Source organism: Acinetobacter sp. MYb10 (assembly GCF_002980175.2).
In the GTDB taxonomy this organism is placed as follows: Bacteria; Pseudomonadota; Gammaproteobacteria; order Pseudomonadales; family Moraxellaceae; genus Acinetobacter; species Acinetobacter guillouiae.
In genome coordinates, this window is record NZ_CP058272.1 from 461250 (window position 1) to 518920 (window position 57671).

Sequence of the window (57671 nt, forward strand, 5' to 3'; positions counted from 1 at the left end):
GCGCAACATCAGATCAGCCAATCACTAGCCAACTCATAAAGCATATGCAATGGTATTTGAGCGAAACAGAATTAGATTTAATTCATACACATTCAAGCTATAAATTATTGACATTGCATCCATGGCAAGCACGTTATTTGCAGAGCAAAGATTGGTATAAAGAATTAAAAGCCAAGAAAAAATTAATTGATTTTGGTGAAAAGGCTTGGCATTTTTCCGCCACAACATCCGTCAGAACATTGGTCAGCTATTCAGCGCCATGGATGGTGAAACTTTCACTATCCGTGATGATTACCAACTCTATCCGAGTCAATTTGGCCAAAGAATGTCATCGTGGAGAAATCACGCGTCAACTTTGGCAGGGGCCAATAGGTCAGTCGATTTTAAAATCTTGTCCTACATTGAAGGCAATTCATGACCCCGCATGGACTGCGTTAATCATCGACGGAACAATTGTTAACGAAACGATCTGCATTTTTAGAGATCAGCCATTTGATAGACATCAGCAAGTGTCATGTATTGCCTCCTTATGCCAAGATCATCCAGCAAAAAATTTAAATCGCTTTGATCATTTATTTGAACAAATTGCACAGGCAGAACCGCAGCTAAGTATTGAAAAAATTGCATTAAATTGGTTTGTGCGATTTTTAGAGATCAGCTTAGTTCCCTTGATGTATTTGTATCATCACTATGGGATGGCATTTGAGTCACATCAGCAGAATGTATTGGTTGAGTTGGAAAATGCGTATCCTAAAAATTTATGGCTCAGGGATAATCAGGGTTTTTATTACATCGAAGAATATGCCACTGAAATATTAAAAGAATTCCCTGAGCTTGATGGGAAAGCGCAGGCGGTTGGTCAAAAATCTTTGGTTGATGAACGGTTTAGTTATTATTTTTTTGCTAATACTTTATTTGGCATTATTAACGCAATCGGTGCAACAGGGAGTGTTTCAGAACAGCAACTCATTGATCTATTGCAAGATAAATTGATGGAATTATATGTACAGTATTCTGACAGTAGTTTATTACAAGGCTTATTGTATCAACCAACCTTGCCATATAAAGGGAATTTACTCACGCGTTTATATGAGCTGGATGAACTGATTGCGCCTGTAGAACAGCAATCAATTTATATTCAGTTACCAAATCCTTTATGTCTAAAACAGAAGGATGCAATTTATGCTTGATTTTATTGCTGTGGGTTTAGGACCGTTTAACTTAAGTTTAGCAAGTTTGTTACAACAAAAATCAAAGCTAAAATATCTGTTTTTTGAAAAACAAGCCCAGTTTGATTGGCATGCAGGAATGCAGCTTCCAAATAGTATGTTGCAAGTGCCTTTTATGGCTGATTTGGTCTCTATGGCAGATCCGACCAGCCCATTTAGTTTTCTCAATTATTTAAAAGCGCAACAGCGACTCTATAAGTTCTATTTTTTAGAACAGCCACATATCCCTCGTAAGGAATATAATCATTATTGTCAATGGGTTGCAGATCAAATTGAAAATATTCAATATTTGTCAGTAGTCACAGAAATTGTGCCTAAATACTATGGCTTTGAAGTTTTAGTTATACAGGGAGGAATTCATCAACGCTATAGTTGTCGAAACATTGTATTGGGTGCAGGAAATGTGCCTTATATCCCACAATGCATGCAGACATTGATTCAAAGCTATCCTGAGCGATGTAAACATTCAGCACATTATCTAGAACATCAGCCAAAAAAATTACAAGGCAACGTTGTGGTACTGGGATCAGGGCAGTCTGCGGCAGAAATCTTTTTAGATTTATTCGATCGTCAGTATCAATTTGATCAGGTGTCTCAACCGAAATTCAATCTCAATTGGCTGACCCGAGCCAATGGGTTTTTCCCTATGGAATATACACCATTAGCTTTAGAACATTTTAGTCCAGACTATAGTCAACATTTTCATTGCTTTGATGACCTTAATAAAGATTTGCAGTTGAGTAAACAGTCACTTTTATATAAAGGAATCAGTGCGCAAACTATTCGTGAAATATATAAGAAACTTTACCTTCGACATCTTGCTGGAAATGATTTGGCGACGCATTTACACAGTCAGTCCAACCTAATTGATGCTGTTTTAACAGAACAGGGGAAAATTAGACTGATTTTTCAAGATCGGGTGACATTAAATCAGTTCAGTCTAGATAGTGATTATGTGATCTGTGCTACAGGCTATCGCTGTCCTGAATTTAAATTTCTAAAGCAACTGAAGCCCTGGATTAAAACCAATCCACAAGGACATTGGAATATTTCAGCAAATTATGCTGTCGAATATGCTGGCATTGGTGAAATTTTTGTTCAGAACATGGATATGCATAGTCATGGTGTTGGTACGCCTGATTTGGGTTTAGGCGCTTATCGTGCGGCAACAATTGCAAATCAACTCATAGGTTATGCGTTATATGACTTAGCAATAGCCCCACAATGTTTCCAACATTTTGATCCTTTGCAAAATCCGCAAGTCCAAGTGATCCAGAAAAACATCGCAACACAACATCATGTGCATGCTCAGCATGTTGAAGATTTGGTTAAAAATGTGAATTTTCAAGCCCAAAGCCTCAATATACAACATTCTCAGCATCAACAAAACCATCAACAATATTCGAATACTGAGAACAGCTTATGAGTTTTGCACAGTTACAAATTAATCAGAACCAATGGCGAAGTGCAGGCCAACGCTTGATTGAAATGGCAATCGCTGAGTTTTTATATGAAGAAATTATTCAGGCTGAAAGCTTGGATAATGATGTATTTCAATTGAGATTGGATGACCGAATTTATCAGTTTAATGCACAACAATATTTATTGGGTCATTGGCAGATTCAAGAAGGTTCAGTACGTGATTTAAATTTGGATACCAGAAGACCCGCTTGGAATTTACATCAATTTATTGCCGCTTTTTCCAATCAGGTTGGGGTTAAACCCTTTACCAAAGCCTATTTGATTAAAGAGATGAACAATACATGGTTGGCCGAAGCTCATGTACTGGATGAAAATCGACTAACAAGTGCAGCAGCATTGACTGCACCGCATTATCAAATCGAAGCGATGTTGCGCGGTCATCCTTGGTTAATTATGAGTAAGGGGCGAATCGGTTTTGGTTATGATGATTATTTGAACTCAGCGCCTGAGATTTTACCTAGAGTCAAAGTGTTATGGCTGGCTGTGCATCGAGATTTGGCAGAGTTTCGTTCTACCACTGAATGGTATGCAGGGCAATTATATTGCCATGAGTTTGGCGAGCAGGAATTGCTAGAATTTCGCGAAAAAATGCAAAACCTTGCTTTAAATTCAGAGGATTATTATTTAGTTCCTGTACATGCTTGGCAATGGCACCAATGGATTGTGCCAACTTATGCCAATGAAATTGTAGATCAAAAAATTGTCGAACTTAACATTGGACAGGATAATTATGTACCAATGCAGTCAATTCGCACTTTATGTAACACATCAGATGCACAACGTCATTACATTAAACTACCAGTGAGTATTTTAAATACCGCTGTTTATCGAGGATTGCCTGCTCAAAGGAATTTAGCTGCGCCCGCTGTTACAGCGTGGTTAAAAAATATTTTAAAACAAGATATGGATTTACAAAAAACGGGTGTGGTGTTTTTAGGCGAGATTGCAACTTTGACCATTCAGCAACCTTGTTATGATCACATTGAAGGTGCACCTTATCAATTCAAAGAGTTATTCGGCTGTCTGTGGCGTGAAAGTGTAGATCCATTTGTTGAATATCATCAGCAGGTTTTATCGCAAGCTGCTTTATTACACCGTGATATTCAGGGGCTTTCCATTTTAACTGTGCTTATTCAAGCTTCAGGCCTAGCACCATTAGATTGGCTCAAGCAATTCATCACCGTCAGTATTCAGCCGCTCTTGATTTGCCTTTATAAATACGGACTTGCATTTTCACCACATGGTGAAAATACCATGTTAATTCATGAAAATGGGGTGCCTAAGGCCATGGTGCTCAAAGACTTTATCGATGATATGAATCTTGTCGATGAAGATTTTCCTGAGCTGGCGGATCTTCCTGATGAAGCCAAAATTTTATTGAGGCATTCAGCACAAGACCTCAGTCATTTTATTTTTACTGGCTTATTTATGGTGCATTACCGCTATATCTGTAATGTATTTCTACAGGATTTTCCACAATATCATGAGATTGAATTTTGGCAAACCGTATCGAATGTGATTACTGAGTTTCATCAGCAACATCCTGAGTTTTCAGCAAGAATTGAAAAGTTTGCGATATTTAGAAATCAATACAATAAGGTTTGCTTAAATCGTGTTCGTCTATTTACCACCAGTTATAACGATGAAGCAGAACGCCCCGTACCTGTGGTTCTAGATTTGATTGCAAACCCTGTAAGCCCAGAGACTTTAAAAAATTGGACAGCACAATTTTCACCTGCTCCAGCATGATAAACCGTGCCCGAGCAGAGTGTGTATTTATCTGCGTAGCACCTAGATTTAACACGAGTCAAAAACTCAATAATCTAACAAATACATAAAGGTGAAAGTGATGAAAACCTTATCACAGCAATTACCAGATTTTTATGAATATTATGAGAACGGCAATCAGTTTTATTTACGTCAAGTGAAATACCCTGATGATATGGCTTTATTACATAAATGGATGCATGAAACGCATGTGATTCCACAGTGGCAACTGAATAAATCAAAAACAGATCTGGAAGTCTATTTTGAGAAACAATTGGCTGATGATCACCATCGTTTATTCATTGTGGGTATGGATGGAAACGATGTGGGGTATACAGAAATCTATGAAGGTAAGCGAGATCGGTTAAGTCGTTACTATTCTGCGCATGAACTGGATTTAGGCTGGCATTTCCTGTTCGGTGAAAAATCGGTACTTGGAAAAGGCTATCTTCGGGCAGTCGCACGTTTAGTCATTTTTTATATTTTTGAACATGCAGCCTCTTTGAAAATCGTAGGCGAACCTGATTCAACAGTTAAACCATATGCCGCGGTTGTCGATGAAATGTGCTATGAAGCTCAGGGCACGCTTACAATGCCTGAGAAAAATGCGGTGTTATATTATTGTTTTAGAGATACTTTTTACCAAAAATTTGGTGAATATTTAATCCAATCTCAGCAATATTTAGCACAAAAAAAATACAAAACCCAGTAAGTTGAATTTGTCCTATGAGTTATCAATCTATACATATTCAGATCAAAGAGATGATCTTTTCCAAAGATGTCTCAATCGTTGAGTTTCAGTTCTGGTTGGCTGAAGTTGAAACATTTCTATGTCAGCAACAAAATTTTGTTTTGGTGGTGAGAAGTGTAGCAGGTACGACATTTCCACAAGAATACCGTCAAATTCAAGCCAATTGGTATAAAAAAAATAAAGCCAATTTTTTTAAGTACTGTGTAGGTTTAGTACGGATCGCGTTAGATCAAGCCGATCAAGAACGACTCAATACACCTGCGCTACATGTTGCATGGCAAGTTCCTTATTATGTGACATTAGATCGCGCTGATGCATTGCAATGGGCTGTACAGAGGTGGCTATTATGCAACGCATAAGTAATTTAACCAAACAATCTGTCACTCAACAGATTTCCGTACTTAGCTTAGGTGTTGTGGTTGTTTTATATTTGGCCCATGCCTTGCCTTTGTATTTTTATAATGTGGCATTGCCTGCGATTTTAAGGCACCAAGGGGTAGATCTACGCTGGATTGGGCTATTGTCACTGCTTTATATTCCATGGGCATTCAAATTCTTTTGGGCACCGCTTATTGACCGTTTTTATATTAAAAGATTAGGTAAACGTAAAACGTGGCTACTGTTCACTCAAATTGCTTTGGTTTTAGGGATTATTGCACTTGCTTTGACTCAGTTTTCTTATGGGCTACTGGTCTTTGTCATCATTGGTTTATGGATATCGAGTTTTGCAGCAACCCAAGATATTGCCATTGATGGATATACCGTTGAAGCATTTTCACAACAAGATTATCGCTTTGGTAGCATGGCGCAAAGCATTGGTGTTGCACTTGGCAGTATGCTCGGTGGCGCGGTAACACTTTGGCTGTATCAATATTATGGATGGCAAACAGCACTTATCTGTTTAGCAAGCTTAACCGCTTTGACGATGTTTGCAGTTTTTCAAATACAAGAAAAAACCACAGAACACATGATTAAACACCCTCCGAGTTTAATTCGAGCATTTAAACGACCTGAAATTCGTTGGGCATTACTTTTAATTGTTTGTTATCGCTTTGTAGAAGCCCCCGCAATGGCAATGCTCAATCCAATGCTGATTGATCAAAAATGGTCACTTTCACAAATTGGTGTGCTGATGTCTGTGGTAGGGGCTGGTGTTGGATTGCTTGCAGCCGTTTCTGCTGCATTGCTGCTCAAAAAGCGAAAGGCGACCCAATTACTGCTATGGGCTGGCTGGGTGAGAACACTAATATATGGACTCTTAGGAATCGCTATTCTGTTCGGATGGCTAAATCAGTGGCAGCTTTTGCTGGGGGGGGTTGTGATTGCATTCCTTGCAATTCGTTATATCGCAATGACTTCTTTATATGCATATTTCATGCAAAGTAGCTCAAAAACGCAAGCAGGGACCGACTTTACAATTTTGGTGTGTTTTGAATTGCTGGTCTATTTTATTGGCGGGGCTGGGTCTGGTTTTCTGGCCAAATCATTAGGTTATGGAAATTTTTATATTGTTTTAGCTATTGCATCTGTAGTGAGTTTGATTCTCTCACAACTCATTATTTCCAAATCACAAAAAACTCTAAGATCAGAGGTGTTGTAAGGGATAAATCATGAAAAGAACATCAATTCAAATACAACTGACGTGTTTAAGTTTGGCTATTGCGACACAGATCTATGCACAAGAGCCTACGACTCAAAAAGTTGAAAATACTGGGGCAGAGGTAAAAAGCTTAGCGCCTATCGTGGTCACGGCAACACGTTCTGCAAAAAGTATTTCAGACATCGCAGGGACCGTCTATCGCATTGAGCGTAGCGAAATTGAAAAACAAGCCAATGCGGGTAAAAACATAGCAGATATTTTAGGGCTATTGGTTCCTTCACTCACGCCAAATACCGGTACAACCTCTAACTATGGTATGAGCATGCGCGGCCGTGTGGTGCAATATATGATTGATGGGATACCACAAACAGGTTCACGGGATGGATCGCGTCAACTCAATAGCATTCTACCTTCAATGATTGACAGAATAGAAGTTGTGTCTGGGGCAACGAGTATTTATGGCTCAGGTGCAACTGGCGGTATTATCAATATCATTACTAAAAAAGGCGGTGACGAAGCTTTAAGTTTTGAAACTAAACTGGGGCTGACTTCAGGGAATAATTTTAAAGGCGATGCACTGGCTTATGAAGCTTCACAAAATGTTTCGTTTAACCAAGATCGCATCAAAGGTAATTTGGGTGTTGGTTATGCCAAACGTGGTGAAATTCAAGACAGTCGTGGCGATCGTATTGGACCTGAAGTTGCGCAAACAGATCGTCAAGATACCCAAACCCTTGATGTCAATGGACAACTCACTTGGGACATTTCAGATCAACAGCACTTAACTGTTGGCGCACAATATTATAATGATGAACAAGACAGTGATTATGGACCTGATTATGGTCAGGGTTTAGCTGTTTTATTTAGAGGGGCTACACCCAGTTTAAAAGCATTAAAAGGCTTACAACTTGAAGACCAACCTAGAACAAAACGCTGGTCAACACATGCTCAATATAACCATAATGATGTATTGGGGCAAAGTTTAACCTTGGAAGCTTATTACCGTAAAGAGCAGGCAAGATGGTTTCCAACCGCAGTAAATTTACTACATCCGGAATTACCTGACGGACGCATTCCTGTTGTAATGCAGTCCAATACCGATATTAATATTTGGGGATCACGTTTAGCCTTACAGAAAGATTTTAAAATTGCAGATCGGGCTTTAGGGCTAAGTTACGGTTTAGATTTTGAAAATGAGAAAAATGGTCAAGAAGGGCAAATGTATGATACCAATACCTTTATTGCAAGTAATGGTTTAAATCATAAAGCGACAAAAATCTATGCAATGGGACCAGATGTTCAAGTGGCAAAACTTGGTGCATTTGTTCAAGCGAATTATGCAGTTACGGATCGTATAAATATACAGGCAGGCGTGCGTCACGAACGAATTAATAGTGATGTCAGTGATTCTACCCCGTACCCTGAAAGTATTGTCGTGGACTTAATTCCTAGCTATACGGCGAAGAGTTTAAAAGGTGGTGAAGTAAAACATAATGCAACTTTATTTAATTTGGGTGGGGTTTATCACTTAAGCGATACGCAACAAGTTTTTGCTAATTTTTCTCAAGGCTTTAGTATTCCAGACGTACAACGGATGCTGCGTGATGTTCCAGCAAGTTTTGTTGTGACCAGTAATAATATTGATCCGGTTAAAGTGAATAACTATGAACTCGGCTGGCGTTTACAAGAGCAAAAGGGACTCAATCTAGGGCTGACTGCTTTTTATAATGATTCTGATAAATCTGTGAGGTTTAACGCTGCTCCAAATTTTAATATAGAAGTGATTGATACCGATGAACGCATATATGGTTTGGAAGCCAATGTAAAATATGCAATTTCAGATATTTGGAATATGGGAGGAACCATTGCTTATACACGAGGTCAATTTAAAAATATACTCGGTGATTGGCAAGAGCTTGATGCTGTAAGGGTTGCACCACTGAAAGGCACGCTATTTTCAGAATGGCAATTTGCAGATGATATCAACTTACGTGTACAAACTTTAGCGATTGGAGGTACGGATAAAGCGGCTAAAGACTATGTCAATCCATTAAATGATCGCAGTAGTCGAAAACCCGCAGAGATTAAGGGTTTTGCGATTATGGATGTGATCACCAGTGCAAAAGCAGGTCCAGGCAGATTAGGCTTTGGCGTTTATAATGTATGGAATACAGATTATAAATCAGTATTTAGCCAAGCAGTTGCACCAACCTATGGTGCTATTTCAAGTTTGGCAGCACAAGGCCGTACCTATGGTTTAAGTTATACACTGAAGTATTAATCAAGATAAAGCCTCTTTAAAATTTGAAAGAGGCTTTTTATTGAGCAATATCTAGATGAGATATAAGGAGTAGCGCTTAATCCGATTCAATAAATTTTCCTAATCAGGCCAAGACTGATATTTTAGGAGATTCAAATGAATAAAAATAATTATATTTGGATGATGGCAACGCTGCTCAATGGGATCAGCTTATCCATGATTTTACCTTTACTTGCACCTCTTATTCGTCTATTAAAAATCTCAGAGCTTCAAGCTGGTTTGATGGTCTCTGCCAGCGCATTGCTAATGAGTCTAACTGCAATATGGATTTCTAAAAAAACCAAATTTCAAAATCATTATTATTTATTGAGTATCGGTTTTATTGGAATGAGCATAACTTGGGGACTATTTTCAGGGGTAATAAGTTATGGGCTACTGTATAGCATGCCAATTGGGCTACTTTTCGCTTTATTATTACTTACACGAAGCAGTATTGGCTTTTTTATGGCAATGCCGCAAATCGCATTACAAAGTTATGTGATGACGCGATATTTAGATGAAACAACACGTAGTCAGAAGATGGCAAGCTTTGGTGCCTTAAACAGTGGAGGATTAATTTTAGGGCCATTTTTAACCACATTACTCATTATTTGGGGAATATTGATTCCTTTGTGGCTCGCCGTATTGCTTTTGGCTGTCATGAGTATGCTGATTGTAGGTTTATATCAACACAAAGTAGAAAATGCTCAGCAGCAACAAACAACAAGTCATGATCCAAATCATAGGGATTTAATCCATCAGTTAGCTGTAGAAGAGCATGTTCAAGATGCACTTTTACAAAAAGAGATTTCACAGCAAGATTCTAATCATTCGAAATTGGTATGTCTGAGTGAGGATGATCTAAAAAAATCAACGATTTGGTTGATCCTTGGATTTAGTTTATATATTGCGATTATTACCCTGAATTTAACTGCAGGTTTTTATATTCAAGATAAATTTCAATTCAACATTCAGCAAAGTGCCCTCTATTTTTCCCAATGCTTGTTGATTGTGGGGATTGTTTCGGTCTTGATGCAAATTGCGATTTCTAAATGGTTTAAATGGTCTTTAACACAGCTTTTAATGGTCGGATTAAGCACGATGTTGGTTGGGCTGATCTTGTCAATCTATACGCAGCAGATCGTGATTTTTCAGTTGGCTTATGTTTTTTATGGTATCGCTGTGGCATGTTTAATGCCTGCATTTACCACAGGTGCATCACAATCAGTTTCGATAAATTTGCAAACTAAAATTGCTGCTTTATGTACCATGGCACAAGCGCTCAGTTTGATTGTTGCGCCATTAATGAGCACAGGGCTGTACCAACTTAACATTATCTTCCCATATTATTTACTGGTTAGTATTTTCTTAATGCTATCTTTTTATTTTGTTGTTTTTAAATGGAATCAATAGAGGATGGTCATACCAGTGTCATGTTCTTTGATTAGTTTGCCTGCATTAAATCAAATATGACATTTCAATGATGAAACCATTTAAAATTAAACATTCGCTAATCATTTTTTTTGCTTCAGGACTATTTTTAACAGCCTGCAATAATGATCATGATGATAATTCAGCTGTTGTAGCGCCACCTAAAGCTGATGCATCCCTATATTTACAGACCAAACAACCGTATCAACCGCAACAGAAATTAAGCAGCTATGAAGCAATGCCTACAGGTTATCGCCCAGTTTTTACAGAGTTAGTCGCGCGACATGGTTCACGAGGTCTATCAAGTATTAAATATGATTTAGCTTTATACAATATGTGGTTAAAAGCAAAACAGGAAAATGCTTTAACACCATTGGGTGAACAATTGGGTGCTGATTTAGAAGCAATGATGAAAGCCAATATTCTATTGGGTTATGGGGTGGAAGGTATACGCCAGTATGGCTATGGCAATGAAACTTCTGTGGGTATTAAAGAGCATCAGGGTATCGCAGATCGTTTATTACAACGCTTACCACAATTGTTTAATCAAGCCAGCCAACAGGGTAAATCTGTACAGATCGTCAGTTCGGGTGTGGATCGAGCGGTGGACAGTGCTAAATTTTTTACCAATGAATTATTGAAACAGCAACCAAGTTTAAAGACTGCAATTACACCAGCAAGCTATCAAAGTTTAAATAGTAACGCCGTACCAAGTATTGTCGATGGTGGGGTAAATCGCTTTCATCTGTATTTTCATAGTTTAAATGCGCAAGACGATTTGACCAATGTTAAAACGGATTTAGATAAAACAGTCTATGCGGCTAGCTTAAAATATCAAGACTTTGAAGAGAATGATCCAGACTTAAAACAAAAAATAAAAACGTTGAGTGCAGATTCTAATGCGCAAAAAATCGCAACAGAAGTATTAAGCCCAATTTTTAAAACAGCGTTTATTCAAAAAATTGGTCAAACAGGCTATAGCTTTAGTAATTCAGGATCATTCACTGTAACAAGTCCTAAAGGTGAACAGATTACTGAAAAAGGAAAGGGGAAAAATACCATTGCCAGTGCAGTAGATGCTGCTGCTTATCTGTACGAGTTGTATTCAATCACTGGCGGAATGCAAGACGAGCTTGGGGCGACAAACTTTAAAAAATATATGCCAACTGAAGCGGCTAAGTTCTATGCGCAATATAACGATGCCAATGATTACTATAGTAAGGGTCCAAGCTTTGATACAGGCAAAGCTGTGACAACAGATATTGCCAAGTCACTCAAGCAGGATTTATTTAAACAAGTTGATGATGTTATGAGCAACACACAAAAGAATGTTGCTGTATTAAGGTTTGCTCATGCTGAAATCATTATCCCTTTAGCCACCAGCTTAGAGTTAAAGGGCATGATGCAATCTGTGCCCTTGACGCAGACATTTAACTATTCAAATAGTGCATGGCGTGGCGAAGATATCTCACCGATGGCGGCAAACTTACAGTGGGATATTTATCAAAATTCGCAAGGGCAAACTTTGTTAAAAATGCTCTATAACGAAAAAGAGATTGCTTTTAAAAAAGATTGTGATTATGCGCGTTATAAAGCAAACAGCTATTATTATGACTATTTAAAGTTGAAACAATGTTATATTATTCAATAGATTGCTATAAAATTTGAGGGGGAATTGGTTTCTCCCTCTTAATCTGTTTATAAAAGGAACACTGTGAAATTCCAGCAACATACGATTCAAGCTGCTATTTTTGATATGGACGGTACGATGCTGGACACTGAACGGCTTAGGTTTGATGTGTTAAAACAAGCGTCTTTGGAAGTCATCGGTGTTGAATTCGGTTTAGATTATTTGATGCAATGTTTAGGGCTCAATGCGTTAAACTCAGAACACTTAGCACAAAAATTCTATGGTCAAGATATCCCTTACCAGCACATTCGGCAGCGTGCTGAACAAATTGAACTTGAGATGATTTTGTCGCAAGGCGTACCAGTAAAAGCCGGAATTTTAGAAATATTAGCTTATTTGCAATCTGAAAATATCCTATTGGCTGTCGCTACATCTAGCACCCGAAAAATTGCTGAAAAATATTTAAAACTTGCAGAAATTGATCATTATTTTACCTTGTTGGTCTGTGGTGATGAGGTGATACAAGGCAAACCACACCCAGAAATTTTTAACAAAGCCAGCACCTTATTAAATCTAAATCCGCAACACTGTTTGATGATTGAAGATTCTGAAAATGGAATTACTTCAGCACATTTGGCCGGGGGAGTAACGATTTTGATTGAGGATATTAAAGCGCCAAATCAGACCATGCTGGCGAGAGCAGATTACTACTTTGAATCTATGTTGGATTTTTATCAGGCAATCATAAAATCTGACTGAATAAAATTCATTTTCAATTGAACAACACTCAGTCAATTCAAGATTTAAACATGATGATTACATGCTTTAATAGAAGCATTAAAATTAATGTGAATTTGATGTGTTTTTAGGTTCTCAAAGTTTAACAACTCCAACTGAGACACATGATTATCCCGAGTGGCACAAAGGGAGAAAACACTACGCCTTATGGTATATCGAAATTCATCATCCTGAATTATTGGCTTATTTAAGCGATTTAACAGAAAAATTCTCAAACTATTTATTGCACCCCAATACACGGCAATTTCATATCACATTGTATATTTGTGGTTTTCTAACAGAAGATAAAATGCAATTTGATGATGATTTTATTTATAGTAAATTTCAGCAACAACTTAAAATTTTGACTCAAAACAAGCCAAATAATTTTAAATTAACAATAGGGAAAATAAATAGTTTTAGCAGTGCTTTATTTATAGAAATTCATGATTATGAAAATAGCCTAAGCAATATTCGACAATTATTATCCTATCCAAGCCAAGAAATTGCTGCTTTAGATTATTGCCCGCATATCACCTTGGGTTTGTATTCAGCAGAATTTAAAGCCCAACAAATATTTAAAGCTATTGAAAAGATTGATCAAAAAAGTTTTGAAATTAGTATTGAGCAGCTTAATTTTGGTATATATCAGGCACAAGTCTTACAGGGGCCTTTAACCGCGTTACATCAGCTTATACTCAATCCGAAAAAAACAGATGGATCTTGGGAGTCAAATTTATGTTGCAATTAATCCTAGGTGGCGCGCGTTCAGGCAAAAGTAAATTAGCTGAACAAATCGCAAAAGACTCAAATCTAGAGGTCATTTATATTGCTACCGCCCAAGCGTGGGATGATGAAATGCGACAACGTATTTCACACCATCAGACACAACGACTTGATGGATGGCGGCTGATTGAAGAACCACTTTACCTAGCAGATTGTTTAAAACAAATAGATCAAGAAAAGCAGGTGATTTTGGTGGATTGCTTAACCTTATGGATAAGTAATTTATTGATGCATGAGAACTCAAATCTGCAGTGCATCGAATGTGAAAAATTGCTGAAAATTCTACCTACATTAAAGTCTAAAATTGTTTTAGTCAGCAATGAAACAGGACTAGGTGTTATACCAATGGGTGAAATAACCCGAAAATTTGTTGATGAATCAGGACGTTTACATCAACTATTAGGTCAAATTGCTGATAAAGTAGTGTTTTGCGTCGCTGGTTTTCCGATGTTATTAAAAGGATAAATATTGTGATTTTTATCATATAAACTTGAGCATTTTAACGATTAACAATGAATTTTTAAAATACGAGATGGAGAGCAACAATGAATTGGTGGTTAGAAGCATGTAAAGTGCCAAACGCAGAAACAAAACAACAGGCTGAAGAACGTCAATTACAATTGACCAAGCCAACAGGCTCGCTGTCTGTTTTGGAAAATGTCGCCGTGCAATTGGCTGCTTTGCAAAGTAACTCAAAACCCAATGTAGATAAACCTTGGATTACGATTTTTGCAGGTGATCATGGGGTAATGGCTGAAAATATTTCTGCCTATCCGCAAGCAGTCACTCGCCAAATGCTGCAAAACTTTGCAACAGGTGGCGCGTGTATCAGTGTAATTGCTAAAGAATATGCCGCGACCTTACAAGTCATTGATTGTGGCACAGTGGGTGAGGCTTACCAATATCAAGGCGTTGAGCGTCATAGTATTGCTCAAGGGACTGCTAATTTCGCTCAACAAGTGGCAATGACTGAGCAACAATGTCAGCAAGCTATGGCGCTAGGTCGCGAAAGTGTAGAAAAAGCCATTGCACAGGGTGCTTCAATTTACATCGCTGGAGAAATGGGGATTGGAAATACCTGTTCAGCTTCAGCGATTGCATGTTTCTTATTAAATGAACCTGCTGAGCAACTGACAGGTGTAGGCACGGGGATTCGTGCTGATCAGTTGATTCATAAAAAAAATATCATTCAGCATTCGCTTGAATTACATAAAAATTATGTTGAAAATGATGCATTTAAAGCTTTGTGTGCTGTAGGTGGCTTAGAAATTGCTGCAATGACAGGAGCTTATATTCGCTGTGCTCAACTCGGGATGCCTGTAATTGTCGATGGTTTTATTAGTTCTGTGGCAGCATTAGTCGCGGTACGACTCAATCCTGAAGTTCGACAATGGATGTTGTTCGGTCATCAGTCTGCTGAATATGGGCATCAACGCCTATTACAAGAGTTGAATGCTGATCCATTATTAAAGCTTAATTTACGTTTGGGGGAAGGCAGTGGTGCGGGTGCTGCCTTGGGTGTGATCAAGTTGGCATGCAGTTTACATAACAACATGGCCACTTTTGCAGAAGCTGCGGTAATTGGCGAGAAAGTTTAAACTTATTCATAATTTAAAAAGAGCATATGCATGAAACTGAGGATTGATCTATTACGTCACGGGGAAACTACGCTGAATCATACTTTGCGTGGTTCGACTGATGATGAATTGACAGAATTGGGCTGGCAACAAATGCACCAGACCATTTCCTATGATCAATCCTCTGTGCAAACACAATGGGATTTTATGTTTAGCTCGCCTTTAAAGCGCTGTTTCTCATTTGCACAGAGACTTTCTGAACAAGTTCAAATACCACTGATGCAAGATCATCGATTACAAGAAATTCATTTCGGTGATTGGGAAGGTATTTCAACACAGCAGATTTATGCAAAAACGCCTGAGTTATTGGAAAATTTTTGGCAATCTCCGACACACTTTACCCCGCCAAATGCTGAAAGATATTTAGATTTTCAGTATCGAATTAAGCAAGCATTACAAGCGATCAAAGAGCAGATGCTGGTTACACAAAGCCAAACAGCTTTGATTGTGACGCATGGCGGTGTGATCAAACTTTTAAAATGTATGGCGCTACAACAATCTCTTGATGATATTTTAAAAATGTCAGCAGAACTTGGGCAATTAAACCGCTTTATGTTGGACAGCGAAACCATGCAGTTAGAGTTATTGGAGAGCAATAAATGACACCATTTTTTATTGCATTGCAATTTTTAACGATTTTCCCTGTTTATTTAAAAAATATGCCTTCGCCAAAACAAAATGGTCAGTCACTGTTATTTTATCCAGTGATTGGGCTTTTGATTGGTTTGGTTCTGTTTGCCGTTGCCAGTTTTCTACATGTTTTGCCTGTAGTTTTACTCAGTACCATTATTCTGGTCATCTGGATTGTGCTCACAGGCGGCTTACATTTAGATGGTTTAGCGGATACTGCGGATGCTTGGGTCGGCGGCTTTGGTGATAAAGAAAATACCTTAAGAATTATGAAAGACCCAGCATGTGGACCGTTTGGTGTGCTGAGTTTAATTGTTATCTGTTTGATTAAATGGTCTGCACTGTATGTGTTATTACAGGAGCAACACTATACTGCTTTGATTCTATTTCCTATTTTAGGGCGTTTAACACCATTATTTTTATTTCTGACCACTGAATATGTCCGTGAAAAGGGTTTAGGCTGGTCTATTGCTCAATATATTCCTAAAACTTGGGCAATGATCATTTTTGGTATCAGTTTATTGGGCGCAGGTTATTTTGTCTGGGTGGGTTTAGTGACCGCGACGATTTTTATTTTGACCTTGATTTATCTTCGCTATAAGTTTATTCAACGAATCGATGGCATTACGGGTGACACCCTCGGTGCCAGTATAGAAATCGCAGAAACCATCTGTTTACTCTGTTTTATCATTTGTGGTTTTTATATTTAATCAGATTAAGAAAAAACCGAAGTTTTTAAACTTCGGTTTTTAAATTGATCACTTATTTACGTTTATCTACTCATTATTTATCAGTAAATAATTGATAAAATTTAGATTTATATACATCTATACTAATCAAGATTAGAATTTTTTCTCTACACTGAACAAGAAACTTGGAATAGCATCATTGACCCGAGCTTCATATAAAGCACCATCACTTTGATTATTTAAGCGCTCTTTATAATCTGTACTCAAAATATTACGAGCACTCAGTGTTGTTGCCCAGCCTTTAGGGAAGCGTTTTGTCGCACTAATATCCACATTTACACGTTGATTGGTTGTACGATCATAGGGAAGATTGTCTAAAGCGCGGGTAAATTCAGGCGTGTAGCTTAGATTAATACTGCTTGCCAATTGCCAAGGCTGGTAATTGTATGAAACGCCTGTACTTGCTGTATAAGGGGCAACATCACTGGCTAAACGTGTATTGTGGTCTGAGTCTTCGATTTTGGCGCGTACTGTCGATAATTGTCCATTCAACATAAATGAATGACCATTTTCGGTTTGTTTTAAAGCATAGCGACCTGAAATTTCTACACCATAGGTTGTTGCTTGGTCTTGGTTATACGGACGTTCAACAAAGCGTGTGCCTTCTTGACGAATCACTTTTTCGATATAGTCATCAATATCTCGATGAAAAGCCGTAATATTTACGCCACCTGCAGTAGTGTTATAACCCAAGGTCGTTTCCAATGCGGTGATTTTTTCAGGTAGAAGATTGGGATTACCGCCACGGTCTGGGTTATTGATAGAGCCTGCATCAGCATCTGTTGAAATGGAAACAGTCGGCATGAGATTGTTACTATTTGGACTTTTAAAGGCGCGACTAATATTGGTTTGCAAAGACCATTGATCGCTAAAGTCAAAACGATGTGCAAGTACAGGGCTGAGGTTTTGATCACTATATTCAACCAAACCTGAACGCTCTAACCATTCCTGACGTGCACCCAAGGTAAGGGTTTGGTGTTTTGTAAACTTCCAACTGCTTTCTAAATAAAGTGCATAACGTTGCTCGTCTAATGTGTCAGCAATATTGCTTTCTAGCGCATTGGCACGCGCATCAAGTCCAAATTTTACTTGTTTGCTTTCATCAAACTTGCGTACCCCATCATAAGCTAAGCCGTATTCATTCACAGTTTCATCAATATAAGAACTGTATTGATTGGAACGAGTGGATTCAGTTTCATTTTGTTTTTCAATAGATAAGCGGACTTTGTCTGAGTCTCCTTTATCTTTACGCTCATAACGAGTATTTAAGCGAATACTGTCATTCTGATCATTTTGAACTTGATTACTGCTAGAGCCATCACTTTCATTCTTACGATAAAAAATTTCTGAAACCAGTTTTTGTTGATCATCAATTTGATATTCAATACGTGGTGCAAACATGGTATTTGTACGATTGGTACTGCGTATTTGTTGGCGTGTACCATTTATATTTTCAATTTCTGTGCTTGATTTACTGTCATTCCACATTTGATTGGCTGAAACACTATAAATCCATGCACCATCACGCCCATCAGCTTGTACACTGATATTTTTACGTTGTTCTTCATTTTGATCCGATTGGGTGATGCCATATCCTAATTTAACATTGCCACTGATTCGAGCATCGTCTAAGGGTTCTTTTAAAATGATATTGATCACTGCAGAAGATGCAACTGAGGCTTGAGCTACATTAGGTTGTTTGGTGATTTCAATTCGTTCAATCATTTCAGGTGTAATCGAGTCAACAATAGACATACCACCGCGTGGTCCGCCTTGCACAGCTTCACCATTAATCAAAAATACTGGTGCGCCACCACCACGAAAACGCATGCTGCCAGAACCGCTTGATCCACGTGGTCCTTGTCCTGGTGTTGGCATTTGAAAACCTGCTGCACGTCTTAAAGCATCATTGATCGATTGATCGCCGAATTGCAGCATTTCTTCACGTGTCACAATGGTTTTAGCGACCGCACTGATATCAGGATCTTTAGTAGGTGTTTGTTCAGCGGCAAAAACCAAGGTTTTTAATTGTTTTGGTGATTCATTTTTTTTAAGTTGAGTCGCTTCAGTAGTTTTATTTGTAGCTGTCGTTTCATCATTTGCAAGGCTTGCAGAGGTGATGGCGAATATAGCAAGGCTTAAAGTACTCAATGTACCCCAGTAAAGTTTTGTACGGTGCATGTTGCATCGTTCCATTTATGTAATTTCGCGTAAGATTAGCGCACAATTATGTAGAAATTTTGAGGAAAAGGGCATGGATAAAAAAAATTTAATGCTGAATTTATTTTATTTAAATCAAAAAAAAGCCTAATGAGTGAAGCATTAGGCTGATGAAATTTCTAAAAATATAAACTGAAAAATAGAACAGAGGATTACCACATCAAGTCATCTGGAATAACATAAGCAGCATAAGGATCTTCCTCATCTGTCACTTGTTCATTCTTCTCAGAATTATTGACAATAATAAATCCAGTCATTTTTTCATTGATACGTTCACCCAAAGCTTTGGGTAAAATTGCGTAAGCATCATTATTGTCATGTGCGATCACCAAACTGCCTGAAACTAGGGCATTATAAACTTGCTGATTGATATAGATTTTCTTAACCGAACCATCGATAAACTGATAGACCGCATCGCCATCTGTATCTGTGATTTTATGTTGACCAATCATTTGGATAATTGAAGCTTTTAAGGCTTTTTCATCTAAAATGCGTTGTTTCTCTTGATTCAGCGCTTGGTCTTTACTGATTTTCTCTTGTTTGTCTTGTTCAATTTTAGCTTTAAGCTCAGCTTCATTACTCTGACCTGTACGTTGCTCATGCTGTGCCTGCTTTGACAATTTCTTTGCTTTTTTATTATCCACTAAGCCAGCTTTGAGTAACTGTGCTTGCAATGCGTTTTTGACCATAACAATAACCAACCATTAAATGTGTTTCGAACCATGCCGAAAATAAATAAACCAATACGTTAAGCTGAGTATTAAACTTAATCCAGCAGGGATAAGGAATGAATTTAATTGTAAATAAGGATACACGATACTGGCAATCAGCCCACCCAGAATAAATCCGCAAAGAATCAAAAAATGTAATGTGACACGGCGCTTTTCAATACCGAGTCCCCGAAAAAGATAGCCTAAAGCCAAACCAAGATCGGTTAAAACCCCTGAAAGATGTGTAGTGCGGATAATTGTGCCTTTATAGTGGCTGACCATGGCATTTTGCATTCCCATTGCGGTACTTGCCCAGAGTAAAGCATATTTTGGATAATAAGGAATAAATAACCAGCAAAGCAAAATAAACACACTCACAAGGCTGAGTGGAACACCATATCTACGACCAAGTTTAAAATTGCTATTGCCTAAAATAAAGCCACTATAACTTGATCCAATCACATAACTGAGCATGACCAAGAAAAGGTAAAGCACATGATCATATTGTTGATGAATCAGTGCTTGCGCAAATAAACTGGCATTGCCCGTCATATGAGAGATGGATTGATGAAGGACGGTAATCAAACCAAGCACATTAATTATGCCTGCATTGACTGCAAGCATAAATGCACCTAGTTGAATCCAAACGGGCAAATACTGTAGAGGCATAATTCCTTCTTTTTATTCATATACCTTGTATATTACTTTTTAGAAAGATCAACTGCTGCTGTAAATAAGACATCAGTCGAGGAATTCAATGCTGTTTCTGTTGAGTCTTGAAGCACACTAATCACCATACCAATTGCAATCACTTGCATTGAGATTTCTGAAGGAATACCAAATAAACCACAAGCCACAGGAATTAACAACAGAGAACCACCAGCAACACCAGACGCACCACAAGCTGTTACCACAGAAACCACAGATAAGATCACCATAGTGACGATATCAACTTGAATACCAAGTGTATGCACAGCAGCAAGGGTAAGCACGGTAATTGTTACCGCTGCACCTGCCATGTTAATTGTTGCACCTAATGGGATCGCAACGTTAGCAGTGGTATCATTTACCCCTAAGCGTTTTGCCAAGTCAAGGTTTACCGGAATATTTGCTGCAGAACTACGGGTAAAGAATGCAGTGATTCCACTTTCTCTTAAGCATTTTAAAACCAAAGGATATGGGTTTTTACGCATCACAAAACCAACAATCAATGGATTGATGACGAGGGCTACAAAAAGCATAGTACCAATAAGTACAGCAATTAACTGGGCGTAGTTTTTTAAGGTTTCTAAACCTGCTTGTGCAAATGTAGCAACAACTAAGCCAAAGATTCCTACAGGAGCAAATGCAATCACTACACGAATGATGGCATTAATTGCATCCGCAACATCTGTAATCACTTGTTGAGTGGTTTCTGAACCGTGACGAAGTGCTGCACCTAAGCCTACAGCCCAAGCTAAAATGCCAATGAAATTTGCTTCATGCAAAGCTGTTATTGGATTGCTAATAAAGCTGAGGAGTAGGTTTTTTAATACTTCTGCTACGCTACCCGGTGGCTGTAAAGTCACTTCGCTTGCATGTGCAAAAACCAAAGTACTTGGAAACATTGTGCTTATTGTAATGGCACTAATCGCAGCCAGTAACATTCCAATTGCATATAATCCAAGAATTGGTTTTAAGTTACTCGCACCTTCGCCGACTTTAAAGTTAGCGATAGAAGAGAGAACCAAGACAAATACAAGAATTGGTGCAATGGATTTTAATGCTTTAATAAAAAGCTCGCCTAAAATAATGAAATATTGGGCTGAATTGGGGAATAGATACGCAACTATAAAACCAAGAATAATGGCAATAAGAATACGAGTAACTAAACTTAAACGTGCTAGGACAGCAAACATGTTGAACCTTTATGCCTAAACTGGTCTAAAATCGATGAACAAGCCGCGTATTCTATACCTAAAAGCGAAAACTTAAATAATACAATTTCGCCATAAAAATTAAGATATTAAAAAATATATAGCTTTTTCAGCAATCATAATAAAAAATGTTGATAATTTAAACGATTATTTAACTAAAAGTTTGGGCATCCAATTGATGCATGGCTTGGTAATGCGTTAAATAAATATTTCCACTGAGCTGCCGAATTAAATTGGACTGTTTTAAACGATCCATGACTGGACCTTTGACTTCCGTGAGATGCATTTGAATTTTTAATTTATTTAAATCGCTGTTGATTTCTTCCAAAGTTTCTAAAGCACTTGCATCTATATTACTAATACTTGAGCAATTGATCACTACATGATGTAGCTCTGGATGTTTGCTGACTTCTAAAATGATAAATTCTTTTAAAGTATTGGCATTTAAAAAACTTAGATTTTCATCAATACGAATAGACACAATATTGGTACTGGTCAAAACATCATGTCTTGAAATATTACGAAAATGTTGCGTGCCTTCAACTAAGCCAATGACGGCAATATGCGGACGGCTAATACGCCATAACAGCAATAAAAATGTAGAAACAATACCAATAATCAAACCTGTTGAAATATCGATACACAACACCCCAAAGAATGTAACCCACATCGCAATCCCATCCGCTTTGGAATAACGCCATGTTTCGATGAAGGGTTTAAAATCAACCAATTTCCAAATGGATACCATAATGGTTACAGCGAGAATCGCTAAAGGAAGTTGTTTAAATAAACCAGTAAAATATAAACTCACAATCACGATAAAAATTGAAGATAACACACCAGCCATAGGCGTTTTTGCGCCAGCATCTGCATTGACCACTGTACGTGATAAACTGCCAGTCACAGGAAATGCTGACGTGACACCTGCACTAAAGTTGGCTAAACCCAGTGCAATCAGCTCTTGATTACTATTAAGCTCACTACGTTGCTGAAACGCTGTGGTCTGTGCAATAGAAATAGATTCGACAAAACTCACCATGGTAATCATTGCTGCACCGGGTAAAAGTTGGATCACCAAATCCCAACGCCAGTAAGGCATGGCAATTGGTGGAAATCCCGAAGGAATCTCGCCTACGGTTTTGATACCAAATTGGTCTATATGCAGGAAATGTATTAACCCAATCGAAATAAACACAAGAACCAAGGGCAGTGCTTTCACCCAGAATTGAAGAGAATGTGCAAAAGATTGGCATAACTTAGATTTAAAAAAAACCGGGATGTAAATCAAAAACAGAATGGCACAGACACCAAAAATCAAAGTCTCAATACTGGTAAAGCTAATGTATAGCCATAGGCTTTGAATAAACTCGATAATATTGCCAGATTTTAAGGGTACATCGAGCATAAATTTAACTTGGCTGAGTGCAATCAATACTGCGGATGCGATGATAAAACTCTTAATCACAGGATGGCTGATTAAACGGATTAAAAATCCAAATCTAAAAATTCCCAGTAAACTTGAAAGTATGCCAACGAGAAGTGCCAATAAACATGCTGCTTGAATATATACAGGTGAACCCACCTCATAGAGCGGTTCAAGCGTAGCAAAGGTCATCATGGAAATCAGCGCAACAGGACCAATAGAAAGTGTTGGGCTGCCACCAACAATGGCATAGATGATCATGGGTAAAATACTGGCATATAAGCCTGTCACTGGAGGCAACCCAGCAACCATGGCATAAGCCATACCTTGAGGTACAAGCATTGCAATGACGATTAAAGCAGCAAGTAGATCAGCCCTAAATTTAGGGACATTATAGTCTTGCAGCCATTGCCATGCAGGGAGTATTTTACTGAGTTGAACTTTTGGGGCAGCCATTGGAACTTCATTAGCATATTTTCATATATATTATGCAGAAAAAATGCTAAGAAAAATAGCGACAGCTAACTTATATAATAAATTGTTTGTTTTTATTTTAAATTTATCTAGATGCTAAGATGTGTATTAAACCTGCGGGCAATACAAATCATATAAGGTTGTTAATACCACCGTCAGTTTTTGATCTTTAATAGAATAATAAATTTGCTTCCCATCACGACGTGTTGAAACAACATCACTTTTACGTAACATCATCAATTGTTGAGAAAGCGTCGGTTGATTAATCTGAGTTTTTTCTTCTATTTGCGAAACATTTAACTCTTCTTGAGCAAGATGGCATAAAATTAGTAAGCGATCTGTATTGGCTAAAGATTTTAAAATAGTCACGACTGATGCAGCTGATTCACGCATTACATCAATTTCAAGATCACTAGACATCGGTAGATTCCATCCATTATTTAGCACAGTATAACTGTGTCAGGGCTTGTCGTATGGCTTTTAGCATATGTTTTTTGATGAATTTCTAAATCAATTTTGTGAATATATCTTCACATTCTGTTTTAACTTTCTACAGAAATAGATTTCCTTTGTTGACAGTTGAATAAATAGACAAAAATAAGTGATATGTTAAGATGTAACTACAGCTAAAAATCAAGCTGAGGATATTTGACATGACGACATTTACAGCAATGAAGACGACATTACGTGAGGAAGCAACAATTCCAGTGCTTGCTATAAATGCGTTTAGTGCGGCATTTAATCATGCAAGTCAGTCAAACGCTACAATCACTTATGTAAAAGATCAACAGCTGGTACAACAACACAATGGTGTGATCAAAGTTGTTGAAGATTTATCTTCTGCCTATGTGGTTCCCAAGCTTAAACACAGTGTGTTAAAACGTAAAAAGAAACAAGAGGTGATGGCATAACTTTATATGCGACAGCCGAGAATAAGAATGTTTGCTGGTCCAAATGGATCAGGTAAAAGCACAATTAAAGACTATTTAGCGCCCCATCAGATTGGGGCATATTTAAATGCAGATGAGCTTGAGAAACAATTATCTGCGACTCAAAGTTTGTGCTTAGATGATTATCATCATGATTTATCAAACGTAGCGCTACTCAAATTTTTAAAACAAAAAAAGCGTAAAAAGAATGAGCAAGTTGTTCCGCTATTATCGTTAAAACCACAAATTGTGGATGGACTCATTGTATTTGACCGAGATGAAATCGACTCCTATCTTTGCGCACGCATTATCGATTTTATTCGGATGGAATTTTTAAGGTTAAAAATAAGTTTCACTTTTGAAACTGTTATGTCGCATATCAGCAAAGTTGAGTTTCTACGTGAAGCACAGAAACAAGGCTTTAAAACGTATCTGTACTATGTGGCAACTGTTGACCCAAAAATTAATATTGGACGTGTGCAATATCGGGTCGCTACAGGTGGCCATGCTGTACCTGTGCAGAAAATCTGTGAGCGCTATTATCGCAGTTTAGATTTATTGATGCTGGCAATTGAAGCCTCAGATCGTGCATATATTTTTGATAATTCAAGTCACGGTGAAAAAGCAGCTTTTATTGCAGAGATCGAAAAGGCTGAAGTGCTAAAACTAAATCCTGTTGTAGAGTATTTCCCTAAATGGTTTGTAGACAAAGTATTGAATGAATTTAATTAATCTGATGATTAGATCTGTTTTATAAAGCAAAAAAAGATCATGTTGAGTGAAACATATTGGTATTGAAAGTTCCTTCTTACTTTGGAATAAGGCTAGCATGAAGGGGATTTTATCTTGATTTATCGTTTTAAAAAGGATTGGTAAACGAAGCCTATTGGCAAAACATTCAAAAAATCAAAATAAATTATAAGTTGTTAATTATTATTAACAAATATGATTAAAGCCATTCAGTGATTTAAATCAAAACTAAAAAATAAGCTGTGCAATTCTCTAGCAAAGCATATAGGGATTATATTTGCAGTTATGCCTTTGATTTGCATATTTCTATATATCATTATCTGAAGATGAGGTTGATTAATTTAAATAAGTATATATTATAAAAACATATATTGTATGGATTTAAAGCAATGCATGATTTTATATTGGCCTTTTTGGGTGGAGTTCTACTTGGTCTGGCTGTAGTTGGCTACTTATTTGTAAATGGTCGTGTTGCTGGGATAAGTGGTCTAATTGCACAAGTCCTCAATCCACACAGAATTTTTAAAACACCTGCTTTGTGGTTTTTATTGGGGTTATTCAGCACACCATTTATCTATGGACAGATTTTTAATCCTGAAATTGTGATGCTAACGACAAGCCCAATTTTACTTGTCAGCGCAGGTCTATTGGTAGGCTTTGGCACACGATTAGGATCAGGCTGCACCAGTGGTCATGGAATTTGTGGGATAAGTCGTTTGTCTAAACGCTCAATTGTTGCGACTTGTACCTTTATGCTGGCTGGATTTATCACTGTGTATGTGATGCGCCATGTGATTGGAGCTTAATCATGAAAAATATCTTTGCATTTATCTTTGGCGGGCTATTTTCTGTAGGTTTAATGCTTTCAGGTATGTCGAATCCAGCAAAAGTCATCGGTTTCTTAGATATATTCGGCCAGTGGGATCCAAGTCTAGCTTTTGTGATGATTGGTGCAATAGTCGTTGCATTTATTCCTTTTCAAAAAGCGATACGTAATCCTGTGACTGTGTTTAATGAAGTGATCGAATTACCAAAAAATACCCAACTCGATACAAAGTTAGTTGCAGGCGCTTTCATTTTTGGTATAGGTTGGGGAATTGCTGGAATTTGTCCAGCACCAGCATTTACATTGATTGGTTTAGGTCATTATCAAGCCTTATATTTTATTGTTGCCATGCTGTTTGGCATATTGATTCATCGCAAAGTGACAGGAGCATAATTGTTTATGAATCCATTTGTACAAGATTTTTTTGATGAAGCCAGTAATACCTTTAGTTATGTGGTGGTTGATCCTGCTACTCAATATTGTGCCATTATTGACAGTGTATTGGATTATGATGCGGCATCTGCAACAACATCGACAACACAAGCAGACCATATTATTCAGTATATTCAAATACATCATCTTACAGTGCAGTGGATTCTTGAAACACATGTACATGCAGATCATTTAACAGCTTCGCAATATTTAAAAGCACAGTTAGGCGGTCAAATCGCCATGAGTGAAAAAATTGTGACTGTTCAAGATATTTTTAGTCAAATTTATCATCTTGATTATGAGGCTTTAAAAGCACAGCATTCATTTGATTATTTATTTAAGGATCATGAAATTTTTAAAATTGGCGAGTTAGAGGCATATAATCTCCCTACACCTGGTCATACTCCCGCTTGTTTGACCTATGTGATTGGTGATGCAGCCTTTGTTGGTGATACTTTGTTTATGCCTGATTATGGCACAGCGCGTTGTGATTTTCCAAAGGGTAGTGCGGCACAACTTTATGATTCTGTAATGGAAATTTTTAACTTACCCGAACATACTCGGTTGTATTTATGCCATGATTACTTGTCAGAATCACGCCAAGATTTTCATTGTCAAACAGACATCAATACCCAACGTAAAGAAAACATCCACATCCATACAGGAGTGACTAAACAAGCCTTTATTGCGATGCGAGAACAACGTGATGCTACATTGTCTATGCCAAAACTAATCCTTCCAGCCATTCAAATCAATATGAATGCTGGTAAATTTCCTGAGCCTGAAACGAATGGTGTTCGTTATTTAAAATTACCTTTAAATTATTTTAGGTAAATTGCTTAAATTAAAATATATTTATTAAATGATAATGATTTGAATTTTTATTCAATAATTTTTAGATTTAATAATCATGATTGTTTATTTAGTTTTTTAAAATAATTTTCTTTAATATGCTTGAAAATTACGCAATGATTGATTTTTTTATGAATATTGTTAAGATTATTATAAATAAGTGCAGAACTCGATGAGGGAATTGAGTTTCTCTAAAAAAACCAAAAGAGGGAGCAGGGTTGCTGATATTACAAAAGATAAAATTTATTTATCAAGTTGATATTTAAGGATAATTTAAACAAACATAGGTTTGTCATAAATTTGAAACATACTTGAGAACTTAAAAGAATAGATTTTATAAACGTTATTGTATACAATTTAAACTTATTGGTTAAAGTGTGACTTATATCACATGGTTTTTTTAAAAAAATAACGACTCGACACTTGGGTTAAACAAGAATCTGTGGTTATTTAAAATACATATAAGTTTGAACGATGGTTTATCTTAATTTTTGTGTTGATAGATAGGATTAATTTATGGCAGGCATTTATTTACCTTTGCATTCGAGTTTGAATCAGGTGGGTTCATTTCCAAAGCCTATAACTTCTCGATCTGCACAAATTTTGAATGAAGTCAAAGAAGCTTTAGATCTAATACCACACCTTATTTGGGTGACAAAATTGGGGATTGGCTATTGTAATACCCCATTAAAAGAATTTATTGGTGTAGATACACATAATATTTGCGATTCCGATTGGATTAAATGCTTACATCCTGATGATGCAGAACATATCTATAATATTTGGATAACCGCGCAAAAAACTGGTCAACGTTTTGAAAAAGAATGTCGTATCCGCCATGTGAACGGCGATTATCAATGGTTTTTACTGATTGCTCAAAGTACGGTTTATAAACAACAGTTTTATGATTGGACCATAACTTGTACCAATATCCATGATCGTGCAACGTTATTACGCGAAACCAGCGAGTCGTTAAAAGCCAATACAGACATGCTTGATGTCAGTGTCGACTGTATCAAAATTATTACACCAGATGGTTATGTGTCACATATGAATAAATCTGGCTGTATTGCACTGCTTGGACAAGAAAAAGTAAAAACTTTTGGTATGGAATGGCTCGGACTATTGCCACCAGAAGTTCGTGAGCAGGGTAAAAAAGCCATTAAAGAAGCGGCAAAAGGGAAAAATGCTAGATTTGCAGGTAAAAGTGTCTTTGGTAATCTAACCATGTATTGGGACAATATCTTAACCCCTGTTGTCAATGAAAATGGTCAAACCACCAGTATTTTATGTGTTTCACGAGATATAACCAAACAACGCATTGCAGAAGAAAAACTCAGAGTGATCTGTGAATTTGATGAAATGACGAGTTTGATGAATCGACGTGCATTTAAAAGAAGATTAAAGGCATCAATCTCTAAAGCCAGAGAGAACCGAAGCAAAATTGGATTATTACTGATTGACTTAGATCATTTTAAGCATATCAATGACACATTAGGTCATTCTGCTGGTGATCATTTGCTTAAGGTCTTGTCTAAACGTCTCGCGCATTGTTTAGATGAGAATGCCTATATTTCAAGACTTGGTGGTGATGAGTTTGCGGTAGTAATTGACCATGTTGAAAGTCATGAACAGATCGAGGTTGTTTCCAAAAAATTATTACAACAACTTGATGCGCCTATTACTTATAGCGGTAAATTGCTGAATGGTGGTATGAGTATCGGTGGTTCAATTTATCCGCATGATGCCAAAGATGGTTCAGGATTGTTGAAATGTGCAGATGCTGCTTTAAATGACCTTAAAGAACGTGGTCGTGGTGGTATTCGTATGTTTGGTGTAGACATGTTTGAAATTGCCCAAAGTAAAGCGAAGCAATTAAATACAGCACGTCAAATTATCCGTAACAATCAAGTTGAACCATTTTACCAACCTAAAGTGAAACTGGATGATTGCTCAATTATTGGTTTTGAAGCATTACTCAGATGGCGTGATGTAGAGGGCAATGTTTATTTACCAGCAACAGTTGCTGAAGCATTTAATGATTTTGAGTTAGCGACCAAAATCAGCGAAACCATGCACGATAAAATATTTACAGATATTTCTCATTGGATCAAGCAAGGTTTTAACGTTGTACCGATTTCAATCAACGCTTCACCTGTAGAGTTTATGCGGGATAATTATGCTGAAATTTTATTAAAGCGCTTAACCCAGTATGCCATTCCACATCATCTTGTTGAAGTCGAGATTACTGAACATGTCTTGGCTGATCGTGGCTATGAATATGTCATTCGCGCGTTAAAAAAACTTAAACAAGAAGGCGTGCGGATTGCCTTAGATGACTTTGGAACAGGGCATTCATCGATGACGCATATTCGTGATTACCCTGTAGATAGTTTAAAAATTGACTATAACTTTGTAAATCGTATGCATGAAGAAAAGTCAATTAAAGCGATCGTGGAAGGAATTGCAAAATTAGGTCCAATTCTTTCTTTAGATATTATTGCAGAAGGGATTGAAACGATTCAGCAGCTTGAAAATTTAAGAGCCGTGGGCTGTAAATTCGGCCAAGGTTTCTTATTTAGCCAAGCGATTTGTGCTGAACAAGTGCAAGAAATGTTGCAGTGATGGGCTTTGGATTAACAACAATGATTGGGTTAAATTGTGCCTTAACTCAATCATTTGTATTCCATACATAAAATATAGAAAAACTTTAAAAAAGGGCTTGAAAAGTCTACAGACTACAGGTATTGTAAATTCAATATAGATTTTTATGAACGACATAAAGATGAAAAAGCAACCTGTAATCGCTACTTCTTATTATTTCTGGCAATTCTTTAGATAATTGCCTGAAGTCGTTCGGGCAATGAATTGGTTGCCCATCAAAGTTAATACCTGATCGGCAACACCGATCAGGTTTTTTTATATCTGAATGTTAAAAATATTTTGAATCAATTAAGTGTAAAGATTTTGGAGAATGTCATGATGAAATTTAACTACGTATACTTTAGCAACTTTTATTGGACTTACTTTGGTCAAGTGAAAAACCTGATCGCCCATTTGAATAGATCCCATACGCTCAAATAAAAGTTCGGACTTTAGAGAGTCCAAAGGAATACATCATGAATGCACTAAATATTGCTTTACAACAAAATCAAACCATAGAAACTCAACTCAGTTTGCCTTATGAGTTAAAAGAAAAATTTGCATTAAAACATAAGCTCGCTTTACAGATCGCCGAGCAACGTCAAACAATTGAAAATATTCTCGATGGTACAGATGATCGTCTGCTGGTGATTACTGGCCCATGTTCTATTCATGATGAAAAATCCGCATTGGAATACGCAGATCGCTTAATACAATTACAAGAAAAAGTGTTAGATCAGATCTTTCTAGTGATGCGTGCATATATTGAAAAACCACGTACAACTGTGGGCTGGAAAGGGTTTTTATACGATCCAAATTTAGATGGATCTGCCAATATGCAATTGGGTTTAGAAAAATCACGCCAATTGTATTTACAAATTATTGAAAAAGGCTTGCCGATCGCCAGTGAAATTCTAAGCCCTATGGCAACTGCATATTTTGATGATTTATTGGCTTGGGGTGCAATTGGTGCACGTACCAGTGAATCACAAATTCATCGTGAAATTTCAAGTCATATGCCTTTTAGTATTGGCTTTAAGAATGGTACAGATGGCTCGATTCAAATCGCTTTAGATGCAATTCAATCAGCAAGTCATTCTCATCAATTTCTTGCCATGGGTCAAAAGGGATTACCTTGTATTGTACATAGTCGTGGTAATCCTTTAGCACACATCATTTTACGTGGTTCAAATAAGGGCACAAACTATGATGCAGAATCGATTCAGCAGATCCGCCAACAGCATCAAGGGAAATTACCCGCATTGCTGATTGATTGTAGTCACGGTAACAGCAGTAAAGATCCTTTAAAGCAACCGTTGGTTTTACAGCAAATTATTGAAGAAAGACATGTAACCCAAGTACGTGGTGTAATGCTAGAAAGTCATTTGGTGGATGGTAATCAAAAAATCTCTTGTGATATGACTTATGGTCAATCTGTTACAGACGGTTGTTTGGGTTGGAATAAGACGGAGCAATTGTTGTTGGATGTTGCAGAGCAGCTTTCGAAACAGGATTTGTTGCAGATGGCGTAAAACACAGTATCGAATTGTGTCTTTATAATTTTGAAATATCCCTTTATCCCCTCATATTTTTATATGATGGGATAAAGGGTAAAGTTTTTTATTTTGGTTGTACTTGAATCACTTTACAGTAGCCATTGCCAGAATATGGTTCAACATACACTTCTACACTTCTACACTTCTACACTTCTACACTTCTACACTTCTACACTTCTACACTTCTACACTTCTACACTTCTACACTTCTACACTTCTACACTTCTACACTTCTACACTTCTACACTTCTACAGTTCTCTTTTTTTTATACCAATGTGCCAAAGTCACTGTAAGAATAACTTTACTTGTTTGGGGAATAAGCATCCACCCATAAGGAGTGCCATTACAAATAGTTGGAAGGTTTTCTGGTTCAAGCCGAATGAGTAATCCTTCCGAAATACTCGTGATAGATGTCATATTTCCTGATACATATATCTCAGCTGCAAAAACTTACTGAGTTAATAATACTGAAAGTAATAGAGTTTTTTTCATTTTTAGTGCCTTATTTTTAAAAATTAACTTTTGAATTTAGGGGATCTATCCATAGCCAATTAATCATTTAAAATATAGTGATAAAGCCCATCGGCTAAAGTCCAAGGTTGGAAATCGGAACAAGCCTGTGGACCAGAAAAAAATAATGTTACTGTTCTTTTTGTAACTTGAGCAGTGAGTAATACTGCAAACAATTTATTGCAATTTGTTGGAGAAATTTCATTTAAAGTTGTTGAGGTGCTGCATAGTAAAGGGCTGCTTAAACCACCTACACTGGAGGCAAAAACTCCGCCAGTACGTGGATTTATTGATACTCCACTTACTTTTCCTGTGCACATTGCAGCAAAAACTGATTGATTGATTAAAATGAGTAGTAAAAAAATAATATTTTTCATTTGGATCGCCTCTGAATTAAATTCAATAAAATTAGTTTATAAGAAGAAACCCTTGGTGCTGTGGCAAATGATGTCAAAGTATGAAAATTTCTTGAATTACCACATTCTTACCATCCATGGTACGGTTACATAATCAGTTTCATCACAATCATAATTGTCCTGTATATAACGCAAAGTTATATTCTTTTTCATTGCATATGCTTGCATTAGGATACCTAAGTATGGCTTCGTTGATGGTTTTGACCACGAACCAATTTGTTTCCAGGATTCTCGACCATTTGGAGATTTAAGTAATGCTAATAAATCTGTATCTTGTGTTTGAATTTGCATTACTTTATAAGGACCACAATCCACCTGAGCAAAAGAGATATTGCTGAAAAATGCACTAATAAAAATAATTATAATTTTCATAAGTATACCTTGCTAAATTAATAAATATGAAACCACAAGATAGATGGTCTACCATCTGATGAACATCCATCTAAATAAACATCTACAAATTTCTTACTTAAATAAGCTGCGTAAAGTGAGGCATATGTTCTTTTTCCATTTGTAGTGCTAGCGTCAAAACGGAATTGATTTACATTTTTATATGGACAAGACAAAGTGTTACCAAAAGGCTCCCCTGATAAACTTGCATAACATGTTCCGTCTACATGATGGCAACCAATGGTAGTAATTTTCCGATATGTAATATTCTCACCAGCAAATAAAGGCGTACTTCCCAACATTAAGATAAGAGTCAGCATAATTTTCTTTATCACTTTAGTCTTCCTAATTAATTTATGGATTAATTGTGTTGAACTTGTGTTTTTTCTTAAAAATATGTATTTTTTATATACAACTTATTAGAAAAAGTAAATAGGGTTAAAAATGAAAAAAGTATTGTTCTTCGTTTTGTTGATGTCTCAACTAGTGTTTGTTGGGAATGTTTTAGCCAGTACATACACTGGAAAAGTCTCTGCGATTAATGTTAGAGACGAAGATGGACTTGTATGGATTACGATCCAAGGAGAAAGAACAGGTAATAGGCCTGCTTGTGCAACTTATTGGTATATGGTAATTAAAAATGAAAATAGCCCAGCAGGGAAAAGGCAGTTGGCAATGCTGATGATGGCTAAGGCTACAAATAAACCAGTAGTTATCGATGGAGCTGGTACTTGTAATCGTTGGGGAGATGGAGAAGATATCAGCACAGTTTCAATTTAGAAAAATAAACATAAAAAGTAGATAATATTTTAATAGGAACAACTTATGAGAATAATACTAAGTTTTGTTTTAAGTCTATTGAGCTCAATGCTTTATGCAGGTCCTATAGACTGGTCTGTTGCAATGACATCTTTTCCATCAGATCAAAGTGTAGGCGATACAGGACAAGAAAAAACACCGAATGGTTATGTCGATTTAATGAGTGGTAACCTTGTTTATGATGTACCCGAAGTCACATTAAAAGGAGAGCGGGGACTGAATTTTACTCTGTCTCGTTCTTATGGAAAAGTAAATAATGGTTTTCGCTCTATGGGAAACTGGGAGCTAGAGTCACCAAGATTGGTGATGATGACTGGAGCATCGACTAAACTTAAAGGTGATGGCGGAGCTGGTATATGCATAGCCAATGGTGACGCCAAAACTGGGAATAATAATTTTGGAAATCCTATCTACGATACGAATATTATTGATAGCGGATATAAAAATGAAACTAGTGAAGATTTTTTATCATTAGCTAATGCGAACTATTTTAAAAATTTAGCTTATGCGATTGCTGTATCTACAGCAGCACAAAGAAACGTTGATCCGCGATCAAATGAAAATGTTGGATTAGCATTTCAAATTGACACCAGAATTCCTTATAATCCCTTAGGTGGAATACCTGGGATGAATACTACTGTTCCAGCTGCACTACAAGCTTATAGTAACTTATTGTTATCTGAAAATAAAAAAGACAATGAAGCTGTAATTAATGCTTTAGTTACTAATTTAAATATTTCATTGTTTATGTATAAAACTGCTCTTGAAAATAATAAAATAATTAAAGTATCTATTAGAACTAATTATGGTGTAAAGGAGATTTATAAAAACTCAAATAGCTATGATGTATTTGCTAAAGAATTAGTTGAAAATTTTAGTAGTAGTTTACTAGGAATGCAAAATATTGATATTAGTTTTTATATTAAGGGTTCTAATTCAGCCGTGGTTTTAAAAGATGGTAATGGAAGACCAGTCAATATGGCAGGTTTTATTACTTCTGTAAATACAAATGCATATGCAAATACATTATTGGCACTACTTGAGAAAAAATGGAATGGCTATGGTGTTGTTGATTCAACAAAATGGGAGTATTCAAAATTTTATTCCTCTAAAGCGGATTTTTCTTTATATTCACAGGTAGACTCTCGTCAAAGACCAATTACACTGTATCTTCCTGGTCAAAAAAATATTACATTCTATCCAATTAAAAGTAATGTAGCAGGTTATCCTCAATCAGCTCGTTATATCTCTCAAGATAACTGGTTTATTTCATGTGAAAATGGTGGAAATGATTTTAGAGTACGAGCTCCGAATGGGACTAATTATTTATTCCCTAGCCAAAATAGAGAAAACCAAACAGGCTTTCCAACTGTATTTGCAAGTCAATATATTGCGGGACGTGTAAGCATTTATGCCTCAAAAGTAGAAAATCAGTTTGGTGAATCCTATCTCATGAATTATCATAAGATGGAAAATACCAATCAGACCTATCAAGGCTATAATAATTCATCTAAATTATTTTTAGAAAGTATTAAGCATCAACTTGACGGAAAAGATATATCAGCCAATGATGAAGTCGTATTGTCATATGCTAAATATAAAAATGGATCAATAGTTACAGAAAATAAAAATGATTTTTCTAATTTCGAAGGTGACGTAGTTTTAACTAAAATTAACCGATACATAAATAATAAATATTTAGTATGGAAAGCCTATGTATATTACCAAGGGAGTAGAAGTAACTATCTAAATAATGACACTATTCCAGGCAGTACCAATACTGTTAGTCAGGTTCAAAATAAACAAGCTGCAAGTGTCTATTTGAGAACTGTTGGTGATATAAGTGGAGATGCGATTACATATGATTATGGTGGACCGTATCGAATCGTAGGAAACCATCCTAAGTCTGTTAATGGTGTTACTTCACAAGGCTATATGTGGTTTTATAGTGATTTGACTGGGATTAAATATTTTAAAGGCTCTTCAAATGGTCTTGTAAATGCGAAATCTGTTGGTTGGTCGTATTATCTTTTTAACGAGTCTCGTCCAGGCTTTGTTGAAACTAAATCATTTAAAGTAAACAGTTCTAGCTATACAGGCGTAGATATTAATCCATTACAAATTATCTATAACTACGGTCGAAATAAAGATAACAAAGAACAAACAACAACAGTAACAACAAAGGACAATACGACAGGTTTATCTAAAGTATATGTTTATGTCATGAATGCTTTTGAAGGTGGTAGTGCTGAAAGTTTTCAACATGGGCTACTTAAAAAAGTAACAATTGATGCACGTACAGAATCCTATAATTGGACAACATTAAACCCTATTGGGCAGAAGCCAAAAACAACCAGCGATAACTATACTGATTATGAAGATGTGTTATTTGTAAGGTTATATTTTAAAACGATTAATCATCATGGTACATATAGCACGATTTATAGTAATTTTGATCAATATGGAAACCCACAAGTAACTGAATTTACAGGTTTAAATGGTTCTCGTTCAATTTCGTTACCAGTTACGTATATTGCTTATTTTAATGCAGATCCTACAAATGCTTCAGTCAATGATGGTAACTTACCTTGGATTATAGGTTTACCTCGTGAAAAGGCTTCAGGATACTACACTACACAATCTCTTGAATATGACGCTCAAGGTGCAATCAAGAAGGAAAGCAAAGAAGGACGTATCTCCAAATTTAAATATGAAACTGTTTCATTTAGTTCATGCTTAGGTAACCTTACTGATTTTGCTTGGTCAAAATTTGCTAATTGTTTTTTAAGCTATGTTGCAGGAGATAAACATACAGGCTTACCAATCGAAGTTGATGTGGGTAATGGTCAACAAATTACTCAATACTCTGCCTATAAAAAAGGTATACCCGCCAATATCCGTTTAGCCAATGGTGGCCTAGAAACCAATGTGATCGATGACTTTGGTAATATTATTTTCCATACAGATGCAGATGGTGTTCGTTCACAAAACCAATATGACGATGCAGGTCGTTTAAAAATTGAAACACCAGTTATTGGTTTAAGCTATACAACTATTGATTACAATGGTTTAAACATTGTAAGAACAATGCAAAATGGCGCAAGTTATAACAAAACAGAAAAATATAATGGTGATGGTTTACTGATCTATTCTGCTGTAAATACATCAAATAAGACGGTGGTAAATTCAAGTAAATATGATGCTTTTGGAAATGTAATCTTTAGTTCAAATCCATCTACTGGAAGTACAAGTGAGGGGATTTCTACAAGTTATGATGTCTTTGACCGACCAAAAACTGTAATTGATAATGGCGTAACCGTAAACTACTGCTATCAATCATGTGGTGGGCGTAACGGTGCTATTGCATTAACAACAGATGCTTATGGTGTCACTGAAACTGATTATTTGGCTGCTGGCGATTTTAGTGCAAATCTAAAAACACTGGTCAGTCGTAAAGGTGGTGATGGTTCTGTATTCACAACCTCAACTGAATATAATTTAGGTTTATTAAAACCAACAATTGCAACTTCAGGTGCTTCAACACAAAGCTATAGTTATAACAGTAATGGCACATTGGCGACCGAAAAAGACAATAATATCAATGGGCAAAAGAGTTATGGTTATGATGCGACTGGGCGAATTAAAACCATTAGCCATCAAGATGGTTCAGTTGAAACTATTGAATATTATCCAATTAATGATTTGATTAGTTCTCGTGCTTGGCGTGGTATAACCACCAATTATGGCTATAGCTTAGCAGGGCGTTTAAATTCAACCAATAATGCCAATACTTCGCAAGGCTATGGTCGTGATGGTTTTGGTCGTGTTGTAACGCTGACACAAAATATTAACTCCAATAATGCTAATTATGGTTATACCACCACATTTGGTTATAACAACTTGAACCAAGTGGTTTCGATCATTTATCCAAACGGCAAATCTGTTAATTTGTCAGATCAAAATGCTTTGGGTGAAGTCTATTCAATACCTAGTGTGATTCAAGGGCTTAACTACAATATATTGAGTCAACTTACATCTGTACAAGCAAATGCTGATGTAGCTTGGACGTATTCGTACTCAAACAATGGTTTACCTACAGGTGTAAGTTCTACAAGTTTGAACAAATGTGTACTGAATATTGGTTATGGCTATGATGCATTAAATCGTATCAATAGAATGAGTGATCATTGTGGTGCGACCTATAACGCAACAATTGACCGTTTCGGTACAGGCTTAATGAAACAGATTGAGCTTGATCAGGCACGTTATCAGTATTTATATAACAATGATGATATTAGTTCAGTCAATATTACCTCTAAGAGTCAAATCGTTGCGCCTGCTTCCTACACTTATAACTATGTGAATGGAACATCTCGTTTAGCGAATGTTAGTGGTTCAGCATATAACTTTAGCTATGATGCGATGGGGAATGTCACCAATGATGGTGTCCGTGCCTTAGATTATGATGCTTACTATCGTATCAGTAAAAATGGTAATGAAAGCTATATCTATAATACAGATGGTTTGCGTGTTCGCGCAGTTCGTGATGATGGTATTACTGACTATATTTATGATTCAGCAGGTAATCTGGTCTATGACATTAACCATCAATCAGGTTATAGCAAAGCTTATGTTTATGTTGCTGGAAAATTAGTTGCAACTTTAGAACGTTATCCAGATACCAACAGTAAAGGCTTTGATTTGATGAATGATTTCGAAGGGGCCGAGTTTGGTATTAAGAGCTTGTTAGAGAGTTATGTGGATAGTGATGATGATGGTTTACCTGATTATATCGAACGCTTTATTGGTTCTGATCCAAATAATCCTGACTCAGATGGTGATGGTCATAAAGATGGTTATGAATACAAATTATTGGGTGCGAAAGGTGTTTTAGACCCGCTGATTCAACCAAGTGAACCAGATCCTGATGAAGATATGGCAGCATGGTTGCCTGCAATCTTAGATATGATCTTAGAAGATGACTAAGGGGATAAATCATGAAAACAAAAATGAAAAACTTAATGAAAAATAACAATATGCAGTCAAATAAGATCTGGTTGATAACAGTTCAATTGATTGTATTAAGTCTCTTCCTAGTTCTTAGTCAGCTCACGCTGGCTAAGGATCGGATTCAATATCATGTTCAGAACTTTGATGGTTCAACTTTAAAGGTGATCAATGAACAGGGTGTGGTCAGTCAGTCTTATCAATACGCACCTTTTGGTCAACAATTGCAATATAAGAAACCAAGCAATTTAAAGAATCCCAATGCTTTTGTTGGTGGGGTTCAAGATGCTGATGATTTGGTTTATTTAAAGCAACGTCACTATAACCCTGTATTAGGAAGATTTTATCAGCCTGATCCAGTGACTTTTATTATGAAAGGTCATGGACAGACCAACCGTTATCAATATGGATGGAATGATAGTTATAGCTTTAACGATCCTAGTGGTCAGGCTGCTCAACTTGCTTTTGTTCCACTAGTATTATGGATTGCTGACAATCTTAGGTCTGATACACCTAATGCAAACAATTTACCACCTAGCGGTATTGGTGATGCTGCTATAGCTGGTTATGGAGGAGCTTCCTTACTATTCTCAGCAAGATTAGCTTCAATGTCTACTGCGGAATTAAGCTATTATAATATAGTTCAAAACGGTGCATCAATTTCACCTGTAGTTTGGTTGACTCCATCAGCATTACAAGGAACGAGCCCTATTTTATGGGATGGCGCTTATGCAACTAGACAAATTTTAGGTACAACTACAACGCCCGCTGGTCGCTCTATTAATTTTCATGCTGCTGAAAGAATGGTTTTTCCACCAAAAGGAAGAATACCCATGTCTCCAAAAGAGATAGATGCCGTACTTGACGGAGCTACTAATATTAGAAAGATGACTTACAACATATATGGAGATACTTTAACTATTCAAAATAAAAATATGTTAGGAAGTCCTCAAGTTATAGTTGATGCCCAAACAGGTAATAGAATTATCACTGTAATAAATCCAAGAGCTAAATAATATGAAACTAACTATACTTAATGATAGAATTCAAAACTTTATTGATAAAAAAGATATTTCAATAAAAAATGCTCAAGAAATTGATTTTTTATTGAGTAAATTAAGTATTGATAATGAAGTAATTGATGATTTAATTTTAATGATAGCGTTATATGTACCAGGTGGAGGAGATTTTTTATTGGATGAAGATCAAATTATTATGCAATTAAGTAAAGCAAAAGAAATACTTAAAAATTTATCTAATTAATGATATCTGATATAGATTTAGATATTTTTTTAATAATTAGAAATATATATTTTAGTTTAAGAGAATGGCATTATGAGCATGAAAATATTATTTGTACCTTTTCTAGGCAAGAGAGTTGTGAATATATTGATTTTTTATATGAACCTATAATATTTGTACCCCAATATTTAGTAGGTTTTGAGGAGAGATCAATTGCAAGAAGGGCTTTCTTTGGATTCGGAAGAAATATTTCTTGTCCCAAAGCTTTGGAATATCTGAATCAATTTCTTAATGATCCAGACCCAACACTAAGAGGATTTGCCGATGAACAATTTAAGATCTTAGGAATTAAAGTTTAGCCACATCAATAGTTTGATCTGGAATATAAATACTTTCATTAGGAAGTAATAAGCTTGCTTCCTTAAATTTATGCTCTACTACTAAATTAGAGATTTCTTTTGCTTCTTCTGTTATATCAATGATATCAGTTACCCATTTATTGATGTAATGTTCAACTGCAATTCCACTTAGACCGATCTGAATAGCTCTGTATTTTAAAGATTCTAATAATAAATTTCGTTCAGGATCCCATTGTATTCTTACAGGAGTTTTGGATTTAACTATATTCCATTCATCTTCTTTAATTGCTATAGGCTTATGGCTTGAACAACTATGACTTAATGCCCAGTCGAAGCCATCTTTTGATATATCTATTGCTAAAATTTTTTGTTGCTTATTATCTTGATGTCCCCAACCAGCGCGATACATCATCCAAAGAAATGAAGGCTTTATCCATGTCATTCTAGTCATTTTGAAATGAGGATTATCCTTAAGTGATTTATTTCTAATTGCTAATGAGGCTAATTTATTAGAAAAAGCTTGATATACTCTAATGGCAGATTCTGTTTGAAAAGCCCGAATAACTTTTTCATCATATTTATTCATTTTTTAACTCAGATAAAAATATGATTATATTTTATAGTATAAATTGATAATTGGATCATTCTTGTTATAATAATTTAAAATATAAAAATTGGTCAACACATGAAAAATATACTTATAGCATTATGCTTTAATCTACTATTTTGCAATTCTGTATTTGCAAATAGTCCATTCTCACCCACAAAAATAAGTGGATTAGTCGTACATGATAACGGAACAGATATAATTATTGAATTGAAAGCTAATGTAGCGACAGGTGAGGGATGTCAAATAACAAATCAAGTAGTATTAAGAAAAACTCATCCATTATTCAAAGAAGTGTATGCTGCACTTTTATCTGCTTTTCATAGCCAAACTGTAATTCAAGGTTGGATTAATGGTTGCCATACTATAGGAGAAAGAAGACCTATTCTTACTCGTCTTGATTTAAAAAAATAATTTTAATCAAATTTTAAAAACAAAAAAAGATCAGACTCATCTGATCTTTTTGTTTTCCAGCATATAGATTTAAAAATTAAAGCCCAGCTTCATATTCGCTATTGCTGAGTAACTTTTCAACATCTGCAATATTGTCTGGTTTAATTTTATAAATCCAGCCTTTGCCATAGGGGTCATCATTAACAAAATCTGGATCATCTTCGAGTGCAGTATTCACTTCTACAACTTCACCAGAAACAGGCGCATGAATATCAGATGCTGTTTTAACGGATTCAACTACACCAGCCTGAGCGCCAGCAACCACATGGCTACCTACTTCAGGCGCTTCAACGTAGACTAAGTCGCCTAAAGCATCTTGAGCATGGTCAGAAATACCAGTAATCACAAGATCACCTTCAATTTTTACCCATTCATGTGTAGCTGCATATTTCAAATCTGAAGGATGATTCATAATGACTCCATTAATCAATTTATTTTTGGCACGAGTTATACAGGTTTTTTAATCAAAACAGAAAGCAGAGATACTGATAAACTTATTCATCGAAACAAATAATCATGATAAATCACATTATAAGTATGGGTCTTTGCGCCAACTACTTGGGCTACGACCACTCCAGCGTTTAAATGCACGACTAAAGTTTGCAACATCACTATATCCGAGTTCATCTGCAATTTGTTCCAGTGTATAGTCAGTACGGGAAAGTAACGATGTGGCATGGCGATAACGTACTTCATCTACCAGTGTAGAGAAAGAAGTACCTTCGGCAGCCAACTGACGCTTTAATGTACGGTCTGACATATGCAGACGATCTGCGACATTTTCAATACTTAAATAATGCTGTTCCGAATGAGTCAAGATATCACGTACGCGCATCGCCAAACGACGTCTTTCACCCAAAGCTGAAAGTTCTGCTTCACATTGATTAATCGCAATTTGACTGGCAATCGGGTCAGCATTGACCATTTTTAAGCCCAAGTAGGATTTGTCAAAACTTGCAATGAGGTGTGGCTGTTCAAAACGCATATTGTATTGCTTTGCCAGTTTCTCGATGTATTTTTCAAAGCCATCAGGCTTGGGAAAATCAAAATCGATATCGCCATGCAAATAATCAATACCAGTTAAGGCTTTTGCCATTGTCATAATACCAAAGGTTAGCCCCATTACAATTTCTGTGCGCAAAGGTTCGATTTCGATATCACATTGCAATTGAAGTGTGGCTTTTTCACCAAAAGTAGAAAAATACAATTGTAGAAAGGGCATACGCAACTGGATAAAGCGGTTGGCTAAGACAAGCGCATCGGTAATATCGTGTGCTGTCATGATGGCATAACCAATAAAGCCATGGATTGAAATACGCATTTGTGTACCAAGATGAAAGCCTAAGGTGCTTTCACCTGTAAGTTTTAATGCGTGTTTAATCAATTCATTGGCAAGTGGTGTCGGAATCCGACACTCAGGATCTGCTAACTGTTCGCTGGTAAAATTAAAGGGTGCGAACAGTGTTTCTGCGCTATATCCCCAACGAGAAACAATATCTAATAATAATAGTCCATAAACACCAGGAATTCCCTGATCTTGGCGAGCTGAGACTGTTTTCATGTGCTTTCCATTGCTCTGAACATTGTTTTTACTTGTTTAATCATATTGTCATGATATGGAAAAACCCTTAAATATTGTAAGACAAATTTAGGATTAATGTGCATCAAAATTGCGTTTAAATACCACAATTTTAGTGGTTGAAATCAGCAATACATCATCATCTTGATTTTTTGCTTGTGTTACATAGGTCACAATTGCGCGATCATTTTTGGTTTTAGAGGGCTGGATAGATACAATTTCGACATCAACATGTATTTTATCGCCCACACGCGTGGGTTTTGGCCATCTTAAACTTGATTCTGAACCAATTAAGCCATAAGCAACAGGGAAGCATTCTGTCCAAAGACGCATGGTGACGGCAGACGTATGCCATCCACTTGCAGCAAGTCCTTTAAAAATCGGGTGATCTTTGGCTTTTTCAGCATCAGTATGGAAAACTTGCGGATCATACTTATGTGCAAACTCTAAAACCTCATCCAAAGTCATTTCGTACTCACGACTTTTAAAATGATCACCAATATTTAAATCTTCCAAATACAACATTGTTTATACATTCCCTTAATTTCACACAATACTCATAAATGATGATGTTCTACGCATAAAAATTAAATTATTTAAACTTTTTCATTGTAAATCACCATTAAGCAATTTCAATGACTGTTTTGCCAATCATCCATTTTTTTAAGTGGTATTGAAATATCACTCAAAATATCGAGTGATTTAGACCATAATAATATTGTGTAATGTCCTGAAAGTAATGAAAATACGACCAAAGTGAATTGAGCAAGCTTATGACGCGTTAAAGCAATGTTTTAAGCATCCAAACTTCACAAACATGACTATGACCAGTATTACCTTTAGGCTGTGATAAATGTTTAAAGCCTAACTTTTCATAGAGTTTAATGGCTTGCCATAAATCTTGAGTGGTTTCTAAATAACAAGACTGAAAGCCTTGTTGTTGCGCAAATTCAAAACACTTTTCCAAAATTTTCTTAGCAAATCCTAAACCACGAAGTTCAGGCAAAAAATACATCTTTTGAATCTCTAAAATAGTTGCATCACCTTGTAATGGTGAAAGACCTCCGCCACCAACAACTCGCCCATTTGCATCCTCAATGACCCAATATTGAGCATTGGGTTGAGCATATACCTGATATAAATCATCCAGGATCGGGTCGGCTACAGCAAAGCCTGATTCAGGTGCTAAGCCAAATTCTTTAGATACCTCACGAATGACTTGTGCGATCGACGGATTGTCTTGTATTTGTATCGTTCTAATTTGGTACATAAGTAAATGAAAATAAAAAAGGTAGAATTTTTATAACAAAATTTCTACCTTTTGTGATCAGTTAAAAATTCAACTGATCAAAACTTTAGCAATTGAATAGTGATAAATAAGTAATTTTACAAGTTTTACTGCAACACTATTTTAATTCACTTGAAGATTTACCCAATTCTCGACGGGCAATAATCAGCTGTTGAATCTGTTGCGTTCCCTCAAAAATATCTAGAATTTTTGAATCACGCGCCCATTTTTCTAACAATTCATCTTCGTTATAACCCACACTGGCAGCCAACTCTACACATTTTAAAGTGATTTCATTACAAATACGTCCAGCTTTAGCTTTGGCGATAGAGGCCTCACGAGAGTTTGGTTTTTTGTTATCTGCCATCCATGTGGCTTTTATAGTGAGTAAGCGTGCAGCTTCCCATTCTGCTTCCATCCGATAGATTTGTGCAGCCAAATTGGATGTTTGTAAATATGGAGTTGCATAGTCGGGATCTAGTTCATCTTTAAAGATGTCTTTAATACGTTCTAACGATGCTTTGGCACAGCCCACAGCCATGGCAGCAACAAGTGGACGGGTATTATCAAAGGTTTCCATCACGCCCGCAAAACCTTTGGCTACATCAATTTCTGCATTACCAAGTAAATTTGCTCCAGGGACACGGCAGTCAATAAAACTAATTGCCGCTGTATCGGATGCCTTAATGCCAAGTTTATGTTCAAGGCGTTCAACTTTCATTCCAGGTGTACCTTTAGGCACAACAAAAGATTTAATTGCAGCACGGCCCAATTTCTTATCTAAAGTTGCCCAAACCACGACTGAGTCAGCACGTTCCCCAGAGGTGACAAATATTTTTTCACCGTTCAGAATGTAATCATCACCATCTTTGGTTGCGGTTGTGCGAATCGCAGCAGAGTCAGAACCACAACCAGGTTCAGTAATGGCCATTGCAGCCCATGTCCCCTTAAAACGCTCAAGCTGTTCATCATTGGCAACTGCCGCAATCGCAGAATTGCCCAGCCCTTGACGAGGCATGGTCAGCAATAGGCCTGTATCGCCATAACACATTTCGATTACACCCAAGGCAGTCGACATATTGGTGCCATTTTTATTATTACTGTCGATATCGCCACGTTTATTAATTGCAGCGCCAGCATTAAGCCCATCACCACCGTCGTTCATACCATCCAGTAAAGAAGCCAGCATATCGAGTTCTTTAGGATAGGCATGTTCCGCTTTGTCGTATTTACGAGAAATTGGGCGTAAAACATTCAATGCAGTTTCGTGTGCTTGATCTAAAAGCATTTGGAATTTTTTTGGATTTTGTAAATTCATGATTTTTATCCTTTATCTTCTAAGTTAAGCGTGTAAGCCAGAATGTAGAACGGCAGTTGCACGTAAGTCGCGGTACCAACGCTCAGCCGGATGTTCCTTAGTAAAACCATGTCCACCTAAAATTTGCACACCATCTGTACCAATTTTCATAGATTTTTCTGCACAAAGTAGACGGGCTAAATACGCTTCTCTATGGAAGGGTTGTCCTGCTTCTGCAAGACTGGCAGCATTTAAAATCAGCATACGCATTGCATCAATTTCAATCGCCATATCTGCGATCATAAATGCCACACTTTGACGGTGTGAGATAGGTTCACCAAATGCAGTACGTTCATTGGCATATTTGATACTGTAATCTTTAACCGCTTCACAGCTACCAACAGCCATTGCACACCACATTAGATTGCCTAAATCTAAAAATGCAGCGTAATTAAAATCGTCGTCACCTAGACGTTGGGCAGGGGTATTGTCAAACTTCAAAGTTACCGTTTCAGTTGCTTTTAAACCCATTGCCGGTGATTTTTTCACTGTAATACTTGGATCTCGCTTTACAACGAAAACGTCCGCTTGACCCTTAAAGTCAGCACTAACAAGGAATAAATCCGCTGTTGCACCCAATAGCACTAAAGTTTTTTCTCCAGTAATGCTGAATTGTCCATTGTTGGCAGTTGCTTTAGTTTTTAAACGTAATGGATTAAATGCAGGGGTTGCTTCTTGTACTGCAAAAGTGGCTTGAATATCAGTATCATTGGCAAAATTTGCTAAATAAACAGATTGAACTTTTTCAGAACCCCATTGCGTGATTGCATTGATAACACTAAAAGTAGAGAGCAGACCTGCAGCAAGTGAGAAATCACCTTTAGCCAAGCGTTCAGCAATTAAAATATTACTCACAATATTTTTTTCAGATGCGACACCACCTAAAGCTTCAGGCAGTGCATAGTAATTTAGACCTAAATCGGTACTGTGTTGCCAAAGCTCAGCTGGAAACTTTTCCTCGTGATCCGCTTGATGAGCCAATTGATAAAGTACTTCGGAAGCAAATTGATCCATGGCATCCACCGTCATTTGCTGCTCTTCAGTCAAACTCAGATCAAATAGGGACTTTTGCTGATTGGGTAGACGTTGTTTAGTTACATTTGAATCTGATTTAAATGCTTTTTGAGTTGCGCTTAAGGTTTTAAAACCTGCTTTAGAACCTTGATAAAGAGATCTTTCAATAAATTTACGCAACTTAAACTGATCAAGTAAGTCACTACCTGCAATTTTAGTAATTAGATTTAAACCCAAACCTTGAGCTTTATTTACCATATTGGTCATGCCGAAGTCCCTGTATTTTAGTGTCGGTATACAATAATCCTGACATGCATAAAAATAAAAAACTATGTCAAAGCTGACAAAGTGATTGACCTTAGATGAATGGTTGAGTAGATGATATATTTGTTATTAATATTCTGATTTTTATTGTTTATTTTTAAATAAAAAAACCCAACATTTGTTGGGTATTGGTAAAAGTGACATTTTTAAAACTTTTACAATCTCGTTTAGCCTGTATGAAAACTAAAAAGATTAAACAAAAGGTACAATCATTTTACGAACATTGGTCTTTGCTTCAATCACCGTCATAAATGTATAAGCACCAATAAATTTACGACTGATAAACATAAATTCTTTTGGTGGAATACTGAAATAACGTGAAGCCATTGATTTTGAAGCACGTTGCATCACACGGCTATGTAGCTGGCTTTTTTTCCAGTCATAGCGGTTATGTTGATCCATCACCCCAGCAGGTAAATCTGGATTATTTAAAGGTGTACTAAATGCTTCTGTTGCTAATAAAAATACTTTTGCCATATCGGGTTTAATGCTTAAAGGCATTGCATCAAAGAACTCATAGCCCGACATCGCATTGACCATTGCTTCAGCATCGTGGTTATAACCCGCTTTGATTAAATTACAAGCTACGCGAAGTAATTGGTCATCGAACTGACGTATAGCGCCAAAATCTAACAAAATAATTTTATCTTTTATCTCTTCACCATTGCCCAAGCGAACAAGGTAATTGCCAAAGTTCGGGTCGGTTTGCATTTCGCCCCACTCAAACAATTCACGAACTGCGATTTCAAGTGATGCTTCACCTAAAAGATTACGTCGCTCTTGTGGTAAAGACAGCATGACAGGGCTGTTGATGGGTACACCACGTTCAAAGGTCATACAGAGGACTTGATTGGTACAATAGTCATCAATAATTTGTGGCACACCATAACGTGGATCTTCTTTAAGTCGCTGGCCAAAACGACGGGTTGTTGCCGCTTCAACTTTATAATCAACTTCACGATGCATCATTTCACGCACTTCATCAAACCACTGATCGAACTCACGGGTTTGTGGCACCATACGTGTCAATTTAAGCATATTTCGAAATAGGCTCATATCTGAGTCTATGGCATCAGCTACACCTGGATATTGGATTTTAAGAACCAGCTCTAATCCATCTGACTTACGTGTTGCGCGGTGAACCTGAGCCAGCGAAGCCGTACCAATCGGTTCATGATCAATGGTGAGATCGTTGAGTTTTGAACCCAATTGGCTGACCAATTGCTCTTTAATCGCAGGCCATGCAAGGGCAACTGTTTGATTATTGAGGGTGTTTAATGCTTGAGTAATTTCTTCAGGTAAAAAATGCTCGCCATAAAGCGCCATCATTTGACCGATTTTAACAATTGAGCCTTTTAGCTTGCCAATTTCTTGAACAAGGTAATTGGCTTGTTCTTTCATAGCTTGTTTACGTTTTTTTTCTTTTTCTTCTTCACTTGAAAAGATTGAACTCGCACTTGAAGCTGCCCAGCGTGTACCTGCCAATAATGATGCTTTTGCAATTGATAAGCGACGATCCATTGATGAGGTTTTTAACTGTTTGAGCTTTTCGTTCTGATCTGACATGAAGATAAAATCCTTTATAAGAGATTCGAAAAGATAAAAAGATGACTAATTGTAAGGAATATTACATGGAATGACTGTATTTAAACAGTTCAATTCGCTGAATGGGAGAATTAAAATTAATTCCATCAAAATAGCCTAAGCAATATTAAAATTTACATTCTAAATTGGATTTTAAGCTCTTTCCGGAGTATTAAACCTTGCTTATTTGAAGCAATGTAATTGATGATCAGATCTTTAACGCTTTGATTAGTAAAACCAAGTGCATAGCCCTTAACAATGATAATGCTGGGCAAGCTAAAGAAAAAATACTTTACATCGTCTAGAGAAGGCGCTTCGTAAACACCTTGTTCAGTGAGTGTTTGTTGAAAAAATTGCTTTTCAATTTTAACATTTGGAGTGGATTCATCATCCCACCATGACTGACGCATTGCCATGAGGTTATTATGTTTGTAGCTCATAAATTGACTAAATTCATAAATATTTAAAAACTTGTTGTATATATAAAGGTGAAGTGATGCAATTTCAAGTTAAGCGCTCAATCTCAGCAATTTTGCCACAAATAAGTTTATATTTTATAACCAAGCGCATTGATTTTTTTTTAAACATACAACAATAGGCTTGAAAATAAATCTAAAAAACGAGTGACATGGTGAAATAAAGTTGATTGCTTTAAATCAAGTTTTAACAATAATTTATCTGCAATGATTGTATTTAGTTTCAAATCTTTTACACTCTTTTGCATAAGGGATTGTTGCTAATCAGTGCCTTAGTTCTTTTGATTAAAAGTGTTTGAATTAAAATAATGATTTGGGATAGGGGAATTGGATGTATTTAAAGTATTGGGGTATCAGTTTAGTTGTATTATTGCCGATGCACACTCAGGCGATCGGTTATAGCTCAGACTATTTAAGCTGTATGAATTCGGCAGGTTCAAGCTCGGCAACACTTGCCAGCTGTATGAAAACTGAGTTGAGTAAGCAAGATGATCGTTTGAAATCATTATTTAAACAGACGCTGGATTTGTATACAGACAAGCAACAGAAAGCTCAAAAGAAATATCAGAAACAATGGTTTAAACTTCGTGATCAGCAGTGTGATGAGTCGAATAAATCAGTTTCTGATGATTATAAAATGAAGTATTACAATTGTGCCCTCAAACAAACAGTCAATAGAGCCAATATGTTAGAGAAACAAAGCTATCGTTTATAATGCTTTATTGCGCTATAAAATAATTGCTAAGTAAATTGTCGTAAAGCATTATAAATGTCATGCAAAACAAGGTATCATAAGGCGTTTAAAAATATGACCTTGGAGAAACCTTAAGTGGATCGACCGACTATTAGCCCTGAACATTTACAGGAAGCTGCTGAAAACCTATCAACAATTCGTGATTTTATTCGTTTTGGGGTTACAGCTTTACGTCAATACGATGCACATTTGGGTCAAGGTACAGAAGATTATTTCGCAGAAAGTTCTGCCTTGGTTTTACAAACGCTTTCTTTAGAATGGAAGGCGGATGCTGAAATTTTAGATTCAAAATTATTGCCAAGTGAAAAAGCTGAGTTTTTAAATTTACTCGAACGTCGTGTAAATGAAAGAATTCCAACCTCTTATTTACTTAACCTCTCTTATTTCTTTGGTAAGCCATTCTATGTTGATGAGCGTGTGTTAATTCCTCGTTCACCGATTGCTGAATTGATCGAAAACCGTTTTGCACCTTATTGTTTAGATGAAAATGGGCAAACTCGTGCAGGCGTGAATAATTTACCTGAAAACCCAAATCCAAAAACACCACAGCGTATCTTAGATATGTGTACGGGTTCAGGTTGTATTGCGATCGCGTTGGCATATGCATTCCCTGATTCAGAAGTAGATGCAACTGATATTTCTAAAGAAGCATTAGAAGTGGCTTCTATTAATGCGGAGCATCACAATAAGCAATATCAGGTGGCTTTGCTTGAGTCTGATTTGTTTGCCAAAATTCCAGCTGAAAATCAATATGATTTGATCGTTTCAAATCCACCCTATGTGGATGCCGAAGATATGGCTGATCTTCCAGATGAATTCCATCATGAACCTGAACTTGCTTTAGCAGCAGGCCAAGATGGTTTGGATTTAGTTCGAAAAATGTTGGCTCAAGCTGCTGATTATTTAACTGAAGACGGTTTAATCGTAATTGAAGTGGGTAACTCAGAATGGGCAATGAAACAGAATTTTAATACGATTGATTTTTACTGGTTACAGTTCCAAAAAGGCGGTACAGGTATTTTTGCTTTGACTGCTGAACAATGTCGTACATTCCGTGATTTATTTATTCAATCTATTCAAGCTTAAGGAGTCGTAAGCATGGCAGGTAACAGTATTGGACAACTCTTCCGTGTAACGACTTGTGGTGAATCTCACGGCGTAGGCTTGATGGCAATTGTTGACGGTGTGCCACCGGGTCTTGAATTATCTGCTGAAGATTTACAAATTGATTTAGATCGTCGTAAACCGGGAACGTCTAAGTTTGCCACTCAACGTAAAGAGCCAGATGAGGTTGAAATCATTTCTGGAGTTTTTGAAGGTAAAACGACAGGAACTTCAATTGGTTTATTGATCCGTAATACAGATCAAAAATCTAAAGATTATGGCAATATTGCGCAAACTTTCCGGCCAGGCCATGCGGATTATACTTATACGCAAAAGTATGGTTTCCGTGATTATCGTGGTGGCGGTCGTTCAAGTGCACGTGAAACGGCGATGCGTGTGGCAGCGGGTGCGATTGCAAAGAAATTTCTTTTTGAAAAATTTGCGATAGTGATTCGTGGTCATGTGACGCAAATTGGTACAGAAAAAGCACAAGCTTTAGATTGGAATGAAGTCCCGAATAATCCGTTTTTCTGTGGTGATGTCAATGCAGTTCCACGTTTTGAAGCGCTGGTGACATCATTACGTGAACAGGGTACCAGTTGTGGTGCAAAGCTTGAGATTCTTGCAGAAAAAGTACCTGTAGGTTGGGGTGAACCCGTATTTGATCGTTTAGATGCTGATATTGCTCATGCCATGATGTCAATCAATGCGGTGAAAGGTGTTGAAATTGGAGATGGTTTTGCAGTTGCAGAACAATTTGGTCATGAAACCCGTGATGAACTTAGCACAGATGGGTTTTTAGCCAATCATGCAGGTGGTATTCTCGGTGGTATTTCTTCAGGCCAAACCATCCGTGTAGCGATTGCGTTAAAACCAACCGCAAGTATTACTACACCAGGAAAAACCATCAATCTTGATCGTGAAGATACAGATGTACTCACCAAAGGTCGTCATGATCCTTGTGTAGGCGTGCGTGCGACACCTATTGCTGAAGCCATGCTTGCCATTGTATTGATGGATCATTTTATGCGTCACCGTGCACAAAATGCTGATGTGGTTGCACCATTTGCACCAATTGAACCTAAATAGCAAATATATTTCAGATAAGAGAAGGTATTTTAGTTTTGAAATACCTTTAATTATTAGAGTAAATTTCATAAGTTAAAGATTTTGAGTTAAAAAAACCAGACATTTTGTCTGGTTTTTTATATCTATGCTGCTCAGTCTTATTGAGTAACAATTTGGCCTGTATAACCTTTTAAGAACGTCAGATACGCAGAAGACTGTTGACCATCTGCCTTTAAGATTGAACGTTCAACATCACCCTGATTGGTTACCAATTTAAGTGAAATTTCTTTACCATTACGGAATGAGTTAAGAAAGCTGACAGGAACATTAATCGAGTTTGATGAAACTGTACCCGCATATTGTGTCGTGTTAATGGTTGAATATGTATATGGCTGACCATCCACTAAGAAGACAAATTGGGTAATATCATATTTTGTTGGATTGTTAATTTCTGCTGTGATTTTAAAGCCATCACGGACTTCATCTTTCCAACGCATAGAAAGTTCAGGGCAAACTTCATTTGCTTCACAGATTAAAGGGCCTTTTGTAACAACTCTTTCTGGATAAGAGCCAGCACAACCTGCCAAAGTTAAACATGCTAAAGAAGAAATTACCGCAAATTGAAGTTTCATACCGCTTCCTAATAAGTTCATTTGTGTTATTGATATGTTGATAATCTATGTAAAATTTACCGCTTTTTAGTTAAAAAGTGAATTAAATATTTCAGTAATTTGTATTTCAGTTAAGGCATAGCATAAATCTTAAACAAAATTTAAGATTTTTAATATTTCCTTTGCTACATTTTCAGTTAATTGATTTAAACGAGTCAACGGCTCACCTTCAATAAAATATTTAAAATTCGACAATGTGTTTTGATAATGGATTGAGATAAAAAAAGTACCTTCTGGTTTTTCAATACTAGCACTACCACCAGGTTTAAGTAAGCCTGTACAACTGACAACGATATCTGCAGCGCTAAAGAGCTTTTTCCCTTGAATTGCCATCACTTTAGAGACTTCAACTGATTCAGCGCTATATTTTTCGATGAGGGATGGATCTATCTGTAAAATTGAAATTTTAATAGAAGGGTCGTAACTGACTAAGCCACCTAATAAAATATCTGCACCACTATTTTTATAGATCGAAAATTGGCTGGATAAATAACCAGAACTTGCACTTTCAATAAATGCGACTGTTAAATTCTTTCTTTCAAGCAGATCACAACATTGTTTTAAAAGCATTGGTATGACTCTAAATTAATTATTTATATTCAATAATTTAACTATAAGTGAATTGAGAAAATCTGCAAGAAAACCAAATAAAAAATAAGCATATCGAGTCGTGAAGTTAATTATTATTTTAATATTTTTAAATATAAATCATGATGTTAGCTCTACATAGTTTATCAGAGACAAAATTAATCAAAAGAACGCTGAGTTGAAATAAGCTTGTCATATTTATTTGCCATAATGACGGCACAAACAACAAAAACCAAGAATAAGCATCAAATAACAACCACAGAAAGTTAAAAGAATAATCAGCGTAAAGTCTGTAAATATGCAGTCAACCCACTTCTCAACAGGTGGGTTTTCCTTTTTTAGGCCAATTGTAGAATTACTATGCAATATGATGAATTTTTATATTTCAAATGCGTCAAAAAGTGATATAAATAAAAATAAAGTGCATATGAAAATGGAGTGCGAATGATGAAAACGACTGTTAAGTATGTTGTCTTAAAAAGTAGAGAATATCAGCTTGGCACAGCCTTATTTGAAGAAAGTATTGAAGCCGAAGGAAATTATTTTGATCAAATACCTGAGATCATTCACTATCAAAATCATAATTTTAAAGTAAAGTCCAAAGAACTTAGCCGTAAGCAAATTTTTGATGATTTTGAAGAATCTCAAACCATTTTAGTCAAAGTTATCGCAGTTTAATAGTTTCCCAAGTTATCTCTGATATGGACATTGCATAAATAAAACCCAGCTAAACTGGGTTTTATTTATTTGGTAATTTAATCAATCACTGTTTGACAATCAATACAGGGAGTTTGGTTTGACCCAGTACATCTTGCGCAAAGCTGCCTAAGAAAAACTTTTGGAAGCCTTTACGCCCATGTGATCCCATGATAATTAAATCTGTATGTAATGATTCAGCAGTTTTAATGATGGTTTCAGCTGCAACCGAGTCTCTCACGACTTGTGTATCAATTTGAACACCTTGCTGTTCAGCCAATTGTTTGGCTTTGCTCAAACCTTCTTCCGCATTTTTAATTGCTTCTTGAATGTAATCTTTTAACATATCTGGCGAATAGTAAAAATCAGCAGCAGCAAAAGGGTCTTCAGCAACGACACTGATCGCAGTGACTTTACTTCCAAAGGCTTTTGCAATCGCAGCAGCATGTTTTAATGCAGAAAAAGAAATGTCAGAACCGTCAACTGGGACAAGAATATTTTGATAAGTCATAATCACACCTTTTTAATTAACATTTCAAATAAAAATTAAGCTTCTTCTTGGGTAGATTTAATAATCAACACAGGCAGTGGAGAAATAGACAACACTTCTTGTGCAACACTCCCTAAGAAGAATTTCTTCAGACCAGTACGTCCATGGGAACCCATCACAATAAGGTCCACATTGAGTTCATCTGCAACATCTAAAATTCCAGTAGCAGGAGGAACTTCACGCACCACTTTGGTATCTACTGTCGTTACACCATGGTGAACTAAAGTTTCTTGAATATCTTTTAAACGTGCTAAAGCATTTTTTTCAGCTTCAAATAAATATTGAGTTACAGCAGGCGCTATTTTATAAAAATCGACGCCTTTAAAAGGATCAACTGCGATCACACTCATCACAGTAATTTTACAGTTAAAAGCAAGTGCAAGTTTTTCTGCATGTTCAAGTGCAGCATAAGAAATAGGAGAGTCATCTACAGCAAGAAGGATGTGTTGATAAGCCATTATAAGTTTCTCCCTTTTTTGTCTGATTATTTATTCATTGATAACACATTGCGCTGTTAGTCGCAAATTGTCGATGAGAATTTTAGTTGATCAAAAGTGTGTTATTTCAAGCTTTTGTGAAATACACATAATTTTATTATGGTTTTATTTTGTAACGTTTAATTGTCCTGATTTTTTATTGAGATCTCGCTCATGTAAATTTGAACTCCGGTTTTAGGTTAGCGTTCTAAATATGATGCATTTTGAATTCTTACGATTCTAAAAACTGGCATGATAAATGCTTTAATTTAATGCAAACCGATATTTATGAATAAAATTTTGGCATCAATTTGGAACATTTTAAATCAAGTGCCATAGATAAGTGGATCAGTATGAAAATTTATACGCAACGTCTAGACCATATAGAGTCAAACATTGAGGCTGAAAGTATTGAATTGACTTTTGATACTCGGCAAAAGAGCCGTTTTCGTGCAACTTTAAATAATGGGCGCGATATCGGTGCGGATTTACCACGTACAGGCATTTTGCGTAGTGGTTCTTATATTGCAACTGAACAAGGTGAAGTGTTACGTGTAGATGCCAAAGCTGAAAAATTAATGCAAGTTTCGGCGCTGCATAGTTTTGACTTACTTAAAGCTGCATATCATCTGGGAAATCGCCATGTTCCGTTAATGCTTACCCCAACTGCACTTTATTTTGAACCTGATCATGTCCTTGCAGAAATGATCCAAGGTTTAGGGCTGACAGTAGATGAAGTTGAACATCCATTTGAACCTGAAAGTGGGGCATATGCACAACATCAGCATGATCATCGTTTAAGCCCGATTAAGGCTTTACATCATGTCCATCACTAACGCATCGCAACTATTAAGTCTATTGACCCTGTCATCGACAGCTTTACCGATAGGTGCATATTGTTATTCGCAAGGGGTGGAAAGTGCGATTGATCAAGGCTTGATTCATGATGAAGCAAGCAGTATTGCTTATTTTGAAGAAGTACTGGAAATGTTGCTGGTTAGGTTTGAACTCCCCGTTTTAAAACGTCTGATGCAACATTATTTAGACGAAGCTGAATTTTTAAATTGGGCTAACTTTTATAAAGCGAGCCGTGAGTCGAAAGAATTACGGGCTGAATCTCAGCAGTTGGCATTTTCTTTGAATGCTTGGATTCGTGATGTTTTAAAACAGCAACCTGAGATTAAAAAGCAGTTTGGTTTTGTCCCTGTTTATGCACATTTATGCGGAACATTAAAACTTAATCTGGTGGATGTGCTGACAGCATATAGCTTTACTGTTTTAGAAAACCAAGTGCTAGGTGCGGTTAAAACTGTCCCTTTAGGGCAAATGAGTGGTCAAAGAATTTTGTGGCATTTACATGGCTTAATTCCTCAAGCCATAGTGCGTGCCTTGGCTTTAGAAGATGATGAGTTAAGTAGTGCTTTGCCCAATTATGCGATGTTAAGTATGTCGCATGAAACTTTATATTCACGATTATTCAGATCATAAATGACACGTTTCATTCGCTATTTTTATTGAGAATGAAGCATAGAAAAGGAAAAAATGATGACAGAACGTAGCCCTTTACGTGTTGGAATAGGTGGTCCTGTTGGTTCAGGTAAAACAGCATTAACCCTGAATTTATGCCTTGCTTTACGCAACAAATATAATATGGCGGTTGTGACCAACGATATCTATACCAAAGAAGATTCTAATTTTTTAACTCGTCATGAAGCGATGTCACCAGAACGTATTGTTGGTGTTGAGACAGGTGGTTGTCCACATACTGCAATTCGTGAAGATGCTTCAATTAACTTGGCTGCAATCGATGATCTTTGTGAAAAATTTGATGGTTTAGAGCTGATTATTATCGAAAGTGGTGGAGATAATCTAGCCGCTACCTTTAGTCCCGAATTATCTGATTTAACCCTTTATGTGATTGATGTTGCAGGTGGTGAAAAGATCCCGCGTAAAGGTGGTCCCGGCATTACCAAGTCGGATTTATTGATTATTAACAAAACAGATTTAGCTCCAATGGTCGGTGCAAATCTCGATGTGATGGATCAAGATGCAAAACGCATGCGTGGTGACAAACCTTTTCTATTTTCAAATATGAAAACTCAAGATGGTTTAAAGCAAATCATTGAGTTTATTGAGAAACAAGGTTTATTTAAAGCTTAGCCCAGAGATTAAAGCTTAGTCGCGATATTAAAAATAATTGTAATTATTTGAATTGAAAAAATAATCAAAGGAGAATTTGAATGCGTTTTTTAAAACACAGTCTGATGGCATGTGCTGCATATTTACCTGTATTGGCTTTAGCTCACCCTGGACATGATCACCATACCGGTTTTTGGGCAGGCTTTATTCATCCATTTACAGGTTTAGATCATTTGATGATGGCAATCGCATTTGGTGTATTGATGTGGACGGCAAATCAACGCTGGAAGCTTTTCGGCTTGATTGGATTAGCTGTAGCGATGGTGATTGGCTTTATGATCGGTAGCCAAGGATTTATTCCAGCAGCAGTTGCTGAGTACGGCATTATTGCGTCATTGGTTTTATTGGCTATAGCGCTTTGGACAAAATCAAATCAAGTTTTACCTATTATTGCAGCAGTTCTATTGGCAAGTTTTCACGGTGTTGCACATGGCGCTGAATTAGGCCAATCAGGTCATGCCAGCTTACTGATTTTAGGTATGGTGACAGCAATGACATTGATCTATGCGGGTGGATTAGGCATTGGTGCTTTTATCAAAAAGTACGTTCCATATGGCAAGAAAATTATTGGTACTTTGGCTGCAATCGTTGCGGTTATTGGTCTGGCTTAATGTTTAAGCGCTTAATTGCGGATATCAAT

The 57671-nt window shown here is 36.6% G+C and carries 58 protein-coding genes (1 of these 58 only partly in view); 36 read left to right on the forward strand and 22 right to left on the reverse strand.

Going from position 1 to position 57671, the window contains the following annotated elements:
* From CQZ96_RS02125 to CQZ96_RS02195, 15 genes are all read left to right on the forward strand, one after another.
* Window positions 1–1190: the 3' portion of an IucA/IucC family protein gene (locus CQZ96_RS02125; protein WP_105712545.1), read on the forward strand. Its footprint begins 595 nt before the window's first position; the window shows 1190 of its 1785 coding nt (coding positions 596–1785); the start codon falls outside the window, past its left edge; the stop codon is at window positions 1188–1190.
* Complete coding sequence (locus CQZ96_RS02130) at window positions 1183–2655, forward strand: lysine N(6)-hydroxylase/L-ornithine N(5)-oxygenase family protein (RefSeq protein ID WP_105712546.1); 1473 nt, start codon at window positions 1183–1185, stop codon at window positions 2653–2655. The genes CQZ96_RS02125 and CQZ96_RS02130 overlap by 8 nt, the downstream gene beginning before the upstream one ends.
* Window positions 2652–4460 carry an IucA/IucC family protein gene (locus CQZ96_RS02135; RefSeq protein ID WP_105712547.1) on the forward strand — a complete coding sequence of 603 codons (1809 nt, stop codon included), beginning with the start codon at window positions 2652–2654 and terminating at the stop codon, window positions 4458–4460. The genes CQZ96_RS02130 and CQZ96_RS02135 overlap by 4 nt, the downstream gene beginning before the upstream one ends.
* Window positions 4461–4560: 100 nt before the next feature.
* Window positions 4561–5190, forward strand: coding sequence for a GNAT family N-acetyltransferase (locus tag CQZ96_RS02140; RefSeq protein ID WP_105712548.1), 630 nt, complete (start codon window positions 4561–4563; stop codon window positions 5188–5190).
* 14 nt (window positions 5191–5204) lie between these two features.
* Complete coding sequence (locus CQZ96_RS02145; protein WP_056511420.1) at window positions 5205–5588, forward strand: hypothetical protein; 384 nt, start codon at window positions 5205–5207, stop codon at window positions 5586–5588.
* Window positions 5576–6829, forward strand: a complete 1254-nt coding sequence (locus tag CQZ96_RS02150) for an MFS transporter (protein ID WP_105712549.1) — start codon at window positions 5576–5578, stop codon at window positions 6827–6829. Before CQZ96_RS02145 ends, CQZ96_RS02150 begins: the two co-directional genes overlap by 13 nt.
* A gap of 10 nt (window positions 6830–6839) precedes the next feature.
* On the forward strand, window positions 6840–9110 hold the full coding sequence (locus CQZ96_RS02155) for a TonB-dependent receptor (protein WP_105712550.1): 2271 nt from the start codon (window positions 6840–6842) through the stop codon (window positions 9108–9110).
* Window positions 9111–9245: 135 nt separating this feature from the next.
* A complete protein-coding gene (locus CQZ96_RS02160; protein WP_105712551.1) occupies window positions 9246–10541 on the forward strand; it encodes an MFS transporter in 1296 nt (431 codons plus the stop codon).
* A gap of 70 nt (window positions 10542–10611) precedes the next feature.
* Window positions 10612–12210 carry a histidine-type phosphatase gene (locus tag CQZ96_RS02165; RefSeq protein WP_171287884.1) on the forward strand — a complete coding sequence of 533 codons (1599 nt, stop codon included), beginning with the start codon at window positions 10612–10614 and terminating at the stop codon, window positions 12208–12210.
* Between the two features lie 63 nt (window positions 12211–12273).
* Window positions 12274–12948 carry an HAD family hydrolase gene (locus CQZ96_RS02170; protein ID WP_105712553.1) on the forward strand — a complete coding sequence of 225 codons (675 nt, stop codon included), beginning with the start codon at window positions 12274–12276 and terminating at the stop codon, window positions 12946–12948.
* Between the two features lie 100 nt (window positions 12949–13048).
* Window positions 13049–13717 (forward strand): 2'-5' RNA ligase family protein, encoded by a 669-nt coding sequence (locus CQZ96_RS02175; RefSeq protein ID WP_105712554.1) that lies wholly within the window; start codon window positions 13049–13051, stop codon window positions 13715–13717.
* Window positions 13705–14217 (forward strand): bifunctional adenosylcobinamide kinase/adenosylcobinamide-phosphate guanylyltransferase, encoded by a 513-nt coding sequence (gene cobU, locus CQZ96_RS02180; protein WP_105712555.1) that lies wholly within the window; start codon window positions 13705–13707, stop codon window positions 14215–14217. The genes CQZ96_RS02175 and cobU overlap by 13 nt, the downstream gene beginning before the upstream one ends.
* Window positions 14218–14297: 80 nt before the next feature.
* Window positions 14298–15350 (forward strand): nicotinate-nucleotide--dimethylbenzimidazole phosphoribosyltransferase, encoded by a 1053-nt coding sequence (gene cobT, locus CQZ96_RS02185; protein WP_105712556.1) that lies wholly within the window; start codon window positions 14298–14300, stop codon window positions 15348–15350.
* A gap of 30 nt (window positions 15351–15380) precedes the next feature.
* Window positions 15381–15992 carry a histidine phosphatase family protein gene (locus CQZ96_RS02190; protein WP_105712557.1) on the forward strand — a complete coding sequence of 204 codons (612 nt, stop codon included), beginning with the start codon at window positions 15381–15383 and terminating at the stop codon, window positions 15990–15992.
* Complete coding sequence (locus CQZ96_RS02195) at window positions 15989–16729, forward strand: adenosylcobinamide-GDP ribazoletransferase (RefSeq protein ID WP_105712558.1); 741 nt, start codon at window positions 15989–15991, stop codon at window positions 16727–16729. Before CQZ96_RS02190 ends, CQZ96_RS02195 begins: the two co-directional genes overlap by 4 nt.
* A 132-nt stretch (window positions 16730–16861) precedes the next feature.
* Here CQZ96_RS02195 and CQZ96_RS02200 read toward each other — a convergent pair whose 3' ends face one another.
* From CQZ96_RS02200 to CQZ96_RS02225, 6 genes are all read right to left on the reverse strand, one after another.
* Window positions 16862–18949, reverse strand: coding sequence for a TonB-dependent receptor plug domain-containing protein (locus CQZ96_RS02200; protein WP_105712559.1), 2088 nt, complete (start codon window positions 18947–18949; stop codon window positions 16862–16864).
* Window positions 18950–19140: 191 nt separating this feature from the next.
* Window positions 19141–19677, reverse strand: a complete 537-nt coding sequence (locus CQZ96_RS02205) for a DUF2058 domain-containing protein (protein ID WP_004821753.1) — start codon at window positions 19675–19677, stop codon at window positions 19141–19143.
* Window positions 19678–19692: 15 nt separating this feature from the next.
* Entirely contained in the window at window positions 19693–20367 is a 675-nt protein-coding gene (locus CQZ96_RS02210) for a YoaK family protein (protein WP_004720212.1), read from the reverse strand.
* A 32-nt stretch (window positions 20368–20399) separates the two neighbouring features.
* On the reverse strand, window positions 20400–21596 hold the full coding sequence (sstT, locus tag CQZ96_RS02215) for a serine/threonine transporter SstT (protein WP_004720214.1): 1197 nt from the start codon (window positions 21594–21596) through the stop codon (window positions 20400–20402).
* Window positions 21597–21765: 169 nt separating this feature from the next.
* Window positions 21766–23493 carry a SulP family inorganic anion transporter gene (locus CQZ96_RS02220; RefSeq protein ID WP_105712560.1) on the reverse strand — a complete coding sequence of 576 codons (1728 nt, stop codon included), beginning with the start codon at window positions 23491–23493 and terminating at the stop codon, window positions 21766–21768.
* A gap of 126 nt (window positions 23494–23619) precedes the next feature.
* Entirely contained in the window at window positions 23620–23931 is a 312-nt protein-coding gene (locus CQZ96_RS02225) for an ArsR/SmtB family transcription factor (RefSeq protein ID WP_004720219.1), read from the reverse strand.
* Window positions 23932–24164: 233 nt separating this feature from the next.
* Here CQZ96_RS02225 and CQZ96_RS02230 point away from each other — a divergent pair, with 233 nt between their 5' ends.
* The 7 genes from CQZ96_RS02230 (at window position 24165) to CQZ96_RS02260 (ending at window position 31475) form a co-directional block, all read left to right on the forward strand.
* Window positions 24165–24422, forward strand: coding sequence for a hypothetical protein (locus tag CQZ96_RS02230; protein ID WP_056511387.1), 258 nt, complete (start codon window positions 24165–24167; stop codon window positions 24420–24422).
* Between the two features lie 6 nt (window positions 24423–24428).
* On the forward strand, window positions 24429–25172 hold the full coding sequence (locus tag CQZ96_RS02235; RefSeq protein WP_056511384.1) for a hypothetical protein: 744 nt from the start codon (window positions 24429–24431) through the stop codon (window positions 25170–25172).
* A 407-nt stretch (window positions 25173–25579) separates the two neighbouring features.
* Window positions 25580–25996, forward strand: a complete 417-nt coding sequence (locus CQZ96_RS02240) for a YeeE/YedE family protein (RefSeq protein WP_004720222.1) — start codon at window positions 25580–25582, stop codon at window positions 25994–25996.
* A 2-nt stretch (window positions 25997–25998) separates the two neighbouring features.
* Window positions 25999–26409, forward strand: coding sequence for a DUF6691 family protein (locus CQZ96_RS02245; RefSeq protein ID WP_105712561.1), 411 nt, complete (start codon window positions 25999–26001; stop codon window positions 26407–26409).
* Between the two features lie 6 nt (window positions 26410–26415).
* The gene (locus CQZ96_RS02250) at window positions 26416–27282 is read left to right on the forward strand and encodes an MBL fold metallo-hydrolase (protein WP_105712562.1); all 867 of its coding nucleotides are present in this window, start codon (window positions 26416–26418) and stop codon (window positions 27280–27282) included.
* 534 nt (window positions 27283–27816) lie between these two features.
* Window positions 27817–29925: an EAL and GGDEF domain-containing protein gene (locus CQZ96_RS02255; protein ID WP_105712563.1), complete on the forward strand. Its 2109-nt coding sequence runs from the start codon at window positions 27817–27819 to the stop codon at window positions 29923–29925.
* Between the two features lie 494 nt (window positions 29926–30419).
* On the forward strand, window positions 30420–31475 hold the full coding sequence (locus CQZ96_RS02260) for a 3-deoxy-7-phosphoheptulonate synthase (RefSeq protein WP_105712564.1): 1056 nt from the start codon (window positions 30420–30422) through the stop codon (window positions 31473–31475).
* 576 nt (window positions 31476–32051) lie between these two features.
* Here CQZ96_RS02260 and CQZ96_RS02265 read toward each other — a convergent pair.
* From CQZ96_RS02265 to CQZ96_RS02275, 3 genes are all read right to left on the reverse strand, one after another.
* On the reverse strand, window positions 32052–32387 hold the full coding sequence (locus CQZ96_RS02265) for a hypothetical protein (RefSeq protein ID WP_105712566.1): 336 nt from the start codon (window positions 32385–32387) through the stop codon (window positions 32052–32054).
* 96 nt (window positions 32388–32483) lie between these two features.
* Window positions 32484–32798: a hypothetical protein gene (locus CQZ96_RS02270; protein ID WP_171287866.1), complete on the reverse strand. Its 315-nt coding sequence runs from the start codon at window positions 32796–32798 to the stop codon at window positions 32484–32486.
* Between the two features lie 17 nt (window positions 32799–32815).
* Complete coding sequence (locus CQZ96_RS02275) at window positions 32816–33151, reverse strand: hypothetical protein (RefSeq protein WP_105712567.1); 336 nt, start codon at window positions 33149–33151, stop codon at window positions 32816–32818.
* Between the two features lie 109 nt (window positions 33152–33260).
* Between CQZ96_RS02275 and CQZ96_RS02280 the strand changes: the two genes are divergently transcribed.
* The 5 genes from CQZ96_RS02280 to CQZ96_RS02300 are packed head-to-tail and all read left to right on the forward strand — an operon-like array spanning window position 33261 to window position 40243.
* The gene (locus CQZ96_RS02280; RefSeq protein WP_105712568.1) at window positions 33261–33596 is read left to right on the forward strand and encodes a hypothetical protein; all 336 of its coding nucleotides are present in this window, start codon (window positions 33261–33263) and stop codon (window positions 33594–33596) included.
* A 45-nt stretch (window positions 33597–33641) separates the two neighbouring features.
* On the forward strand, window positions 33642–38621 hold the full coding sequence (locus CQZ96_RS02285; RefSeq protein WP_105712569.1) for an RHS repeat protein: 4980 nt from the start codon (window positions 33642–33644) through the stop codon (window positions 38619–38621).
* An 11-nt stretch (window positions 38622–38632) separates the two neighbouring features.
* A complete protein-coding gene (locus CQZ96_RS21585) occupies window positions 38633–39658 on the forward strand; it encodes an RHS repeat domain-containing protein (RefSeq protein WP_228722045.1) in 1026 nt (341 codons plus the stop codon).
* A gap of 1 nt (window position 39659) precedes the next feature.
* Window positions 39660–39905, forward strand: a complete 246-nt coding sequence (locus CQZ96_RS02295; protein ID WP_105712570.1) for a hypothetical protein — start codon at window positions 39660–39662, stop codon at window positions 39903–39905.
* Window positions 39905–40243 (forward strand): hypothetical protein, encoded by a 339-nt coding sequence (locus CQZ96_RS02300; RefSeq protein ID WP_228722769.1) that lies wholly within the window; start codon window positions 39905–39907, stop codon window positions 40241–40243. Before CQZ96_RS02295 ends, CQZ96_RS02300 begins: the two co-directional genes overlap by 1 nt.
* Here the strand turns inward: CQZ96_RS02300 and CQZ96_RS02305 are convergent.
* Entirely contained in the window at window positions 40233–40829 is a 597-nt protein-coding gene (locus CQZ96_RS02305) for a DUF4291 domain-containing protein (RefSeq protein WP_105712571.1), read from the reverse strand. The genes CQZ96_RS02300 and CQZ96_RS02305 overlap by 11 nt on opposite strands.
* A 99-nt stretch (window positions 40830–40928) precedes the next feature.
* Between CQZ96_RS02305 and CQZ96_RS02310 the strand changes: the two genes are divergently transcribed.
* Entirely contained in the window at window positions 40929–41264 is a 336-nt protein-coding gene (locus CQZ96_RS02310) for a hypothetical protein (protein WP_105712572.1), read from the forward strand.
* Window positions 41265–41340: 76 nt separating this feature from the next.
* Here the strand turns inward: CQZ96_RS02310 and gcvH are convergent, their stop codons facing one another.
* From gcvH to CQZ96_RS02350, 8 genes are all read right to left on the reverse strand, one after another.
* Entirely contained in the window at window positions 41341–41715 is a 375-nt protein-coding gene (gene gcvH, locus CQZ96_RS02315) for a glycine cleavage system protein GcvH (protein ID WP_004720254.1), read from the reverse strand.
* Between the two features lie 117 nt (window positions 41716–41832).
* Complete coding sequence (locus tag CQZ96_RS02320; protein WP_105712573.1) at window positions 41833–42864, reverse strand: AraC family transcriptional regulator; 1032 nt, start codon at window positions 42862–42864, stop codon at window positions 41833–41835.
* Between the two features lie 93 nt (window positions 42865–42957).
* The gene (locus CQZ96_RS02325; RefSeq protein WP_004720258.1) at window positions 42958–43407 is read right to left on the reverse strand and encodes a MaoC family dehydratase; all 450 of its coding nucleotides are present in this window, start codon (window positions 43405–43407) and stop codon (window positions 42958–42960) included.
* Between the two features lie 256 nt (window positions 43408–43663).
* Window positions 43664–44152 carry a GNAT family N-acetyltransferase gene (locus tag CQZ96_RS02330; RefSeq protein ID WP_105712574.1) on the reverse strand — a complete coding sequence of 163 codons (489 nt, stop codon included), beginning with the start codon at window positions 44150–44152 and terminating at the stop codon, window positions 43664–43666.
* 136 nt (window positions 44153–44288) lie between these two features.
* On the reverse strand, window positions 44289–45488 hold the full coding sequence (locus tag CQZ96_RS02335; RefSeq protein ID WP_004720264.1) for an acyl-CoA dehydrogenase family protein: 1200 nt from the start codon (window positions 45486–45488) through the stop codon (window positions 44289–44291).
* Between the two features lie 24 nt (window positions 45489–45512).
* A complete protein-coding gene (locus CQZ96_RS02340) occupies window positions 45513–46799 on the reverse strand; it encodes an acyl-CoA dehydrogenase family protein (RefSeq protein ID WP_171287885.1) in 1287 nt (428 codons plus the stop codon).
* A gap of 258 nt (window positions 46800–47057) precedes the next feature.
* Window positions 47058–48431, reverse strand: a complete 1374-nt coding sequence (locus tag CQZ96_RS02345; RefSeq protein WP_004720267.1) for an ABC1 kinase family protein — start codon at window positions 48429–48431, stop codon at window positions 47058–47060.
* A gap of 152 nt (window positions 48432–48583) precedes the next feature.
* Window positions 48584–48889, reverse strand: coding sequence for a hypothetical protein (locus tag CQZ96_RS02350; protein ID WP_004720270.1), 306 nt, complete (start codon window positions 48887–48889; stop codon window positions 48584–48586).
* 367 nt (window positions 48890–49256) lie between these two features.
* On the opposite strand from CQZ96_RS02350, the gene CQZ96_RS02355 reads away from it, so the two are divergent.
* From CQZ96_RS02355 to aroC, 3 genes are all read left to right on the forward strand, one after another.
* On the forward strand, window positions 49257–49640 hold the full coding sequence (locus tag CQZ96_RS02355) for a lysozyme inhibitor LprI family protein (RefSeq protein ID WP_004720273.1): 384 nt from the start codon (window positions 49257–49259) through the stop codon (window positions 49638–49640).
* 114 nt (window positions 49641–49754) lie between these two features.
* Window positions 49755–50765 (forward strand): 50S ribosomal protein L3 N(5)-glutamine methyltransferase, encoded by a 1011-nt coding sequence (gene prmB, locus CQZ96_RS02360; RefSeq protein WP_004720275.1) that lies wholly within the window; start codon window positions 49755–49757, stop codon window positions 50763–50765.
* A gap of 12 nt (window positions 50766–50777) precedes the next feature.
* Window positions 50778–51872 carry a chorismate synthase gene (gene aroC, locus CQZ96_RS02365; protein ID WP_004720277.1) on the forward strand — a complete coding sequence of 365 codons (1095 nt, stop codon included), beginning with the start codon at window positions 50778–50780 and terminating at the stop codon, window positions 51870–51872.
* A gap of 137 nt (window positions 51873–52009) precedes the next feature.
* Here the strand turns inward: aroC and CQZ96_RS02370 are convergent, their stop codons facing one another.
* Together CQZ96_RS02370 and CQZ96_RS02375 are read right to left on the reverse strand one after the other, a co-directional pair.
* Window positions 52010–52483, reverse strand: coding sequence for a hypothetical protein (locus CQZ96_RS02370; RefSeq protein WP_004821699.1), 474 nt, complete (start codon window positions 52481–52483; stop codon window positions 52010–52012).
* A gap of 129 nt (window positions 52484–52612) precedes the next feature.
* Complete coding sequence (locus CQZ96_RS02375; protein ID WP_105712576.1) at window positions 52613–53092, reverse strand: CinA family protein; 480 nt, start codon at window positions 53090–53092, stop codon at window positions 52613–52615.
* Between the two features lie 465 nt (window positions 53093–53557).
* On the opposite strand from CQZ96_RS02375, the gene CQZ96_RS02380 reads away from it, so the two are divergent.
* Window positions 53558–53788 carry a hypothetical protein gene (locus CQZ96_RS02380; RefSeq protein ID WP_035372252.1) on the forward strand — a complete coding sequence of 77 codons (231 nt, stop codon included), beginning with the start codon at window positions 53558–53560 and terminating at the stop codon, window positions 53786–53788.
* An 85-nt stretch (window positions 53789–53873) separates the two neighbouring features.
* Here the strand turns inward: CQZ96_RS02380 and CQZ96_RS02385 are convergent, their stop codons facing one another.
* Both CQZ96_RS02385 and CQZ96_RS02390 read right to left on the reverse strand, forming a co-directional pair.
* Entirely contained in the window at window positions 53874–54317 is a 444-nt protein-coding gene (locus CQZ96_RS02385; RefSeq protein WP_004720284.1) for a universal stress protein, read from the reverse strand.
* A 35-nt stretch (window positions 54318–54352) separates the two neighbouring features.
* Window positions 54353–54814 carry a universal stress protein gene (locus CQZ96_RS02390; protein ID WP_004720286.1) on the reverse strand — a complete coding sequence of 154 codons (462 nt, stop codon included), beginning with the start codon at window positions 54812–54814 and terminating at the stop codon, window positions 54353–54355.
* A gap of 371 nt (window positions 54815–55185) precedes the next feature.
* Between CQZ96_RS02390 and ureE the strand changes: the two genes are divergently transcribed.
* The 4 genes from ureE (at window position 55186) to CQZ96_RS02410 (ending at window position 57642) form a co-directional block, all read left to right on the forward strand.
* Complete coding sequence (gene ureE / locus CQZ96_RS02395) at window positions 55186–55668, forward strand: urease accessory protein UreE (RefSeq protein WP_004720288.1); 483 nt, start codon at window positions 55186–55188, stop codon at window positions 55666–55668.
* Entirely contained in the window at window positions 55655–56320 is a 666-nt protein-coding gene (locus CQZ96_RS02400; RefSeq protein WP_105712577.1) for an urease accessory protein UreF, read from the forward strand. The genes ureE and CQZ96_RS02400 overlap by 14 nt, the downstream gene beginning before the upstream one ends.
* Window positions 56321–56377: 57 nt before the next feature.
* Window positions 56378–56992: an urease accessory protein UreG gene (gene ureG, locus CQZ96_RS02405; RefSeq protein WP_004720292.1), complete on the forward strand. Its 615-nt coding sequence runs from the start codon at window positions 56378–56380 to the stop codon at window positions 56990–56992.
* Window positions 56993–57072: 80 nt separating this feature from the next.
* Window positions 57073–57642 carry a HupE/UreJ family protein gene (locus tag CQZ96_RS02410; RefSeq protein WP_105712578.1) on the forward strand — a complete coding sequence of 190 codons (570 nt, stop codon included), beginning with the start codon at window positions 57073–57075 and terminating at the stop codon, window positions 57640–57642.
* Window positions 57643–57671 lie beyond the last annotated feature (29 nt).

Coding starts and splice junctions, on each gene's coding strand:
- CQZ96_RS02300 (WP_228722769.1), top strand. CDS start 39,905: ATGATATCTGATATAGATTTAGATATTTTTTTAATAATTAGAAATATA.
- CQZ96_RS02270 (WP_171287866.1), bottom strand. CDS start 32,798: ATGAAAATTATAATTATTTTTATTAGTGCATTTTTCAGCAATATCTCT.
- CQZ96_RS02340 (WP_171287885.1), bottom strand. CDS start 46,799: ATGGTAAATAAAGCTCAAGGTTTGGGTTTAAATCTAATTACTAAAATT.
- CQZ96_RS02325 (WP_004720258.1), bottom strand. CDS start 43,407: ATGTTGTATTTGGAAGATTTAAATATTGGTGATCATTTTAAAAGTCGT.
- CQZ96_RS02355 (WP_004720273.1), top strand. CDS start 49,257: ATGTATTTAAAGTATTGGGGTATCAGTTTAGTTGTATTATTGCCGATG.
- CQZ96_RS02220 (WP_105712560.1), bottom strand. CDS start 23,493: ATGGCTGCCCCAAAAGTTCAACTCAGTAAAATACTCCCTGCATGGCAA.
- CQZ96_RS02320 (WP_105712573.1), bottom strand. CDS start 42,864: ATGAAAACAGTCTCAGCTCGCCAAGATCAGGGAATTCCTGGTGTTTAT.
- CQZ96_RS02250 (WP_105712562.1), top strand. CDS start 26,416: ATGAATCCATTTGTACAAGATTTTTTTGATGAAGCCAGTAATACCTTT.
- CQZ96_RS02280 (WP_105712568.1), top strand. CDS start 33,261: ATGAAAAAAGTATTGTTCTTCGTTTTGTTGATGTCTCAACTAGTGTTT.
- CQZ96_RS02240 (WP_004720222.1), top strand. CDS start 25,580: ATGCATGATTTTATATTGGCCTTTTTGGGTGGAGTTCTACTTGGTCTG.
- CQZ96_RS02245 (WP_105712561.1), top strand. CDS start 25,999: ATGAAAAATATCTTTGCATTTATCTTTGGCGGGCTATTTTCTGTAGGT.
- CQZ96_RS02200 (WP_105712559.1), bottom strand. CDS start 18,949: ATGCACCGTACAAAACTTTACTGGGGTACATTGAGTACTTTAAGCCTT.
- CQZ96_RS02135 (WP_105712547.1), top strand. CDS start 2,652: ATGAGTTTTGCACAGTTACAAATTAATCAGAACCAATGGCGAAGTGCA.
- CQZ96_RS02370 (WP_004821699.1), bottom strand. CDS start 52,483: ATGAAACTTCAATTTGCGGTAATTTCTTCTTTAGCATGTTTAACTTTG.
- gcvH (WP_004720254.1), bottom strand. CDS start 41,715: ATGAATCATCCTTCAGATTTGAAATATGCAGCTACACATGAATGGGTA.
- aroC (WP_004720277.1), top strand. CDS start 50,778: ATGGCAGGTAACAGTATTGGACAACTCTTCCGTGTAACGACTTGTGGT.
- CQZ96_RS02195 (WP_105712558.1), top strand. CDS start 15,989: ATGACACCATTTTTTATTGCATTGCAATTTTTAACGATTTTCCCTGTT.
- CQZ96_RS02235 (WP_056511384.1), top strand. CDS start 24,429: ATGCGACAGCCGAGAATAAGAATGTTTGCTGGTCCAAATGGATCAGGT.
- CQZ96_RS02350 (WP_004720270.1), bottom strand. CDS start 48,889: ATGAGCTACAAACATAATAACCTCATGGCAATGCGTCAGTCATGGTGG.
- ureG (WP_004720292.1), top strand. CDS start 56,378: ATGACAGAACGTAGCCCTTTACGTGTTGGAATAGGTGGTCCTGTTGGT.
- sstT (WP_004720214.1), bottom strand. CDS start 21,596: ATGTTTGCTGTCCTAGCACGTTTAAGTTTAGTTACTCGTATTCTTATT.
- CQZ96_RS02165 (WP_171287884.1), top strand. CDS start 10,612: ATGAAACCATTTAAAATTAAACATTCGCTAATCATTTTTTTTGCTTCA.
- CQZ96_RS02330 (WP_105712574.1), bottom strand. CDS start 44,152: ATGTACCAAATTAGAACGATACAAATACAAGACAATCCGTCGATCGCA.
- CQZ96_RS02145 (WP_056511420.1), top strand. CDS start 5,205: ATGAGTTATCAATCTATACATATTCAGATCAAAGAGATGATCTTTTCC.
- CQZ96_RS02255 (WP_105712563.1), top strand. CDS start 27,817: ATGGCAGGCATTTATTTACCTTTGCATTCGAGTTTGAATCAGGTGGGT.
- CQZ96_RS02345 (WP_004720267.1), bottom strand. CDS start 48,431: ATGTCAGATCAGAACGAAAAGCTCAAACAGTTAAAAACCTCATCAATG.
- CQZ96_RS02130 (WP_105712546.1), top strand. CDS start 1,183: ATGCTTGATTTTATTGCTGTGGGTTTAGGACCGTTTAACTTAAGTTTA.
- CQZ96_RS02285 (WP_105712569.1), top strand. CDS start 33,642: ATGAGAATAATACTAAGTTTTGTTTTAAGTCTATTGAGCTCAATGCTT.
- cobU (WP_105712555.1), top strand. CDS start 13,705: ATGTTGCAATTAATCCTAGGTGGCGCGCGTTCAGGCAAAAGTAAATTA.
- CQZ96_RS02305 (WP_105712571.1), bottom strand. CDS start 40,829: ATGAATAAATATGATGAAAAAGTTATTCGGGCTTTTCAAACAGAATCT.
- CQZ96_RS02265 (WP_105712566.1), bottom strand. CDS start 32,387: ATGAAAAATATTATTTTTTTACTACTCATTTTAATCAATCAATCAGTT.
- CQZ96_RS02310 (WP_105712572.1), top strand. CDS start 40,929: ATGAAAAATATACTTATAGCATTATGCTTTAATCTACTATTTTGCAAT.
- CQZ96_RS02230 (WP_056511387.1), top strand. CDS start 24,165: ATGACGACATTTACAGCAATGAAGACGACATTACGTGAGGAAGCAACA.
- CQZ96_RS02385 (WP_004720284.1), bottom strand. CDS start 54,317: ATGACTTATCAAAATATTCTTGTCCCAGTTGACGGTTCTGACATTTCT.
- CQZ96_RS02190 (WP_105712557.1), top strand. CDS start 15,381: ATGAAACTGAGGATTGATCTATTACGTCACGGGGAAACTACGCTGAAT.
- CQZ96_RS02375 (WP_105712576.1), bottom strand. CDS start 53,092: ATGCTTTTAAAACAATGTTGTGATCTGCTTGAAAGAAAGAATTTAACA.
- CQZ96_RS02210 (WP_004720212.1), bottom strand. CDS start 20,367: ATGCCTCTACAGTATTTGCCCGTTTGGATTCAACTAGGTGCATTTATG.
- CQZ96_RS02335 (WP_004720264.1), bottom strand. CDS start 45,488: ATGAATTTACAAAATCCAAAAAAATTCCAAATGCTTTTAGATCAAGCA.
- CQZ96_RS02400 (WP_105712577.1), top strand. CDS start 55,655: ATGTCCATCACTAACGCATCGCAACTATTAAGTCTATTGACCCTGTCA.
- CQZ96_RS02410 (WP_105712578.1), top strand. CDS start 57,073: ATGCGTTTTTTAAAACACAGTCTGATGGCATGTGCTGCATATTTACCT.
- CQZ96_RS02380 (WP_035372252.1), top strand. CDS start 53,558: ATGAAAACGACTGTTAAGTATGTTGTCTTAAAAAGTAGAGAATATCAG.
- CQZ96_RS02160 (WP_105712551.1), top strand. CDS start 9,246: ATGAATAAAAATAATTATATTTGGATGATGGCAACGCTGCTCAATGGG.
- cobT (WP_105712556.1), top strand. CDS start 14,298: ATGAATTGGTGGTTAGAAGCATGTAAAGTGCCAAACGCAGAAACAAAA.
- ureE (WP_004720288.1), top strand. CDS start 55,186: ATGAAAATTTATACGCAACGTCTAGACCATATAGAGTCAAACATTGAG.
- CQZ96_RS02260 (WP_105712564.1), top strand. CDS start 30,420: ATGAATGCACTAAATATTGCTTTACAACAAAATCAAACCATAGAAACT.
- CQZ96_RS02295 (WP_105712570.1), top strand. CDS start 39,660: ATGAAACTAACTATACTTAATGATAGAATTCAAAACTTTATTGATAAA.
- CQZ96_RS02225 (WP_004720219.1), bottom strand. CDS start 23,931: ATGTCTAGTGATCTTGAAATTGATGTAATGCGTGAATCAGCTGCATCA.
- CQZ96_RS21585 (WP_228722045.1), top strand. CDS start 38,633: ATGAAAACAAAAATGAAAAACTTAATGAAAAATAACAATATGCAGTCA.
- CQZ96_RS02205 (WP_004821753.1), bottom strand. CDS start 19,677: ATGGTCAAAAACGCATTGCAAGCACAGTTACTCAAAGCTGGCTTAGTG.
- CQZ96_RS02140 (WP_105712548.1), top strand. CDS start 4,561: ATGAAAACCTTATCACAGCAATTACCAGATTTTTATGAATATTATGAG.
- CQZ96_RS02390 (WP_004720286.1), bottom strand. CDS start 54,814: ATGGCTTATCAACACATCCTTCTTGCTGTAGATGACTCTCCTATTTCT.
- CQZ96_RS02155 (WP_105712550.1), top strand. CDS start 6,840: ATGAAAAGAACATCAATTCAAATACAACTGACGTGTTTAAGTTTGGCT.
- CQZ96_RS02150 (WP_105712549.1), top strand. CDS start 5,576: ATGCAACGCATAAGTAATTTAACCAAACAATCTGTCACTCAACAGATT.